Source organism: Xenophilus arseniciresistens, assembly GCF_028023875.1.
Taxonomy (GTDB): domain Bacteria; phylum Pseudomonadota; class Gammaproteobacteria; order Burkholderiales; family Burkholderiaceae_C; genus Xenophilus; species Xenophilus arseniciresistens.
In genome coordinates, this window is sequence record NZ_JAQIPB010000007.1 from 1 (window position 1) to 55,042 (window position 55,042).

52 protein-coding genes and 2 pseudogenes (1 of these 54 cut by a window edge) are annotated in these 55,042 nt (G+C 69.7%); 21 read left to right on the top strand and 33 right to left on the bottom strand.

The genetic code is table 11. The annotated features are described in order from the left end of the window. Positions 1 to 167: pseudogene (locus tag PGB34_RS14815) on the bottom strand (tripartite tricarboxylate transporter substrate binding protein BugD); the annotation flags it as partial. Between the two features lie 182 nt (positions 168 to 349). Between PGB34_RS14815 and PGB34_RS14820 the strand changes: the two are divergent. Then, a complete protein-coding gene (locus PGB34_RS14820; protein ID WP_271428876.1) occupies positions 350 to 589 on the top strand; it encodes a SlyX family protein in 240 nt (79 codons plus the stop codon). Here the strand turns inward: PGB34_RS14820 and PGB34_RS14825 are convergent. The 7 genes from PGB34_RS14825 to PGB34_RS14855 all read right to left on the bottom strand — a co-directional run bounded on the left by PGB34_RS14825 (position 583) and on the right by PGB34_RS14855 (position 8,833). Next, positions 583 to 1,830 (bottom strand): phenylacetate--CoA ligase family protein, encoded by a 1,248-nt coding sequence (locus tag PGB34_RS14825; protein ID WP_271428877.1) that lies wholly within the window; start codon positions 1,828 to 1,830, stop codon positions 583 to 585. The genes PGB34_RS14820 and PGB34_RS14825 overlap by 7 nt on opposite strands. Next, entirely contained in the window at positions 1,827 to 2,654 is an 828-nt protein-coding gene (locus PGB34_RS14830; protein ID WP_271428878.1) for an ABC transporter ATP-binding protein, read from the bottom strand. The genes PGB34_RS14825 and PGB34_RS14830 overlap by 4 nt, the downstream gene beginning before the upstream one ends. Positions 2,655 to 2,661: 7 nt before the next feature. Beyond that, positions 2,662 to 3,966: an ABC transporter substrate-binding protein gene (locus PGB34_RS14835; protein ID WP_271428879.1), complete on the bottom strand. Its 1,305-nt coding sequence runs from the start codon at positions 3,964 to 3,966 to the stop codon at positions 2,662 to 2,664. A 66-nt stretch (positions 3,967 to 4,032) separates the two neighbouring features. Beyond that, positions 4,033 to 5,097 carry a branched-chain amino acid ABC transporter permease gene (locus PGB34_RS14840; RefSeq protein WP_271428880.1) on the bottom strand — a complete coding sequence of 355 codons (1,065 nt, stop codon included), beginning with the start codon at positions 5,095 to 5,097 and terminating at the stop codon, positions 4,033 to 4,035. Positions 5,098 to 5,111: 14 nt separating this feature from the next. Next, positions 5,112 to 6,041, bottom strand: a complete 930-nt coding sequence (locus PGB34_RS14845) for a branched-chain amino acid ABC transporter permease (RefSeq protein WP_271428881.1) — start codon at positions 6,039 to 6,041, stop codon at positions 5,112 to 5,114. Between the two features lie 9 nt (positions 6,042 to 6,050). Next, on the bottom strand, positions 6,051 to 6,881 hold the full coding sequence (locus PGB34_RS14850; RefSeq protein WP_271428882.1) for an ABC transporter ATP-binding protein: 831 nt from the start codon (positions 6,879 to 6,881) through the stop codon (positions 6,051 to 6,053). A 5-nt stretch (positions 6,882 to 6,886) separates the two neighbouring features. Beyond that, entirely contained in the window at positions 6,887 to 8,833 is a 1,947-nt protein-coding gene (locus PGB34_RS14855; protein WP_271428883.1) for an AMP-dependent synthetase/ligase, read from the bottom strand. Positions 8,834 to 8,939: 106 nt separating this feature from the next. Here PGB34_RS14855 and PGB34_RS14860 point away from each other — a divergent pair, with 106 nt between their 5' ends. The 3 genes from PGB34_RS14860 to PGB34_RS14870 are packed head-to-tail and all read left to right on the top strand — an operon-like array spanning position 8,940 to position 11,433. Then, positions 8,940 to 9,707 (top strand): Crp/Fnr family transcriptional regulator, encoded by a 768-nt coding sequence (locus PGB34_RS14860; protein ID WP_271428884.1) that lies wholly within the window; start codon positions 8,940 to 8,942, stop codon positions 9,705 to 9,707. A gap of 35 nt (positions 9,708 to 9,742) precedes the next feature. Beyond that, a complete protein-coding gene (locus PGB34_RS14865; protein ID WP_271428885.1) occupies positions 9,743 to 10,903 on the top strand; it encodes an MGDG synthase family glycosyltransferase in 1,161 nt (386 codons plus the stop codon). Between the two features lie 38 nt (positions 10,904 to 10,941). Further along, the gene (locus PGB34_RS14870; protein ID WP_271428886.1) at positions 10,942 to 11,433 is read left to right on the top strand and encodes a hypothetical protein; all 492 of its coding nucleotides are present in this window, start codon (positions 10,942 to 10,944) and stop codon (positions 11,431 to 11,433) included. A gap of 22 nt (positions 11,434 to 11,455) precedes the next feature. On the opposite strand, the gene PGB34_RS14875 is transcribed toward PGB34_RS14870, so the two are convergent. The 5 genes from PGB34_RS14875 to PGB34_RS14895 form a co-directional block, all read right to left on the bottom strand. Further along, positions 11,456 to 13,108, bottom strand: coding sequence for a long-chain-fatty-acid--CoA ligase (locus PGB34_RS14875; RefSeq protein ID WP_271428887.1), 1,653 nt, complete (start codon positions 13,106 to 13,108; stop codon positions 11,456 to 11,458). Between the two features lie 4 nt (positions 13,109 to 13,112). Beyond that, positions 13,113 to 14,366: a branched-chain amino acid ABC transporter substrate-binding protein gene (locus tag PGB34_RS14880; protein WP_271428888.1), complete on the bottom strand. Its 1,254-nt coding sequence runs from the start codon at positions 14,364 to 14,366 to the stop codon at positions 13,113 to 13,115. 160 nt (positions 14,367 to 14,526) lie between these two features. Continuing rightward, entirely contained in the window at positions 14,527 to 15,969 is a 1,443-nt protein-coding gene (locus tag PGB34_RS14885; RefSeq protein WP_271428889.1) for a nicotinate phosphoribosyltransferase, read from the bottom strand. 65 nt (positions 15,970 to 16,034) lie between these two features. Next, positions 16,035 to 17,162, bottom strand: a complete 1,128-nt coding sequence (locus PGB34_RS14890) for a bifunctional nicotinamide-nucleotide adenylyltransferase/Nudix hydroxylase (RefSeq protein ID WP_271428890.1) — start codon at positions 17,160 to 17,162, stop codon at positions 16,035 to 16,037. A gap of 106 nt (positions 17,163 to 17,268) precedes the next feature. Further along, entirely contained in the window at positions 17,269 to 18,387 is a 1,119-nt protein-coding gene (locus tag PGB34_RS14895) for a zinc-binding dehydrogenase (protein WP_271428891.1), read from the bottom strand. Between the two features lie 164 nt (positions 18,388 to 18,551). Here PGB34_RS14895 and PGB34_RS14900 point away from each other — a divergent pair, with 164 nt between their 5' ends. The 5 genes from PGB34_RS14900 to PGB34_RS14920 all read left to right on the top strand — a co-directional run bounded on the left by PGB34_RS14900 (position 18,552) and on the right by PGB34_RS14920 (position 24,336). Further along, on the top strand, positions 18,552 to 19,133 hold the full coding sequence (locus PGB34_RS14900) for a TetR/AcrR family transcriptional regulator (RefSeq protein WP_271428892.1): 582 nt from the start codon (positions 18,552 to 18,554) through the stop codon (positions 19,131 to 19,133). After that, positions 19,130 to 20,839: an MFS transporter gene (locus tag PGB34_RS14905; protein WP_271428893.1), complete on the top strand. Its 1,710-nt coding sequence runs from the start codon at positions 19,130 to 19,132 to the stop codon at positions 20,837 to 20,839. The genes PGB34_RS14900 and PGB34_RS14905 overlap by 4 nt, the downstream gene beginning before the upstream one ends. A gap of 15 nt (positions 20,840 to 20,854) precedes the next feature. Beyond that, positions 20,855 to 22,075: an HlyD family secretion protein gene (locus PGB34_RS14910; protein WP_271428894.1), complete on the top strand. Its 1,221-nt coding sequence runs from the start codon at positions 20,855 to 20,857 to the stop codon at positions 22,073 to 22,075. Further along, on the top strand, positions 22,072 to 23,487 hold the full coding sequence (locus PGB34_RS14915; RefSeq protein ID WP_271428895.1) for an efflux transporter outer membrane subunit: 1,416 nt from the start codon (positions 22,072 to 22,074) through the stop codon (positions 23,485 to 23,487). Before PGB34_RS14910 ends, PGB34_RS14915 begins: the two co-directional genes overlap by 4 nt. A 69-nt stretch (positions 23,488 to 23,556) precedes the next feature. Then, positions 23,557 to 24,336 (top strand): pseudouridine synthase, encoded by a 780-nt coding sequence (locus PGB34_RS14920; RefSeq protein WP_271428896.1) that lies wholly within the window; start codon positions 23,557 to 23,559, stop codon positions 24,334 to 24,336. 22 nt (positions 24,337 to 24,358) lie between these two features. On the opposite strand, the gene aqpZ is transcribed toward PGB34_RS14920, so the two are convergent. From aqpZ to PGB34_RS14955, 7 genes are all read right to left on the bottom strand, one after another. Further along, positions 24,359 to 25,063 (bottom strand): aquaporin Z, encoded by a 705-nt coding sequence (aqpZ, locus tag PGB34_RS14925; RefSeq protein WP_271428897.1) that lies wholly within the window; start codon positions 25,061 to 25,063, stop codon positions 24,359 to 24,361. Between the two features lie 185 nt (positions 25,064 to 25,248). Next, on the bottom strand, positions 25,249 to 25,926 hold the full coding sequence (locus PGB34_RS14930; protein WP_271428898.1) for a hypothetical protein: 678 nt from the start codon (positions 25,924 to 25,926) through the stop codon (positions 25,249 to 25,251). Next, a complete protein-coding gene (locus PGB34_RS14935) occupies positions 25,926 to 26,753 on the bottom strand; it encodes a fimbrial biogenesis chaperone (protein WP_271428899.1) in 828 nt (275 codons plus the stop codon). The genes PGB34_RS14930 and PGB34_RS14935 overlap by 1 nt, the downstream gene beginning before the upstream one ends. After that, on the bottom strand, positions 26,750 to 27,202 hold the full coding sequence (locus PGB34_RS14940; protein WP_271428900.1) for a hypothetical protein: 453 nt from the start codon (positions 27,200 to 27,202) through the stop codon (positions 26,750 to 26,752). The genes PGB34_RS14935 and PGB34_RS14940 overlap by 4 nt, the downstream gene beginning before the upstream one ends. Before the next feature lie 50 nt (positions 27,203 to 27,252). Then, positions 27,253 to 27,954 (bottom strand): hypothetical protein, encoded by a 702-nt coding sequence (locus PGB34_RS14945; RefSeq protein ID WP_271428901.1) that lies wholly within the window; start codon positions 27,952 to 27,954, stop codon positions 27,253 to 27,255. Between the two features lie 9 nt (positions 27,955 to 27,963). Next, entirely contained in the window at positions 27,964 to 28,602 is a 639-nt protein-coding gene (locus PGB34_RS14950) for a hypothetical protein (RefSeq protein WP_271428902.1), read from the bottom strand. Positions 28,603 to 28,704: 102 nt separating this feature from the next. Next, complete coding sequence (locus tag PGB34_RS14955) at positions 28,705 to 30,903, bottom strand: hypothetical protein (RefSeq protein WP_271428903.1); 2,199 nt, start codon at positions 30,901 to 30,903, stop codon at positions 28,705 to 28,707. On the opposite strand from PGB34_RS14955, the gene PGB34_RS14960 reads away from it, so the two are divergent. From PGB34_RS14960 to PGB34_RS14970, 3 genes are all read left to right on the top strand, one after another. Then, complete coding sequence (locus PGB34_RS14960; protein WP_271428904.1) at positions 30,902 to 31,051, top strand: hypothetical protein; 150 nt, start codon at positions 30,902 to 30,904, stop codon at positions 31,049 to 31,051. The genes PGB34_RS14955 and PGB34_RS14960 overlap by 2 nt on opposite strands. Before the next feature lie 240 nt (positions 31,052 to 31,291). Next, positions 31,292 to 33,352, top strand: coding sequence for a molecular chaperone HtpG (htpG, locus tag PGB34_RS14965; RefSeq protein ID WP_271428905.1), 2,061 nt, complete (start codon positions 31,292 to 31,294; stop codon positions 33,350 to 33,352). Between the two features lie 172 nt (positions 33,353 to 33,524). Further along, positions 33,525 to 33,977: a hypothetical protein gene (locus PGB34_RS14970; RefSeq protein ID WP_271428906.1), complete on the top strand. Its 453-nt coding sequence runs from the start codon at positions 33,525 to 33,527 to the stop codon at positions 33,975 to 33,977. Positions 33,978 to 33,984: 7 nt separating this feature from the next. Here PGB34_RS14970 and PGB34_RS14975 read toward each other — a convergent pair whose 3' ends face one another. From PGB34_RS14975 to PGB34_RS15025, 11 genes are all read right to left on the bottom strand, one after another. Next, on the bottom strand, positions 33,985 to 35,001 hold the full coding sequence (locus PGB34_RS14975) for a serine/threonine protein kinase (protein ID WP_271428907.1): 1,017 nt from the start codon (positions 34,999 to 35,001) through the stop codon (positions 33,985 to 33,987). A gap of 35 nt (positions 35,002 to 35,036) precedes the next feature. Next, entirely contained in the window at positions 35,037 to 36,152 is a 1,116-nt protein-coding gene (locus PGB34_RS14980; protein WP_271428908.1) for a DUF2855 family protein, read from the bottom strand. A 111-nt stretch (positions 36,153 to 36,263) separates the two neighbouring features. Next, a complete protein-coding gene (locus tag PGB34_RS14985; protein WP_271428909.1) occupies positions 36,264 to 36,632 on the bottom strand; it encodes a DUF1304 domain-containing protein in 369 nt (122 codons plus the stop codon). Between the two features lie 75 nt (positions 36,633 to 36,707). After that, the gene (locus PGB34_RS14990) at positions 36,708 to 37,136 is read right to left on the bottom strand and encodes an organic hydroperoxide resistance protein (RefSeq protein ID WP_271428910.1); all 429 of its coding nucleotides are present in this window, start codon (positions 37,134 to 37,136) and stop codon (positions 36,708 to 36,710) included. Between the two features lie 74 nt (positions 37,137 to 37,210). Continuing rightward, the gene (locus PGB34_RS14995) at positions 37,211 to 37,660 is read right to left on the bottom strand and encodes a MarR family winged helix-turn-helix transcriptional regulator (RefSeq protein ID WP_271428911.1); all 450 of its coding nucleotides are present in this window, start codon (positions 37,658 to 37,660) and stop codon (positions 37,211 to 37,213) included. A 102-nt stretch (positions 37,661 to 37,762) separates the two neighbouring features. Continuing rightward, the gene (locus PGB34_RS15000) at positions 37,763 to 38,584 is read right to left on the bottom strand and encodes a crotonase/enoyl-CoA hydratase family protein (RefSeq protein WP_271428912.1); all 822 of its coding nucleotides are present in this window, start codon (positions 38,582 to 38,584) and stop codon (positions 37,763 to 37,765) included. 76 nt (positions 38,585 to 38,660) lie between these two features. After that, a complete protein-coding gene (locus PGB34_RS15005; protein ID WP_271428913.1) occupies positions 38,661 to 40,187 on the bottom strand; it encodes a putative bifunctional diguanylate cyclase/phosphodiesterase in 1,527 nt (508 codons plus the stop codon). Beyond that, positions 40,184 to 40,921 carry a GGDEF domain-containing protein gene (locus PGB34_RS15010; RefSeq protein ID WP_271428914.1) on the bottom strand — a complete coding sequence of 246 codons (738 nt, stop codon included), beginning with the start codon at positions 40,919 to 40,921 and terminating at the stop codon, positions 40,184 to 40,186. Before PGB34_RS15010 ends, PGB34_RS15005 begins: the two co-directional genes overlap by 4 nt. Positions 40,922 to 40,929: 8 nt before the next feature. Then, positions 40,930 to 41,319 (bottom strand): DUF1987 domain-containing protein, encoded by a 390-nt coding sequence (locus tag PGB34_RS15015; protein WP_271428915.1) that lies wholly within the window; start codon positions 41,317 to 41,319, stop codon positions 40,930 to 40,932. A 31-nt stretch (positions 41,320 to 41,350) separates the two neighbouring features. Next, on the bottom strand, positions 41,351 to 41,923 hold the full coding sequence (locus tag PGB34_RS15020; RefSeq protein WP_271428916.1) for a SiaB family protein kinase: 573 nt from the start codon (positions 41,921 to 41,923) through the stop codon (positions 41,351 to 41,353). A 21-nt stretch (positions 41,924 to 41,944) separates the two neighbouring features. Further along, positions 41,945 to 43,177, bottom strand: coding sequence for a SpoIIE family protein phosphatase (locus PGB34_RS15025; protein ID WP_271428917.1), 1,233 nt, complete (start codon positions 43,175 to 43,177; stop codon positions 41,945 to 41,947). A 199-nt stretch (positions 43,178 to 43,376) separates the two neighbouring features. On the opposite strand from PGB34_RS15025, the gene PGB34_RS15030 reads away from it, so the two are divergent. The 6 genes and pseudogenes from PGB34_RS15030 (at position 43,377) to otnI (ending at position 49,447) form a co-directional block, all read left to right on the top strand. Further along, a complete protein-coding gene (locus tag PGB34_RS15030) occupies positions 43,377 to 44,144 on the top strand; it encodes a FadR/GntR family transcriptional regulator (protein WP_271428918.1) in 768 nt (255 codons plus the stop codon). 144 nt (positions 44,145 to 44,288) lie between these two features. Then, complete coding sequence (locus PGB34_RS15035; protein WP_271428919.1) at positions 44,289 to 45,650, top strand: GntP family transporter; 1,362 nt, start codon at positions 44,289 to 44,291, stop codon at positions 45,648 to 45,650. Continuing rightward, positions 45,640 to 46,593: pseudogene (ltnD, locus tag PGB34_RS15040) on the top strand (L-threonate dehydrogenase); the annotation flags it as partial. The gene PGB34_RS15035 and the pseudogene ltnD, both read left to right, overlap by 11 nt. A gap of 3 nt (positions 46,594 to 46,596) precedes the next feature. Further along, positions 46,597 to 47,886, top strand: coding sequence for a 3-oxo-tetronate kinase (gene otnK, locus PGB34_RS15045; RefSeq protein ID WP_271428920.1), 1,290 nt, complete (start codon positions 46,597 to 46,599; stop codon positions 47,884 to 47,886). Between the two features lie 27 nt (positions 47,887 to 47,913). Then, complete coding sequence (locus tag PGB34_RS15050; RefSeq protein WP_271429169.1) at positions 47,914 to 48,603, top strand: class II aldolase/adducin family protein; 690 nt, start codon at positions 47,914 to 47,916, stop codon at positions 48,601 to 48,603. Positions 48,604 to 48,631: 28 nt separating this feature from the next. Further along, the gene (gene otnI / locus PGB34_RS15055) at positions 48,632 to 49,447 is read left to right on the top strand and encodes a 2-oxo-tetronate isomerase (RefSeq protein ID WP_271428921.1); all 816 of its coding nucleotides are present in this window, start codon (positions 48,632 to 48,634) and stop codon (positions 49,445 to 49,447) included. A gap of 79 nt (positions 49,448 to 49,526) precedes the next feature. Here otnI and PGB34_RS15060 read toward each other — a convergent pair whose 3' ends face one another. Together PGB34_RS15060 and PGB34_RS15065 are read right to left on the bottom strand one after the other, a co-directional pair. Further along, positions 49,527 to 50,375, bottom strand: coding sequence for a 3-hydroxybutyryl-CoA dehydrogenase (locus tag PGB34_RS15060; RefSeq protein WP_271428922.1), 849 nt, complete (start codon positions 50,373 to 50,375; stop codon positions 49,527 to 49,529). Between the two features lie 98 nt (positions 50,376 to 50,473). Next, on the bottom strand, positions 50,474 to 52,126 hold the full coding sequence (locus tag PGB34_RS15065; protein WP_271428923.1) for a hypothetical protein: 1,653 nt from the start codon (positions 52,124 to 52,126) through the stop codon (positions 50,474 to 50,476). 218 nt (positions 52,127 to 52,344) lie between these two features. On the opposite strand from PGB34_RS15065, the gene PGB34_RS15070 reads away from it, so the two are divergent. The 3 genes from PGB34_RS15070 to PGB34_RS15080 form a co-directional block, all read left to right on the top strand. Beyond that, complete coding sequence (locus tag PGB34_RS15070; protein ID WP_271428924.1) at positions 52,345 to 53,298, top strand: alpha/beta hydrolase; 954 nt, start codon at positions 52,345 to 52,347, stop codon at positions 53,296 to 53,298. 270 nt (positions 53,299 to 53,568) lie between these two features. Beyond that, on the top strand, positions 53,569 to 54,375 hold the full coding sequence (locus PGB34_RS15075; RefSeq protein ID WP_271428925.1) for a helix-turn-helix domain-containing protein: 807 nt from the start codon (positions 53,569 to 53,571) through the stop codon (positions 54,373 to 54,375). 133 nt (positions 54,376 to 54,508) lie between these two features. After that, positions 54,509 to 55,042, top strand: partial view of a branched-chain amino acid ABC transporter permease gene (locus PGB34_RS15080; protein ID WP_271428926.1) — the 5' portion only. 342 nt of this gene lie beyond the right edge of the window; only the first 534 of its 876 coding nucleotides appear in the window; the start codon lies at positions 54,509 to 54,511; the stop codon falls past the right edge of the window.

A 55,042-nucleotide genomic window follows, 5' to 3' on the forward strand; every position in this document is an offset into this window, starting at 1 on the left:
CCCAGGGGCTTTTGCATGGCCTCGGCCAGGTCGCGGGCCACGCGGTCGGTGGGGCCGCCGGCAGCAAAGGGCACCACGATGGTGATGGGCTTGCCGCCCGGGAAGTCCTGCGCGTGCGCGCCTGCGGCCGCAAGGGCCATCGCTGTGAAGGCGAACAGTTTCTTCATGCTGTCTCCGAAGAGGTTACAAAATGCTAAACGGCGCGATGCTACCGACGCCCGTGCGCTGCCGCTACCCGAAACTTCACCAATGCAGGGGCATCAGTGGCTTTTCGCCGGGAATTTTTGGGAGCCTGCGCCAGCGCAGGGCGACAGCGGCAGGGGTCCGAGGCAGCGAAGACAATGGTGGCATGTCTTTGCATTCAAGTGAATCGGGCGATGCGCAGGCGCGCGAGCGACTGACCGAGCTGGAGATCAAGGCGAGCTACGCCGAGGATCTGCTGGAGCAGCTCAACCTCATGGTCTATCGCCAGCAGCAGCAGATCGACGCGCTGCAGCGCCAGCTGCACGAGCTGCAGCAGCGCCAGTCGGCCGAGCCGGGCAGCGGCGCCGCGCGCAATCTGCGCGACGAACTGCCGCCGCATTACTGATAGCTGCGCGCGTCCTCGATCACCTTGCCATCGTTGGGCAGGCTGCCGGGCGCCAGCACCTCGATCTCGGCGCGCAGCTTGGTCACTTCGCGCACTGCATCGGCCAGCCGGGTGGCCAGGCCTTCGGGGGCTGCCTCGCATTCCACCTTCAGCGTCATGCGGTCCTCGCCGGTCTGGCCCAGCACGACCAGGCGGGCGCGCCGCACCTCGCCAAAGCGCCGCACCACTTCGGCCACCTGGGAGGGATGCACGAACATGCCGCGCACCTTGGTGGTCTGGTCGGCCCGGCCCATCCAGCCCTTGATGCGCACATTGCTGCGGCCCGTGGGGCAGGGGCCCGGCAGCACGGCCGACAGATCGCCGGTGCCGAAGCGGATCAGCGGGTAGTCGGGGTTGAGCGTGGTGACCACGATCTCGCCCACTTCGCCTTCGGGCACCGGGTCGCCGGTGCCTGGGCGCACGATCTCCAGCAGCACGCCTTCGTCCACCACCAGACCCTCGCGCGCAGCGGTCTCGTAGGCGATCAGCCCCAGGTCGGCCGTGGCATAGCACTGGGTGCCCTGCACGCCGCGCTCGGCCAGAAAGGCGTGCAGGCTGGGCGGGTAGGCCTCGCCCGACACCAGGGCCTTGCGCAGCGAGCCCAGGGTCTGGCCCTTCTCGGCTGCCTTCTCCAGCAGGATCTTCAAGAAGCTGGGCGTGCCCACGTAGCCGTCGGGCTTGAGGTGCGCGATGGCTTCGAGCTGCTGCTCCGTCTGGCCCGTGCCGCCGGCAAAGACGGTGCAGCCCAGCGCCTGGGCGCCGCTTTCCATGATCGAGCCCGCAGGCGTCATGTGGTAGCTGAAGCTGTTGTGCACCAGCTCGCCCGCGCGAAAGCCCGCCGCGAACAGCGCCCGCGCGGTGCGCCAGTAGTCGGTGCCGACGCCTTCGGGTTCGTAGATGGGGCCCGGGCTGGCGAAGATGCGGCGCATGCGCGCGCCGCGCGGGATGGCCGCGAAGCCGCCAAAGGCGTCTTCGTCACGCCGCGACTGCTGCAGCGCCAGCAACTCGGACTTGCGCGTCACGGGCAGCTTCGCGAGCGCCGCGCGGCTGCTCACATCGGCCGGCTTCACGCCATCGAGGATCTTTGCGAAGGCTGCAGAAGCCGTCTGTGCCTGCAGCAGCTGCTTGGGCAGTGCGGCCAGCAGGTCGCGTTCGCGCTCGGCCGGATCGCGCGTTTCCAGCGCATCGTAGAAATCAGTCATGCCAACCACCGCTTGCGGCGCTTGTAGCTCTTCACGTCGCGAAAGCTCTTGCGGCCTTCGCCGCCGGCGCCCAGGTAGAACTCCTTGACGTCCTCGTTCTCGCGCAGCGCGCTGGCCGCGCCGTCCATCACCACGCGCCCGCTCTCCAGGATGTAGCCGAAGTCGGCATAGCGCAGCGCCATGTTGGTGTTCTGCTCGGCCAGCAGGAAGGTGACGCCCTCGCGCGTGTTCAGGTCCTTCACGATCTCGAAGACCTCCTCGACGATCTGCGGCGCCAGGCCCATGGAGGGCTCGTCCAGCAGCACCATCTTTGGGTTGGCCATCAGAGCGCGGCCGATGGCGCACATCTGCTGCTCGCCGCCCGAGGTGTAGGCGGCCTGGCTGGTGCGGCGGGTCTTGAGCCGGGGAAAGTAGTTGTAGACCTTCTCCAGCGTCTGCTCCACGGCGGCCTTGCCGTCGCGGCGCGTGTAGGCGCCGGTCATGAGGTTTTCCTCGATGCTCAGGTGGGCGAAGCAGTGCCGCCCTTCCATCACCTGGATCACCCCCCGGTCTACCAGTTCGGCGGGCGTGAGGTTCTCGATGCGCTCGCCGCGCAGCGAGATCGAGCCCTTGGTCACGGCGCCGCGCTCGGCATGCAGCAGGTTGGACACCGCGCGCAGCGTGGTGGTCTTGCCGGCCCCGTTGGCGCCCAGCAGGGCCACGATGCTGCCCTCGTCCACGCGCAGCGAGACCCCCTTGAGGACCAGGATCACGTGGTTGTAGATGACCTCGATGCCGTTGACGTCGAGGAGTTCGCGGCGCGTGGCCGAAGGCAGTTCGGACATGGCTTTCTTACGAGCAGGAACGGGGCGTGATCTTCTTGTCGGCCGCGTACTTGGCCGCCAGCTCCTTGACCATCGGGTCGATCAGGGCCTTGTCGGCCTGGTACCAGTCGGAGGTGATGTTCCACTTGGCGCCGTCCCACTGGACGATGCGCGCCCAGTCCGTGCCCAGGTGGTTGCTGCACGAGGTCTTGACCGGGCGCATCACTTCGCCAAAGCCCAGGGCCTTGAGCTTGTCGGCCGTCAGGTCCAGGTTCTCCATGCCCCACTTGATCTGCTCGGCCGTCATGACCTTGCCCTTGCCGAACTTCTCCTGCGCGGCGCGGACGGCCTCCACCTGCAGCATCGAGATCATCATGCCGCGCGTGTGGGCGATCGAACCGATCGAGCCGGCACTGGACGCCGTGCCCTGGCCCTTGTCGTACACCAGCTTCTTCAGCTCGTCATGGACCTTGTCCTTGGCCGCGCTGTTGTGGATGGTGATGGCGTTGTAGCCCTTGGCGCCGGCGCCGATGTCCTTGACGTCATGGTCCGAGCCGGCCCACCAGATCGCGTAGATCTTCTCGCGCGGGTAGCCCGTGGCCTGGGCCTCGCGCACGGCGGCGGGCGTCATCACGCCGGCCGACCACAGCAGCACGTAGTCGGGGCGCTGCTGGCGGATCTGCAGCCAGGTGCTCTTCTGCTCCACGCCGGGCGGCGTGACCGGGAACAGCGACAGCTCGAAGCCTTCCTTGGCCGCGCGCTTTTGCAGCAGCAGGATGGGCTCCTTGCCATAGGGGGAGTCGTGGTAGACCAGCGCGATCTTCTTGCCCTTGAGGCTGCCCTTCTCCTTCTTCAGGATGTCCTGCACCATCACGTCGGCCGCGGTCCAGTAGGTGCCCAGCAGCGGGAAGTTCCATTCGAAGACCGTGCCGTCCACCGATTGCGACAGGCCATAGCCCGGCGTCACGACCAGCTTCTTGTCGACGAAGGCCTTGTCGGTCACGGCGAAGGTGATGCCGGTGGACTGGGTGTCGAAGCCGGCATCGCCCTTGCCCTTGAGGCGCTCGTAGCACTCCACGCCCTTGGCCGCGTCATAGGCGGTCTCGCATTCCTCGAAGGCCAGCTTCACGCCGTTGACGCCGCCGTCGCGCGCGTTGATCAGCTTGAGGTAGTCCTGCTTGCCGTCGGCCCATGGAATGCCCAGGGGCGCGAACTGGCCCGTCCGGTAGACCAGCAGCGGCACGAACTGCTCGGCCGCCTGGGCCTGGGCGCCGGGCGCCGCCAGCAGGGACAGGCTGGCCGCAGCCAGCGCAGCGAGGGATCTCAGCTTCATGGTTTGTCTCCTAGGAATGGGCACGTTGCGTGCATGGGTGAAGCGATGCGCAAAAAAAGCGCGCGTTCAATGCGGGAAGGGCCACAGGCGCAGCTTCTCGCGCGCCGTGAGCCACAGGCGCGCCAGGCCATGGGGCTCGACGATCAGGAAGAACACGATCAGCGCGCCGAAGATCATGTGCTCCAGGTGCGAGGCCGTGGCGGTGGAAAGCGGCAGTCCCAGCCAGTGCGGCACGTAGTTCAGCAGCAGCGGCAGCAGCACCATGAAGGCCGCGCCGAAGAAGGCGCCCGAGATGGACCCGAGCCCGCCGATGATCACCATGAACAGCAGCTGGAAGGAACGGTCGATGTTGAAGGCCGCGGGCTCCCAGGAGCCCAGGTGCACGAAGGCCCACAGCGCGCCGGCCACGCCCACGATGAAGGAGCTGACGGCAAAGGCCGAGAGCTTGGCGTACACGGGCCGGATGCCGATCACCGCGGCTGCCACGTCCATGTCGCGGATGGCCATCCACTGGCGGCCGATGGCGCCGCGCACCAGGTTCTTGGCCAGCAGCGCGGTCACGCACACCAGGCCCAGGCACATCAGGTACTTCTGCACCGGCGTGTCCACCGGCAGGCCGAAGAAGGACAGCGCCCCCACGCTCACCGAGCCCGATGGCGAATCGTTGGTGACCCACTTGACGCGGTTGGTGAACCAGTCCGTGAAGAACTGGGCCGCCAAGGTGGCCACGGCCAGGTACAGCCCGCGGATGCGCAGGCTTGGAATGCCGAAGAGCACGCCGAAGACCGTGGCCGCCAGGCCGCCGCCGATCAGCGCCAGCAGCAGCGGGATGCCTTCGATGCGCACCTGCAGGTTGTAGGCCGCGTAGGCGCCGATGGCCATGAAGGCGCCCGTGCCCAGCGAGATCTGGCCGCAGTAGCCCACCAGGATGTTCAGGCCCAGCGCGGCCAGCGACAGGATCAAGAACGGAATCAGGATGGCGCGAAAGAAATAGTCGCTGGCCAGCAGCGGCACCGCCACGAAGGCCAGCGCCAGCAGCAGGTAGATGGCTAAGCGGTCCTGCAGCACCGGAAAGATCTGCAGGTCGGCGCGGTAGGTTTTCTTGAACTGGCCGTTCTCGCGGTAAAGCATGGGTCGTTTCCTTCTTACACGCGATCAATGATCTTGTCGCCGAACAGGCCCTGGGGCCGCAGCAGCAGGAAGCCCAGCGCCAGCACGTAGGCGAACCAGTTCTCGATGCCGCCGCCCAGCATGGGGCCGATGTAGATCTCCGAGAGCTTCTCGCCCGCGCCGATGATCAGCCCGCCCACGATGGCGCCCGGCACCGAGGTGAGTCCGCCCAGGATCACCACCGGCAGCGCCTTGAGCGCCACCAGCGAGATCGAGAACTGCACGCCCAGCTTGGAGCCCCAGATGATCCCGGCCACCAGCGCGACGATGCCGCCGATGGTCCAGACGATGACCCAGATGCGCGACAGCGGGATGCCGATGGATTGCGCGGCCTGGTGGTCGTCGGCCACGGCGCGCAGCGCGCGGCCCGTGGGCGTCTTCTGGAAGAACAGCGTCAGGCAGATCACCAGCAGCGCCGAGACGGCCGCGGCGTACAGGTCTTCCTTGCTCAGCAGCAGGCCGCCTTCGAAAGTGCCTTCCAGCACCATCATCGGGTCCTTGGGCATGCCCACGTCGATCTTGTAGGTGGCGCTGCCGAACAGCAGCTGGCCCGCGCCGTCGATGAAGTAGGCGATGCCCAGCGTGGCCATGAGCAGCGCGATCGGCTCCTGGCCCACCAGCTGGCGCAGCGCCAGGCGCTCGATCAGCCAGGCCAGGCCGGCCATCAGCGCGATGGCCGCCACCAGCGCCAGCACATTGGCCAGCAGCAGGCTTTCAAAGCCCAGCCACTTGGGGAACCACTCGGAAAAACGCGCCATCGCCAGCGCCGCGAACAGCACCATCGCGCCCTGCGCGAAGTTGAAGACGCCCGAGGCCTTGAAGATCAGCACGAAGCCCAGCGCCACGAGTGCGTAGAGCATGCCGGCCATCAGGCCGCCGAACAGTGTTTCTAGGAAGAATCCCATGATGCGGCCTCAATGTGTGGTGCCTAGATATGCGCGGATCACGTCTTCGTTGCCGCGCACCTCCTCCGGCGTGCCATCGCCGATCTTCTTGCCGTAGTCCAGCACCACCACGCGGTCGGAGATGTCCATCACCACGCCCATGTCGTGCTCGATCAGCACGACCGTGGTGCCGAACTCGTCGTTCACGTCCAGGATGAAGCGGCACATGTCCTGCTTCTCTTCCACGTTCATGCCCGCCATGGGTTCGTCCAGCAGCAGCACCTGCGGCTCCATCGCCAGCGCGCGGCCCAGGTCCACGCGCTTTTGCAGGCCGTAGGGCAGGCGCCCCACGGGCGTCTTGCGCCAGGGCTGGATCTCCAGGAAGTCGATGATGCGTTCGACCTTCTCGCGGTGCGCGATCTCCTCGCGCTCGGCCGGCCCCCAGCGCAGGGCCTGCATGAAAAGGTTGCTCTTCATGCGCAGGTTGCGCCCGGTCATGATGTTGTCCAGCACGCTCATGCCCTTGAACAGGGCCAGGTTCTGGAAGGTGCGCGCCACGCCCATCTCGGCCACTTGGCGGGAGTTCATGTGGCGGAAGGTCTGGCCGCGGAAGGTGATGGCGCCTTCCTGCGGCGCGTACACGCCGTTGATGCAGTTGAGCATCGAGCTCTTGCCTGCGCCGTTGGGGCCGATGATGGCGCGCACCTCGTGCTCGCGCACGTCGAAGCTGATGTCGGTCAATGCCTTCACGCCGCCAAAGCGCAGCGAGATGTTCTTCACCTCCAGGATCACGTCGCCGATCTGGCGGCCCGTGGCGGGTGCCGTGGCCGGTGCTGCGGTGGGCAAGGGTAGATCGTTCATTTTCATCAGGCCGCCTTGCGCACGGGTTCGAAGGTGCGGGCATCCAGGATCTTCAAGGTCGCGCTCACGCTGCCGGTGCGCCCGTCCTCGAACTTGACCTGGGTCTCGATGTACTGCTGGTCGCGGCCCGCATAGAGCGCGTCGATCAGCACGGCGTACTTCTCGGCGATGAAGCCGCGGCGGACCTTGTTGGTGCGCGTGAGCTCGTTGTCGTCGGCATCCAGCTCCTTGTGCAGCACCAGGAAGCGGCTGACCTGGCTGCCCGCCAGCATGGCGTCCTGCGCCAGGTCGGCATTGACCTTCTGCACGCACTCGCGCATCAGCTCATACACCTCGGCCTTGCCCGCCAGATCGGTGTAGCCCGCATAGGGCAGGTTGCGCCGCTCGGCCCAGTTGCCGACGGCCTCGAAGTCGATGTTGAGCATCACGCAGACCGTGGCCCGGCCGTCGCCATAGGCCACGGCTTCCTTGATGTGCGGGAAGAACTTGAGCTTGTTCTCCACGTACTTGGGCGCGAACATGGCGCCGTCGTTGGCGCCGCCGGCCAGCCGGCCCACGTCCTTCACACGGTCGATGATCTTGAGCTGGCCGCTCGCATCCAGGAAGCCGGCGTCGCTGGTGTGGTACCAGCCGTCGGCCGTCAGCACCTCGTCGGTGGCCTTCTGGTTCTTGTAGTAGCCCTTGAGCAGGCCGGCCGAGCGCACCAGGATTTCGCCGTTGTCGGCCACCTTGATCTCCACGCCCTCAATGGGCACGCCCACCGTGTCGGCGCGCACGGCGTTGTCGGGCTGCAGGCAGACGAACACGGCGGTCTCGGTCGAGCCGTAGAGCTGCTTCAGGTTGATGCCGATGGCGCGGTAGAAGGTGAACAGGTCCGGCCCGATGGCCTCGCCCGCCGTGTAGGCCACGCGCACGCGCGAGAAGCCCAGCGTGTTGCGCAGCGGGCCATAGACCAGCAGATCGCCCAGGCCGTAGAGCAGCCGGTCCAGCAGGCCCAGGCGCTGGCCGTCCATCTTCGCGGGGCCCACGCGCCGCGCCACGTCCATGAAGCGGTGGAACATGCTGCGCTTGATGCGGCCCGCATCTTCCATGCGGATCATCACGCTGGTCAGCAGCCCTTCGAACACGCGCGGTGGCGCGAAGTAGTAGGTGGGGCCGATCTCCTTGAGGTCGATGCTGACGGTGGCGGCCGACTCGGGGCAGTTCACCACGTAGCCGCAGGCCAGCCACTGCGCGTAGCTGAAGATGTTCTGGCCGATCCAGGCCGGCGGCAGGTAGGCCAGCACGTCTTCGGCGGCCGTCAGTCGGTCGAAGTCGGCGCCGGCCTTGGCGCGGTTGAGCAGGCTGCGGTGCGTGTGCACCACACCTTTGGGATTGCCCGTGGTGCCCGAGGTGAAGAACATGGCGCCCACGTCATCGGGTCGGCCCTGCGCCACCTGCCGGGCAAAGAATTCGGGGTTCTGCGCGGCCAGTGCCTGGCCCCGCTGCAGCAGATCGCCCAGGCCTTGCAGGCCGGCTTCGCTGTAGTTGCGCAGGCCGCGCGGGTCGTCATACCAGATGTGCGTGAGCGCCGGGTACTGCGCGCGCACTTCGATCATCTTGTCCACCTGCTCCTGGTCTTCCACCACGCACATGCGCACTTCGGCATTGGACAGCGGGAAGACGAATTCGGCGGCCACGGCATCCTGGTAAAGCGGCACCGGGATGGCGCCCAGCGCCTGCGCGGCCAGCATGCAGGCATACAGCCGCGGCCGGTTGGCGCCGATCACGGCCAGGTGCTCGCCGCGCTGAAGGCCGGCCGCCTGCAGGCCGCAGGCCGCATGCGCCACCATCTGCGCCAGCTCGGCCCAGCTCAGCGTCTGCCAGATGCCGAACTCCTTCTCGCGCATGGCCGGTGCCGCCGGTCGCTCGGCCGCATGCTTCATCAGCAGTTGGGGAAAGGTGGTGTCCATCACGGTCCTCGGTTGACGCCCGTATGCGCAGCCGCAGCCTTGCAGAAGTGGGCGGATCGTAGGACCGGCTTTGACGCCGAGATGTCGGCTCAACGACAATTTAAGGGTGACCCCTTCCCCGGACTTTCCCCAGGCTGCTCGCGCCGTGGCGGTGGCGGACTCGCTGCACCAGCGCCGCCGCGCGCCCACCGCACGCGAGCTGGACGCCATTCCCTGGCTGGCCGCGCTCACGCCGGTCGAGCGCGAGCGCGTGCTGCCCGAGATCACGGCCGTCAATGCGCAGCCCGGTGACCACGTGTGCCGCGTCGGCCGGCCCGTGACCTACTGGTTCGGCGTGATCGAAGGCCTGCTCAAAATGAGCTCCGACACCGCCCAGGGCCAGACCATGACCTTCGCCGGCCTGCCCGCGGGCGGCTGGTTCGGCGAAGGCACGGCCCTCAAGCGCGAGCCCTACCGCTACAACATCCAGGCGCTGCGCAAGAGCGTGGTGGCCGGCATCTCGGTGGACAGCTTCCACTGGCTGCTGGACCACTCCATCGGCTTCAACCGCTTCATCATGAGCCAGCTCAACGAGCGGCTGGGCCAGTTCATCGCCGCGCGCGAGATCGACCGCCTGAACAACCCCGACGCGCGCGTGGCACGCAGCCTGGCCGCGCTGGTCAACCCCGTGCTCTTCCCGGGCGTGGGCGAGGTGCTGCGCATCACCCAGCAGGAGCTGGCCTACCTGGTGGGCCTGTCGCGCCAGCGCGTGAACGAGGCCCTGCGCCACCTGCAGGCCCAAGGTGTCATCCGCATCGAGTATGGTGGCCTGCGCGTGCTCGACCTCCCGGCGCTGCGCCAGGGCCAGTTCGGCGCCGTGCGCGGCGGCAGTTGAATCCACTCACGGCTCCTCCTCCCTCGTCGTCCCGCATGACCGCACCCGCAACGAAAAAGCTTCTGACCCTCAGCGTCAGCGCCGGCAACGGCCACGTACGCGCCGCCCAGGCCCTGGTCGCCACCGCCGAGCAGGACTGGCCCGGCTGCAGCGCCGTCCACATCGACGCCATGGCCCATGTGGCGGCGGGCTTTCGCAAGGTCTACACCGACTGGTACCTGCACCTGGTCAACCGCGCGCCGGAGCTGTGGTCCTACCTGCATGCCAAGACCGACAGCACGCCGCACAGCGCCACCGCGCAGCGGCTGCGGCGCGGCATCGAACGCCTGAGCGCCACGGCGCTGCTGCGCGAGCTGCGGCGCGAAAAGCCCGACGCCATCATCTGCACCCACTTCCTGCCGGCCGAGCTGCTGATGCGCGAGAAGAGCCGCGGCCGCATCGGCTGCCCCGTGTGGCTGCAGGTGACCGACTTCGACCTGCACAACATGTGGCTGGTGCCGGGCATGGACGGCTACTTCGCGGCCACCGAAGAAGTGGCCTTCCGGATGCGCGCGCGCGGCCTGCCCAGCGAGCGCATCCACGTCACAGGCATCCCCGTCATGCCGGCCTTCGCGCAGGGCAGTGCGCTGGTGCGCAACGAATGCGTGCAGGCCCTGGGGCTGGAGCCGGCGCGGCGCGTGCTGCTGCTGGCCTCGGGCGGCGCGGGCGTGGGCAACATGCCCGCGCTGGTGCGGCGCCTGCTGGCGCTGACCGAGCCCGACTTCCAGCTCATCGCCGTGGCCGGCCGCAACGCCCGGGCGCTGGTCGAGCTGGAGGCGCTGCAGCGCGAACACCCGCAGCGCCTGCGCGCCGTCGGCTTCACCCAGGAGATGCACAAGCTGATGGCCGCGGCCGACCTGGTGATGACCAAGCCCGGCGGCCTGACCATCTCCGAATGCCTGGCCGTCGGCCGGCCCATGCTGCTGAGCGACCCGATCCCGGGCCAGGAAGAGCACAACGCCGGCTACCTGCTCGAGGAAGGTGCGGCCTGGCTGGCCTGGGACGCCATCGGCCTGGGCTACAAGGTGGCGCGCCTGATGGCCGATGCGCCGCAGCTTGCCGCCATGGCCGCGCGAAGCCAGGCACTGGGTCGGCCGCGCGCCGCGCATGCGGTGCTCGAACATGTGCTGGGCTCTCCAGATGCCCCTGGCGCCTGACCCTCTCCTGTTTCCTGTTCTCTTCCCCTCTCAGTTCCATGCACAACCCCTGGCGCCGCGTCGTCATCTTCTACGCCTGGGCCATGCTCATGGCCTTCTTCTTCGCCAATGCAGAGATCCAGATCGAGGGCGGCGCCGGCTGGGCCACCTCGCTGCCCACCTGGCGCATCGAGAAGCACTGGCTGCTCGACATCTTCTGGGGCGGCCGCGCCATGACCGGCTACCACGCCTGGGTCTTCACCTTCATGTTGCTGGTCTTCTTCATGCCGCTGGCCTTCAACGCACGCTTTCGCTGGAGCGACATGGTGCTGGCGGTGGCGGGCGTGGCCGTGTTCTGGGTGACGGAGGACTTCCTCTGGTTCGTCATCAACCCGGCCTTCGGCCTGGCGCGCTTCACGCCCGAGATCGTGACCTGGCACCCGAACTGGCTGGGCGGCGTGCCGGTCGACTACTGGGGCGGCACGCTGGGCGCCCTGGCGCTGTCCTGGCTGCATGTGCGGCTGGCCCGGCGAGAGGCGCAGCCGGACTGAACACGCCGGGCGCGCCGCTGGCTCAGGCGCTTCCTGCCAACTCCGCCTGCAGGTCCTTCTTCGACAGCTTGCCCACCGCCGTCCTGGGCAGTTCCTCGCGCGCTTCCATGGCCTGCAGCATCTCGTGCTTGCCCAGGTAGTCGGCCAGGAAGGTCTTCAGCTCATCCAGCGTGGGCCGCGCCGCGCCCGGCTTGAACTTGATGAAGGCCTTGGGCGACTGGCCGCGGTAGGCGTCGGGGATGCCGATGACGATCACTTCCTCGACAGAGGGGTGCCTGTGGATCGCTTCCTCGATGTTGCGCGGGTAGACGTTGAAGCCGCCGCAGATCAGCATGTCCTTGGTGCGGTCGACGATGTAGACGAAGCCATCGGGCGTCATGTAGCCCACGTCGCCGGTGCGCAGGTAGCCGTCGGCGGTCATGGACTCGGCCGTGGCCTCGGGCCGATTCCAGTAGCCGGCCATCACGTTGGGGCCGCGGATGCACAGCTCGCCATGCTCGCCTTCGGGCAGGTCGTGCTGGTCCTTCAGGTCGATCACCTTCACGTCCACGCCCGGCACCGGAATGCCGCAGGAGCCGGGCCGGTAGTGGCTGAAGCCCGGCGAGGCCGTGGCCATGGTGCAGGTCTCGGTCATGCCCCAACCTTCCTGCAGCCGGCATTGCGCCATGCGCACGAAGGCCTGGTAGACCTCGGCCGCGATGGGCGCGCCGCCCGAGTTGCAGAACTTGAGCGAGGACAGGTCCAGCTTCCCGATGTCCGGATGTCCCGTGAAGGCCACGTACATGGTCGGCACGCCCAGGAAGACGGTGGTCTTGCGCTGCACGAACTCGCGCAGCGTCGCCTCCAGGTCGAAGCGCTGGTGCAGCGACAGCTCGGCGCCGATGGACAGGCCGAACAGCATGTTCACCACCAGCGCATAGATGTGGAACAGCGGCAGCACGGCCAGGAAGCGCTCTTCGCCTTCTTCCAGCGTGCCCGAGGCCACCAGCGTGTGCCAGACCTGCGAGACCGCCGCGCTCAGATTTGCATGGCTCAGCATCGCGCCCTTGGGCTGGCCCGTGGTGCCGCCGGTGTACTGCAGCACGGCGATGGCCGTCTGAATGTCGGACGGCACATGCGGCTGTGCCAGCGGCGCCGCGGCCAGCAGGGTGGAAAAGGGCACGCGCGCAGCGGCCTGCACGGGCGCGACCGAGGGCACGTCGGCGCTGAAATCATCGGCACGCGCCACCACCAGGGTCTGCAGCGTGCCCTCGCCCGCGATGGCTTCCATCTTGCTCAGCAGCTCGGGCGCGTCGAAGGTGATCATCAGCCGCGTCTGGCTGTCTTCGACCTTGTGGCGCAGGGTCTGGCCGGCGTCGAGCGGCGAGTAGTTCACCACCGTGCCGCCGGCCTGCAGCACGGCGAAGAAGGCCACGATGTACTGCGGCACGTTGGGCAGGTACAGGCCCACGTGCACGCCGGGCTGCACGCCCAGTTCGCGCAGGCCGCCGGCCACGCGGCGCACGTGCTGCGCCAGCTCGGCGTAGCTGAGCACCAGGGCATCCTGGCGCAGGGCGGTGCGCTGCGGCCATTGCCGCACGGCGTCGGCCAGCAGGGCGGTGAGCGCCGTCAGTTTCAGCGGTGCGTTCCAGCTCATGCCTTCGGGGTAGCTTTTCAGCCAAGGGCGGGAGGTCATGGCTTCAGACTCCCGCGGGGCGCTTCATCTCGCACTGGTTGGGCACGGCCAGGGCCGACACCGGGGCCAGCGATTCGGCCACGAAGCCCTGGTTGGTGCCGTCGAAGCCCTTCTTCACCGTCTTGCCGTCCACCTTGTGGTTGGTGTAGACGTACTGCGGCGCCATGAACTGGTGGTCTTCCTTGCGCACCGTCACATCGCCCAGGATGGACTTGTACGAGATGCCTTCGAGCGCCGAGGCAATCTGCTTCGGATCGGTGGACCTGGCCTTGCGCACGCCCTGGGCCAGCAGCTCGGTGGCGGTGGACAGGCGCACCAGGTAGAAGGCTTCCTTGTACTTGGACTCGAAGGCGCTTTCGAGCTTGGCGGCCGTCGGGTTGTCGGCACCGGGGAACCATTCGCCGATCATGTTCAGCTTGACCGTGGGCGCGGCGTCCAGCGCGATCATGGTCGACTTGTTGGCACTGCTGTGCGTGAGGATGCGCAGCTTGTAGCCCGATTCGCCGGCGGCCTTGATCATCAGCGCCATGTCGTTGCCCCAGTTGCCCGAGACCACGGTGTCGGCGCCCGCGGCGCGCATCTTGGCGATGTAGGGCGCGAAGTCCTTCACCGTGCCGGTGGGGAAGAAGTCCTCGCCCACGAACTGGATGTCCGAGCGCGCCTGGCCCAGCAGGTTCTTGCCGAAGGCCGTCCACTGGCGGCCGAAGCTGTAGTCGGGGTTGAGGAAGTAGACTTTCTTGATGTCGGGCGTCTTCTTCACGAAGTCGGCATAGGCCTTCATGCGCATGGTCACCTGCGCGTCGGTCATGAAGTGCCAGAAGGAGCAGCTCTTGCCGACCAGGTCGGGGTCGATGCCGCCGAAGTTGAAGACCAGCACCGACTTGTCGGGGTTGCGCTCGTTGTTGCGGTTGGCGGCCGTGATCACCGCCGTGGCGGTGGCCGAACCGCCGCCCACGAACACCGCCTTCACGCCCGCGCCCACGGCCGCCTGCAGCGCGGCCTGGCTTTCCTGCGTCGAGAGCTTGTTGTCGAAGGCCAGCACTTCGAGCTTGATGCCGTCGATGCCGCCGGCCGCGTTGATGTTGTCGGCCGCGAAGCGCAGGTGGTTCTCGAAGATCTTGCCCACGTCGGCCATCGGCCCGCTCAGCGGATCGATCAGCGCGATCTTCAGGGTCTGTTGTTGTTGCTGTTGCGCGTGCGCGCCGAAGGCGCAGGCCATCGAGGCAAGGGAAAGGGCCACCAGCGTGGGCTTGAACATGAACGGGTCTCCTTGGGATGCTGTCCACCTCGAGCGGACCCGTGCAGTGTCGGAACAGGCCGCGCTGCGCTGCAGTCAGTTGGGTGACTGCGCAGGCGCGGCCTGGGTCGCTTGCGTGACTGACAGCGCGCACGGGGGGCGTGCGCGCAGGCTCAGCGCGTCAAAGCGCGTGCGTGTCGGCCAGGCGCATCACGCCCGCTGCAGCCAGGCCGCGCACCTCGTCGAAGCTCTGCGTGCGCAGCAGCTCGCCGTTCTCATACACGGTCTGCAATGCATCGTCGGCCGGCGCGCCTTCGGGGCCATCCAGGCGCGCGGTGCGCCAGCCGGCTTCGGCGCTGCCTGCCAGCGTGAGCCGGCCTCTCTTGGAGCGCTTGCGCGTGTCGCCCACCGGGTCCTTGAAGACCTCGCGCCATTCGTCGCCCACCTGCACGGCCGAGCACTTCATCGCCCATTGCATGGTGTCGCGGTTGCAGCGCTGCAGCAGGCCGCCGCCCATGCCGAAGGCGATGTTCTCGGCGGCAAAGCCTTCGGCGTGAAGCGTGGCCAGCACGGTGCGCAGGCTGTCCAGGTCAATGCCGTCGCCCTGGATGATGCGCACGGTGTTCAGCACCTTGAAGCCCCTGGCATTGGTCCGGGTGCCGAAGCGCTCGGCCAGGATCTGCGCCACCTTCAGCACCGTGGGCGCGGGCTCGCCCGAGTCGGGCCGCACCACCAGCGTGGCGCCGCTGCGCTGCACCTCGGCCTTGAGCTCGCGGCCCCACAGTTCGTCGCAGGCGCGGAAGATGTCGTAGCTGTCGCTGACCACGGCAAAGGTGGCACCGGGCCTGGCGAACTGCGCGAGCATGTTGCGGTACGCATCGGCTTCATGCGCGCGGCCCCAACTCGTGATGGTGCTGTGCTCCGCCGCCGGAATGGAGAAGCCCGCGATCTCGCAGTCGTACCAGCGGCGCGCGGCCATCAGCGCCATCAGCGTGTCGGTGCCCTGGAAGTTCACCAGGTGGGCCAGGCCGCCCAGCGCGGCCGATTCATTGCTCGACACGCCGCGTGCGCCGAAGTCGTGCAGCTTGAAGCCGATCTGGCCCTCGGGGTCGTCGCTGTTGGCCCGCAGGTAGCGCAGCAGCGTGGCCTTGGCCGCGGCCGAAACAGTGGCGACCGTGCTCGGATACCAGATGGCGCGCAGCAGTTCGGTTTCGATGTAGCTGGTGAGCCAGAAGAAGTCGGGGTCGGTGTTCTCCACCGTGGCCAGCACGTTGCGCACCGGCAGCACGCTGCCTTCGGGCACCGCGCGGATGCGCAGCGGCAGCCGGCCGCCATGGCGGTCGATCAGCAACTGCCAGCCCGCGCGGTTGAAGGGCAGGCCGTGCAGCGCCATCAGCGCCTGGGCTTCATCCACATCGGCCTGCGTCACGGGCCGGCTCAGGTATTCGCGCAGCCAGGCCTGCAGGCCGAAGAACACGCCGTGCCCGAAGGCACCGCCGCGCGACTCCACATAGCTGAAGACCGTGCGCGTGCCGGGCGGGTACTGCACCCAGTGCGAGACCTTGTAGGAGTCGCTGCGCAGAAGAAGATTGCGCCCCAGGGCGCCGTCGAGGTTCGAAGTCATGTGAAAGCTCCTTTCACGGTGGCGCCGTCATCCGGCGCCGTTGCAATGTGGACCAGGGTCGCGTGTCAGTTCTTCCCCAGTCCTCCCAAAAAGTGGTTGGCGATGAAATAGTGGTCTTCGTACACGCGCTCGCGCATGTCCAGGAACTCGGCCAGCGGCACCCAGCGCGTGGCGGCCGCGTCGTCATTCGCGCGCACGGGCGTCAGGCCGGTCCACTGGTTGTGGGCCAGCTCGAAGAAGAAGGCGTATGTGATGGTGCGCCCGCGCTGCGAGCGGTCGGGCGCGTCGAAGACCTGCTGGCCCTTCAGGCTGCCCTGCAGCACGGGCACGGGCACCTTCAACCGCGTTTCTTCCTTCAGCTCGCGGATCGCCGCATCGAGCAGCCGCTCCTGCTGCCCCACGAAGCCGCCCGGCAGCGCCCAGGTGCCCTTGCCGGGATGGAACTTGCGCTGCACCAGCAGGATGTGGCCGGCCTCGACCACCACCGCATCGACGGTGGTGAAGATGGGCGGGAACTCGCTGCCCGCATAGCGGTACCTGTCGCGGTAGTCGGCCAGGAAGGCGCGCTCCTCGACCAGCGCCGCGTAGTCGGCGGTCTGCGTGAACTGCGCGAGAAAGCCGGCCGTGCCCGCGGGCAGTGCGTCGGCCGGCAACTGGCCGCGCATCTCGGGGTGGAAGTAGAGCTGGCGCACGTCGGTGGCGTGAATGCTCTGCACGTTCTCGTGCGGCACAAACTCCCAGCGCGGGAACAGGCGCAGGTAGTAGCTGCTGGCGTCCTTCAGGTGGCCCACCAGCGCCACGCGCGCCTGCTCGGGCGCCACGCCGTCCTGCGCCACCAGCCGGTCCACGGCCGACTGGATGCCGGCGATCCACAACTGGTCGTTGTAGGGCGCGTCGCCCACGCCCACCACGCTCACGCGCATCTGCGCGTCGGCGTTCAGGCTGGCGCGCACCATGCGCTCGCGCTCATCGAAGGTGAAGGGGTTCTTGACGCTGCGCGGCTGGCCGTGCGAGCCCACCACCACGATCACGCGCTGCGCGGTGCGCAGGGCCTGCTCGATCAGCCGCTGGTGGCCGAAGTGCACAGGCTGGAAGCGGCCGATGACAACGGCGTGCGTGTGGGTGAACGATGAAGAAGAAGGCGAAGGCGAAGAAACGCGTGCCGCTGCGGCACGGTTGGCTGTGGCGTTCATTTCCGGGAATCCCCCAAGAAAAGCATCCTCCGTGGATGCCGTGCCGCCACCTTAGCAGCAAACGCGCGAGGCGTCCATGCCGCCGCGCGCCGGGCTCAAGGAACGGCTACAGGCGGATCAGCGCCTTCTCTCCCGTGGCCATCCTGCCGTAGCTGGCAATGGCCTCCAGCGTCAACGCTTCGGCCAGCGTGAGCTCCTTCGTGTAGTGGCTGGCGAAGGTGGTGGTCAGCTCGTCGGCCACGCGCTGCTTGAGTTGCTGCACGCGCTCGGGCCCCACCTTCTGCAGGAAGGGAAAGAGCAGCCAGCCGCCCACGCCCCAGCTCATGCCGAAGCCGCGCGCCAGCTCGATGGGGCCGCGGTCCAGGCTGCCGTAGACGTACACCTGCTTGTGGACGTCGCTGCCGTAGCGGCTGTAGCCCTGGCCGGGGCGGCGCGCGATGGCGGCTTCCATCGCCACCAGCAACTGGCCCGCGAGCTTGCCGCCGCCGATGGCGTCGAAGGCCAGCGTGGCACCCGTGGCGGCGATGGCTTCGGTCAGCTCGGCCTGGAAGTCGGGCGAGCTGCTGTCCACCACATGCGCGGCGCCCTGTTCGCGCAGCAGCGCGGCCTGCGCGCTCTGGCGCACGATGTTGACCAGGGGCACGCCGTCCTTCAGGCAGATGCGGTTGAGCATCTGGCCGAGGTTCGATGCGCCCACGGTGTGGACCAGCGCCGTGTGGCCTTCGCGGCGCATCGTGTCCACCATGCCCAGCGCCGTGAGCGGGTTGACGAAGCACGAGGCGCCCTGCGCGGCCGTCGCGCCTTCGGGCAGCGGCAGGCATTGCGCAGCGGGCACGGCGCGGAACTGTGCGTACATGGCGCCGCCCAGCGCGGCCACGCGGCGGCCCAGCAGGGCCTGCGCGGCCGGCGAGGCGCCGCCGGCGATCACGGTGCCCGCGCCCTCGTTGCCCACCGGCATCGATTCACCCACGCGCGCGGCCATGGCGGCCATCACGCCCGGCGACAGTGGCGCCGTGATCACCGGGCGCTCGGCCGTGCCCGAAGCCTGGGCCTGGCGCATGTCGGCGCCGCCGAAGAGCAGACCCAGGTCAGAGGGGTTGAGCGGCGCGGCCTCCATGCGAAGCACCACTTCGTCTTGTGTGGCGGGCACGGGCTGCGGCACCTCGGCCAGCGAAAGCTCCAGCGTGGCGTCGGGACGGATCAGGGAGCGTAGTTGCAGGGGCATGGCGGTTCCAGAAAAAAGCGGATGGCGGGGCGCGCCAGATCATAGGGAGGCCGCGAACGTACAGCGTCCTGCAAGCGACAGCCTGCGCCGCATCCGGCGGCCCTGGGCCTGGCATGGGTTTTCTGTAACCGGACAAAATTGTCCACTTGTGAGACAATGCAGCCATGTCCGAAGCTTCCCCAGACCGTTCCCTGCGCACCGACGCCCAGCTGCGCCGGCTGGCGCTGCTCGACGCCGCCGCGGCCGTTTTCTCGGAGCAGGGCGTCAATGCGCCGCTGGAGCTGGTGATCGAGCGCGCGGGCGTGGGGCGGGCCACGCTGTACCGCAACTTCCCCGACCGGGGAGCGCTGATGCAGGCGCTGATGGGGCGCAACCTCGACCGCATCGAGGAAGAGGCCCAGCGCCTGGCCGAGCGCGACGACGGCCTGTTCGAACTGCTGGCCTTCATGGCCCAGCGCATCGCCGATTCAGCGCCCATCACCGATTACTGGCGCGCCATCGACCGCGAGCACCCGCTGGTGCGCGAGGCCCAGGCGCGCCTGGGCCGCATGGTGCGGCCGCTGATCCAGCGGGCCGTTTCGGCCGGGCGCTGCCGGGCCGATTTCGTCGAATCCGATTTCGTGCTGGCCGTGGGCATGGTGGGCGCGCTGCTGCGCGGCCACACGCTGCAGCAGCGCCGCCGCATGGGCCGGCGCGCGCTTGAACTGCTGCTCGATGGCCTGCGCCTGCGTGAGGCACGGTCATGAGCATTACGGCTGCCAGCCCGCGCGTGCTCGCGCCCCTGCCTGACTGGGAGCCGCACGAAAAGCCCTTCCTGCCCGGCTCGCCGGCCGCGCTCTCGCATGCCTGGCCCGTGCGCATCGCCTATGCGCTGGTGGCCATCCTGGTCGGGCTCACGGGCGGGCTCGGCTCCTCGCTGATCACGGCCAACCTGCCCGTGATCCAGGGCCAGCTCGGGCTCACGCCGGCCGAGGGCGCGTGGCTGCCGGCCGCCTACGTGATGGTCAACGTCACGGCCAACCTGCTGGTCTTCAAGTTCAGGCAGCAGTTCGGCATGCGCCTGTTTGCCGAGCTGGCGCTGGGCCTCTACGCGGCGCTGGCGCTGCTGCACCTGGTGGTCGATGGCTATGCCATGGCCATCGCCGTGCGCGCGGCCAGCGGCTTCGTGGGCGCGGCGGCCAGCACCTTGGCCGTGCTCTACATGTTGCAGGCGCTGCCGCGCGTGCGCGTGGGTTCGGCCTTCGTCATCGGCATGGGCCTCACGCAGCTGGCCACGCCGCTGGCCTGGATGATCTCGCCCGCCCTGCTGGACCAGGCCGACTGGCGCGTGCTCTACGCCTTCGAAGGCGGCATGGCGCTGTGCGCCTTCGCGGCAGTGGTCTCGCTCAAGCTGCCCGTGGGCATCCGCATCCACGTGCTGGAGAAGGCCGACTTCCTGACCTTCGCGCTGGTGGCGCCGGGCGTGGCGCTGCTGGGCGCGGTGCTGGCGCAGGGCCTCAACGGCTGGTGGACCGACACCCCCTGGCTGGCCTGGGCGCTGGTGGGCGCCATCGTGCTGCTCGCACTGGGGGCCATGCACGAATACCGGCGCGAGAGGCCGTTGCTGCAGATCCGCTGGCTGCTCAACGGCAGCACGCTGGCCTTCGTCTTCGGCGCGTTGATGATGCGCTTTCTGCTGGCCGAGCAGAGCTACGGCGCCGTGGGCCTGCTGCGCACGCTGGGCATGGGCCCCGACCAGCTGCAGCCGCTGTTCGGCGTGATGCTGCTGGGCATGCTCTGCGGCATGGCCGTGAGCGCCTTCACCTTCGGGCCCAAGGCCGTGCCGCTGCAACTGCTGGCGTCGGTGGTGCTCATCGCCATCGTGGGCTTCATGGACCACCACTCCACCAGCCTGAGCCGCCCGCACGACTTCTACGCCAGCCAGTTCCTGCTGTCCTTCGCGGCGGCCATGTTCCTCGGCCCGCTGATGCTCTCGGGCGTGATGCAGGCGCTGCAGCACGGGGCCGATCACATGGTCAGCTTCATCGTGCTTTTTTCCGTCACGCAGGCGCTGGGCGGGCTGGCCGGCCCGTCGGTGCTGGGCACGCTGCAGGCGCAGCGGACCACGGTGCATGCGCAGGCCATCGCCGCCCACCTGGATCCGACCGATGCCGCGGTGGCGCAGCGCCTGGCGTTGCAGCAGCGGGTGTATGGCGCGCAGCTGGCCGACCCGGTGCAGCGCGCCGCGCAGGGCCAGGCCCAGCTGGGCCAGGTCGTGCGGCGCGAGGCGGCGGTGCGCGCCTTCAACGACGTGTTCACCTTGCTGGGCGGCCTGGCCATCGCCTACCTGGCCTGGATGCTGTGGCGCGCCGCGCGCATGCGGCGCGCCGCACGGCGGCAGGCCGCGGCCGCTCCTCCTTCTTCGTCTTCTTCATCCGCGGCTGTGCCGCCGCCGGCGCGTGCCGGCACCTGACTCTGGGCTTTCATCATGAACGACAGCACAACAACAGCAACAACAACAACAACGGCGGCAGCCACCCCAACCTCTTCCGGCCCGCTGCCCGATGGCGCGAGCGCGCCCGCGGCGCCTTCCGCCGCACCTGCGTCGCCGCCCAAGCTGGTCAAGGCCTCGCGCCGCACGCTGGTGCTGATGGCCGGCGTGGCGCTGGTGGGTGTGGCGCTGGTGCTCTGGGCCTGGCGTCTCGGGCCCTTCGCGACTTCGGTGGTCCACACCGACGACGCCTACGTGCGCGGCCAGGTCACGGTGCTGGCGCCGCAGGTCAGCGGCTATGTGGCCGAGGTGGCGGTCAAGGACTTCGCCAACGTCAAGGCCGGGGACGTGCTGCTGCGCATCGACGACCGCATCTACGCCGGCAAGGTGCAGCAAGCCCAGGCCCAGCTCGAAGCCGCACGCGCCCAACTGGCCAACGCCGAGCAGGCCCAGGCGCAGAACCGCGCCAACCTGCAGGCGCGCCAGGCCACGCAGGCTGCGGCCCGGGCCGAAGCCACGCGCGCGGCCGCCGATCTGCAGCGGGTCGAGGAGCTGGTGCAGCGCGGCTCGGTGTCGCAGCGCGAGCGCGACCAGGCCCGCGCCACGGCGCAACTGGCGCAGGCCAACGTGCAGAAGTCGCAGGCCGACATCGCCATCGGCCATGAACAGATCAAGGCCACGCAGGTCTCGCGTGCGGGGCTGCAGGCGCAGGTCAGCGCGGCCGAAGCCCAGTTGCAGTTGGCGCAGATCGACCTGGCCAACACCGTGGTGCGGGCGCCGCGCGACGGCCAGGTGGGCGAGGCTTCGGCCCGGCCGGGCCAGTACGTGACGGCCGGCTCGCAGCTGTTCTTCCTCGTGCCCGATCAACTGTGGGTGGTGGCCAACTTCAAGGAAACGCAGATGGCCCATGTGCAGCCCGGCCAGCGCGCGCGCTTCGCGGTGGACGCGCTCGAAGGGCAGGTGCTCACGGGCCATGTGGAGCGCATCGCGCCGGCCACGGGCTCGGAGTTCAGCGTGCTGCGCGCCGACAACGCCAGCGGCAACTTCACCAAGGTGGTCCAGCGCCTGCCCGTGCGCATCGCCATCGATCCCGGCCAAAGCGCCGCCGCGCGCCTGCGGCCCGGCATGTCGGTGATCGCGCATGTGGACACGGCGACCGATGCCGCGCCCACCCCGCATGCCGCGCTGGCCACCGGGGTGGCGGGAGCACGGCCATGAGGAGCCGCCGCGCACCGTTGTTCTTCGCCCCTGCGGCAGCCATGCTCGCGGCGACGCTGCTGGCCGGCTGCATGCCGGCCCAGCGCGCCGCACCGCCGGAGGCCGCCTTTGCCGCGCCCAGCCAGTGGCTGGCCCAGCCCGTGGATGCGCAGCACGGCGATGCGCTGCAGCCCCGGTGGTGGCAGCGCTTTGGCGATGCTGAACTGAACCAGGCCGTGGAGGCGGCGCTGGCACACAACAGCCAGATCGGCATGGCGGCGGCCCGCGTGGCGGCGGCGCAGGCACAGCTGGACCTGGCTTCGGCCGCCAGCGCGCCGGCCCTGTCGGCCGCGGTGGCCGGCAAGGGCGAACACACGCTCACGGCCGCGGGCATCACGACTTCGCGCGTGGCCCAGCCGCAACTGCAACTGAGCTGGGAGCCGGACCTGTGGGGGCGGCTGCGCGCCCAGACGCAGGCCGCGCAGGCCCAGGTGGCGGCCACGCAGGCCGAGCGCGACGGCGTGGCGCTGGCCGTGGCCGCGCAGACCACGCAGGCCTACATCGGCCTGCTGGCGCTCGATGCGCAACTGGTGCAAACGCGCGCCACCGCCGATTCGCGCGTGCAGGCCCTGCGCCTGGCGCAGGACAAGGCGCGCCTGGGCTATGCCTCGCAACTGCAACTGACGCAGGCCGAGGCCGAGTACGAAAGCGTGCAGCAGGCCCTGCCGCAACTGGAGCTGGCCGTGGCCCGCCAGCACAACGCGCTGCGCATCCTGACCGGCGAGCTGCCCAGCCTGCCGGCGCCCGATGCGGTGGCGCAGGGCGCGGCCCGCTTCGCGGCGCTGCAACTGCCCGCCGTGCCGGCCACCCTGCCTTCGCAGCTGCTGCGGCGCCGGCCCGACCTGGCCCAGGCCGAACAACTGCTGGCCGCCAGCGACGCCAGCCTGGCGGCGCGGCGCGCGGCCTTCATGCCGCAGGTCTCGCTGTCGGCCGGGCTCGGTGGCCTGTATGCCAACGCGCTGGGCTACGACCCGATCAAGGTCTGGAGCCTGGGCGGCAGCGTGCTCGCGCCGCTGTTCGACGGCGGCCGGCTGCAGGCCCAGTACGGCGCGGCCGCGGCGCAGCGCGACCAGGCCGCCTTTGCCTACCGCGGCGCGGCGCTGGCCGCCTTCGGCGAGGTGGAAAACGCGCTGCTGGGCGTGGACCGCCTGGCCCTGCAGGTGCAGCATGCGCAGCAGCGCCGCGCCATCCTCGCGCGATCGGTGGAGCATGCGCGCGACCGCTACGAAGCCGGCTACTCGCCCTACCTCGAGCAGCTCGACGCGCAGCGCAGCCTCTACCAGACCGAGATCGAGCTGATCCGCCTGCGCGAGACGCAGCTGGACAATTTGCTGGCGCTGTACAAGGCACTGGGCGGCGGCTGGAGGGCTTGAGGCCGCGCCCCGCGGGAGCTGCAGCGCCATGAAACAATGCGTCGCTTTCGCTGCTGCCCCCTGTAGACCATGCCCACGCCTGCCGAGCCGATCCGTCTGAACAAACGCATGGCCGAGCTGGGCCTGTGTTCGCGCCGCGAGGCCGACTTCTGGATCGAGCAGGGCTGGGTCAAGGTCAACGGCCAGGTGGCGGCCATGGGCGTGAAGGTCACGCCGGCCGACCGCGTGGAAGTGGACAGGCAGGCGCAGGGCCACCAGGCGCAGCAGGTCACCATCCTGCTGCACAAGCCCGTGGGCTACGTCAGCGGCCAGGCCGAGGACGGCCACGCGCCCGCCGTGTCGCTGATCAACCCGCGCACCCACTGGCGCGAAGACCCCAGCCACCAGCGTTTTTCACCCCCGCAACTGCGCGGCCTGGCGCCGGCCGGCCGGCTCGACATCGACTCCGTGGGCCTGCTGGTGCTCACGCAGGACGGCCGCGTGGCGCGCCAGCTGATCGGCGAGGACTCGGGCGTCGAAAAGGAATACCTGGTGCGCGTGAGCTGCATCCACGAAGGCGCCGAACGCACGGCCGACGTGCAGGCCGTGTTCCCGCGCGAGCAGCTGGCGCGGCTGCGCCACGGGCTCTCGCTGGACGGCCAGCGCCTGAAGCCCGCACGCGTGGACTGGCAGAACCCCGAGCAGCTGCGCTTCGTGCTCACCGAAGGCAAGAAGCGGCAGATCCGCCGCATGTGCGAGCAGGTGGGCCTGAAGGTGGTGGGCCTCAAGCGCATCCGCATCGGGCGCGTGATGCTGGGCAACCTGCCGCAGGGCCAGTGGCGCTACCTGGGGCCGCAGGAGCGCTTCTGACGGCCCGCGCGGCCCGTCGTCATCAATCCTCGCCGCCTGCCAGCAGCGCCTTGTAGATCAGCGCGCCGATGGCCGCGCCCACGATGGGCATGAGCCAGAAGAACCACAGCTGTTCGATGGCGATCGCCGGCCCGAACACGGCCACGCCGGTGCTGCGCGCCGGGTTGACCGAAGTGTTGGTCACAGGGATGGAGATCAGGTGGATCAAGGTCAGCGCCAGGCCGATGGCCAGGCCGCCGAAGCCGGCCGCCGCACGCCTGGCCGTCGCGCCCAGGATCACCAGCAGGAACACCGCGGTGAGCACCACCTCGGTCCAGATCGCGGCCGTCATGCCAAAGCCGCCCGGCGAATGGGCGCCGAAGCCATTGGTGGCAAAGCCGCCCACTTCCGCGCCGGGCTTGCCCGTGGCGATCTGGTAGAGCACGAAGCCCGCGAGCAGCGCGCCCACGGTCTGCGCGATCACGTAGCCCGGCAGCTCGGCCCAGCGGAAGCGCCCGCCCACGGCCAGGCCGACGGAGACGGCGGGGTTGAAGTGCCCGCCCGAGATCGGGCCGAAGGCATAGGCGCCCGTGAGCACCGTCAGGCCGAAGGCCAGCGACACGCCCAGCAGGCCGATGCCGACGTTGGGAAAGGCGGCGGCCAGCACGGCGCTGCCGCATCCGCCGAAGGTGAGCCAGAAGGTGCCGATGAGTTCGGCCGACCACTTCTGAAGGTTGCTGGGTTGCATGCGATCTTCTCCTCGTTGCGTTGGGAATGGACGCGCGGCCGGCGCCCGAGGGCGGGCAGCGCGCGGCGGAATGTAGGTGCGCAGCGTGTGGCCCCAGGCCTTAACCGGCTGCAACAGGCGCGCTCTGCGCGGCTTTGTTCACATTTGTCTGCGCTCTGGCCCGCGCGGCGCGCGGCCCGGCCGGCTCAAGGCGTGCTGGCCGTGAACACCAGCTGCCCGCTGTATTGCCCGGCCACCACCGGCACGGTGTTGGCGAAGCTGAAGGTCCATTGGGCGCTGCGCAGCGTCACCAGGCTGTTCACGGCGCCGCTGCCGCCGCCGGCCACGTTCACGGCCGCGCCGCTGCCGCTGTTGGGAATGGGTGGCGCGGGCAGTTGGGCGTCGCTGCTGCTCACCACGATCTGCGACATGGGAATGCTGTTGCTGCCGCTGGTCAGCGGCGTGCCCACGGTGGCGCGCAGGTTCACCTGGCCGCCATTGCTGCGCACTTCGACCGGCAGCACGTTGCCGCTTGCGGCCACCGAAAAGCCCGGCGCCGCGCCGCTCCAGTTCACGGCCCGGTTGCTGCCGTTGACCGGCGCGGTGGGCACGGCGGGGATCGAGGGCGTGAGCGCGAAGCTGACCTGGCTGATCGTGCCGCCCGGCGTGGGCCAGGCGCCGTCGCCGATGCGAAAGAAGATGAAGCGGTCGATGTGGATCGCGAAGTCGAGGTTGACCGAGGCGGTGCGGGGCAGGGCGCCCGCGCCCGAGGATGCACTGGCCGCCAGCGCGGCGGGCGCAGCCAGCAGGCATGCCACGCACGCGGCCCATGCCCGTGCCGGGGCGCGGGCTGGAACGCGGGGCGAGGCATGGGGCTGGCGCATCAGCGCAACTCCGTGTTGATCCTGAAGCTGCCCTGGTCCCAGTCGAGCAGGCCCTGGACCTTGACGGGGTAGCTCGGCTGCGGCGGCGGCGCCTGTTCGTCCTCGGCGCGCGGCACCAGCGCCAGCGTGCGCGTCTGGCCCGGCAGGATGGGCGTGCCTTCCACCACGAGGTTGAAGGCCTGGCCCTGGGCGTCGGTGGCCTCCAGCGCGCCTTCGAGCCGGCCATGCGCATCGCCTTCATTGCTCACGCGCACGCGCGGCGCGGGCTTGCCGCCGCTGCGCTGCATGCTCACCTCGTGCAGGGTCAGCCGGGGCTGCGCGCCGTTGAGCATCACATACACGGCCACGGCGATGCGGCCGCTCACGGGCAGGCTCAGGCTGGCGCCGCCGCTCTGGATGACCGTCTGCTGCGCGGGCTCCACGCCTTCCAGCGCGATCATGAAGCGGCATTCGCCGCGCGCCGCATCGGCGGGCGCATCGATCTGGAAGCGCAGCTTGCGGCTGCCGCGCGCCGGTACGCGCACGGTGCGCCGCTCCAGCGTGACCCAGGGGCGGCAACTGCCCGGCAGCAGCTCGTCGTGGTAGCTGATCTGCCCGTCGTCGCTGTAGCGCCAGTCCAGCGTGCGCACCGCGATCTCGGTGGCGTCGGCCCCCAGGTTGTGCAGCTCCAATGACTGGCCCACGCGGTCGGCGCTGCGGGCCGTCAGCTCGAAGCGCGAAGGCGACACCGCGATCTCGAAGGGCGCGCCCAGCGCCGCGGCGCTGCACAGGGCCAGCGCTGGCGGCAACAGCAGCGCGCGGTGGGCAAGACGGCGCAGGGCATTCATGGCATGGTCTCGATCTCGAAATAGGCCTCGAAGCTCAGCGCGGCGCCCGGGCCCATCTGCAGCGCACGCGGGTCGATGCGCAACTGCAGGTCGAAGCTCTCGTTCATCCAGCCCGTCCGCACGATGCCCTGCCACACGGGCACCCGGTCGCCCGGGCGCGCCGCGCCGCTGGCAAAAACGCCCAGGCTGCGCCACTGCACCTGCAGCCCGGCCGGCGCGCGCAGGCCCGCGATGGCCGGCGGCACCACGTAGAAGATGCGCGCGCGCCGGCCCACGTGGGGCGTGGTGGCCAGCCGGTAGTCGATGCGGCCCAGCGGCAGGGCCAGGGTGTGGGCATCGACGGGGCGGGCCTGCTGCAGGTCGACGCTCACATGCGCGCGCGGCGAGGTGCTGTCGTCCAGCCGCGCCACCTGTGCCCAGGCGGGCGCCAGCAGCAGCACCAGGCCCATGACCCAGAAGGCTCGTGGCAAAAAACGGCGGAGGCACAGCGCAGGCATGGCTATTCCATCGAGGCCGTGAAGCGCACGGTGCCGCGGTAGTTGCCCGCGGGGTAGACCACGTCGTTGACGTAGCTGAATTGCAGGCGCGTGGCCGAGAGGTTTCTCGACTGGTAGGTCCAGGAGGTGCCGAGGGTGCCGAACAGGCAGGGCAGGCCGTTGATCAGCAGGATGCAGACATTGGCATTCGCGTTGAAGGTGGCGATCTGCTGGCTGGTGCCGCCGGTGAAGGGCGCGCTCGTGCTCTGGATGTCGCCCGAGGCCGCGTTGCTGTTGTTGCTGGCCACCCATCGGATCTTGGTGAAGGGGATGACGGTGGTGCCGCAGGTGCTGCTCTGGCAGCTCAAGCCGGCCGAGGAATCCACGCTCAGGGTCACCGGGCGCGCCGTCGTGTTGTTGGCGACGGTGCGCGTTGGCGTCACCCAGACGTCGATCGCGGGCGTGCCGGCCACAGCCGTCGGCGTCAGCCCCACGTTGTTGCCCGCGACGTTGAAGTTCACGGTGTCGGTGCCGACGGCCGAGCCCACGCGCAGCGAGATCGCATTGGCGCTGCTGTTGTCTGCGACGGTGATGATGACCGCGCGCGCCGCAGGCGGATGCACCAGGCCCGGCAGCGCCGCCAGCAGCAGCACGGCCGCCTGGCGCCCGCGCCGGCCGCGCCGGCTGGGCGGCTGGGGCGGGGTGCGCAAAGCGCCGTCGCGCATGGCGCCGGTTCAGAGGCTGGTGGCCGTGTAGGTCACCGTGGCCGTGTACAGGCCCGAGCGCCAGCCGGCCGAGCCCGTGCCGTCGAGCGCATAGGTCCAGCTGCCCGTGGCCACCGTGCCGGCCGCGAAGTCGATGCCGGCCGTGCTGGCGGTGGCCAGCGCCGTGGGCGTGGGGTGGGCCAGGCCGGCGCCGGCCGTCACCGAGACGTTGCCCAGCGTGGGGCCGTTGGCCGCGAAGGCGGTGGCCGTGTAGGTCAGCCGGCCGCCGGCGGCGTTGTTGGTCCAGGCCGACACCGCCAGCGCCGCGGGGTTGGCGCTGGTGGTGGCGGTGGGCGCCGTGCCGCCCCAGTTGGCGGCCTGGTTGTTGCCGTTGACCGGCGCGGTGGGCGCCGTGGTCACGCTGAAGCTGGTGTTCCAGCTCAGGGTGTCGGTGGTGGCGCCCGAGCCCACGCGCAGCAGGATCATCTTGGGCACGGCCACGCTCAGGTTCACGCGCGCCTGTGCGGTGATGGTGCCGGTGCCTGCGCTGTCATAGCCGTACTGGCTCTCGGCCAGCGCTGCGCCGGCCGGCAGCAGCAGCAGCACGGCGGCCGCTGCCACCGCCCGCGCCATCAGGGCCGTGGAAGGCCGGGTTGTCTTTCTGATCATGTCGGGGACTCCTTCTGACTGGGTTGAACGGCAGCGCACGCAGGCGCTGATGCAAGGCGCCGGACCTGCGCACAGGGCGCCGGCCGGCTGTCTGCTGCAAGGTCAGTCCCTCACCTTGATCACGGGGATCTCGGCATGGGCCTGACCGCGCAGCGGAACATGGATGCTTACGCCGCTTTCCGTGGCCGCGCCCCAGGGCAGCGGCACGCTGTCGAGCGTGAGCGTGAGCTGATGGCGGCCGGTGCCCACCATCGGGAATTCGAAGCGGCCGTCGCGGTCGGTGGTGGTGCGGTAGCGGCCGTCGAGCAGCACCTCGACCTGGGCCGCGCCGCCTTCGCCCATCTGTGCCTCGCCGTCGCGGTTGGCGTCGAAGAACACGCGCCCGCTGACGCTGCCGCTGCCCGCCTCGGCCGAGGCGCCCAGCACCGGGAAGGCGCGGCCGGCCGAGCCTTCCCAGCGCAGGTAGACATGGGCCGTGCGCTCGTTGCCGCGATAGACCTGCGGGCCGTTGCCGAAGGCGCCCACCGGCAGATGGTTGGCCGTGCGCGCCTGGTTGAGGCTGGCGGCCAGGCCCATGCGCCAGCCGCGGCCGAGGTCCTTTTCCGCGCTCAGCGTGCCCGACAGCCCGCGGCTGGTGTACAGGCCGCCGCTGCGCGAGGTGTAGCGCAGGTTGGCGGCCACGTGCGCGCTGCTGTCGAGCCAGTAGCGCAGCTGCACGCCGGCCGTGGGGTAGCGCTGGTCGCCTCCGTTGCTGCGGTCCTGGGCGTAGCCCAGCGTGGTGGTGAGTTCGGGCCGCATGGTTTCGTAGCGGCCACGGATCCAGTCCTGCTCCCACTGCAGTTCCTGGCCGGTGGCGCTGCCGCCGCCCAGCACGATCTGCTCGTTGCGCCGCACCGTCAGGCTCAGGCGCGTGCGCGGCCAGTCGAAGAACTGCGTCTGGTAGAAGGCCTGGGCGTACAGGCTGTGCAGGTTGCCGGGCCGGGCGCCCGATGCGCCGGCCTCGTAGCGGCTTTGGTAGAGGCTCAGGCTGCCACCCACCGAGCTGCGCCTGTCGATCAGGTACTGGAAGTTGCCGCTCGCGCTGTGGCGCGTGTAGCCGGGCAGGCCGCTGCCTGTGCCTGCGCCCAGGCCCGTGGTCAGCCCCACGCCGGGCCACAGGAGCAGGCCCTGGCCGACCGCGTAGCGCTCGTGCTCCAGGCCGGCGCCCCAGCTCAGGCGGTTGCCTGAATGGTCCACGCGCCAGTAGGCGCCGCGCGTGCCGGTGTTCAGCGCATCGTCGCCAAAGTACAGGTTGGGCCGCGCCGTGTAGGCGCCCCATTCATGGCGCATGCGGCCCACGCGCGCGCTGGCCTCCAGGAACAGCCCGCGTGAGGGGCCGGCGGGCACGCCCGGCGTGAGCGTGCGCACCTGGCTGCCCACGGCGGTGAGGCGAAAGCGCCAGTCGCCACTCTGGCGCAGCTCGCCGCCGCGGCCGATGGCGGCGGCCCAGCTGTCGACGTCCTTGGTGCCGCTGCGGATGCGGTCGAAGCCGCGCAGCCAGGGGTCGGTGAACGCATCGCCCGGCCACCAATATTCCACCGCCGGGATGCCCTGCGCGCGGCCCAGCTGGCCGGCAAGGTACCAGGCGCCGCCGAGCTGCTGCGTGTAGCCGAGCCAGCCCAGCCTGCCCTGGCTTTTCTCGAAACCGGGGTAGGGGCCGCCGGCCAGATCGCCGCGCCGGCCCAGGCCGGCGCGCAGGTCGAAGTCGGGGCCGTACACGCGCGTGGACAGACCGCGCACCATGCTGCTGCCCAGCGTCAGGCGGTAGTTGCGGCTCAGGCCCTGGGTCAGTTCGCTGTAGGTGTCGCCCAGCGTCGTGTCGGCGAAGATGCCCGCGCTCAGCGGCAGTCCCAGGTTGCGCAGCGTGATGCGGCTGCCGCTGCGCTCGCGGGCGTAGCCCAGGGTGCCGAAGCCGCCGACATCGGCGTCGCCCCGCCGCATGCGGCCTTCGGCCTGCAGCAGGAACTCGCCGTGGTTCAGCGTCTGGCGGCGGTACTCGGCGCGCATGCCGGCTTCGGTGGCGCGGCGGCGGCCCCAGAGGCTGTCGGAGGATTCACCCATGCCAAGCCGGCTTTCCAGCAGCCAGCCGCGCAGGCCGTGGGCACCGGCGTCCTGCGCCGACTCGGGCTCGTCTTTGGCCAGCGCCTGCGCGTCGTCGGGCTGCATGAATCGGTCCTCATAGGCGCGCGGCGCCAGCTCGGCCTGGCGCCGCAGCCGCTCCTGCTCGGCCTGTTCGCGGTCCAGCGCCTGGAAAGCCATCATGGCCTCAGGCTCCGCGCCCCGCGCCAGCGCCGGCAGGGCCGCCAGCGCGAGCAGCGACCATGCCCGCCAGCCGGCCGGGCAGCAACGCGCCCGCGCCGAAGCGGTCGCTTCGGCGCACACGGGCAGTCTGGTGAGCCAGCGCACGTGACAGCATCCCCCTGATCTCCTGTTTGCGTGCAGTCTGCGACCGCGGCCAGGCTTGTCCAAGCACCCGTTGCGAGGTATGTCACAGATGCAGGAGGGGCGGCGTGCAGAATTTCACGCATCCAGGGGGTGTTGCATCCTGCCCGACCGACCCCATGTGGGCACAGGCCGGGCCTCGCCGCGAGGCACGCGCCCTAGAGTTTTTTTGGAGGGGCCTGCGCCCTGCAACCTTTGATGTACTTCCATGGCTGACAACGCAAAGACCCGACTTTCCTTCCAGGCCGAGGTGGCCCAGCTGCTGCACCTCGTCACCCACTCGCTGTACTCCAACAAGGAAATCTTCCTGCGCGAGTTGATCTCCAACGCCTCCGACGCCTGCGACAAGCTGCGCTTCGAGGCGCTGGACAAGCCGGCCCTGTATGAGGACGCGCCGAATCTCGAAGTGCGCGTGGCCTTCGACAAGGCGGCCCGCACGCTGACCATCACCGACAACGGCATCGGCATGAGCCAGCAGGAGGCCATCGACCACCTGGGCACCATCGCCAAAAGTGGTACCAAGGACTTCATGAGCCGCCTGACGGGCGACCAGAAAGCCAACGCTTCGGAGCAGGGCCAGCTCATCGGCCAGTTCGGCGTGGGCTTCTATTCGGGCTTCATCGTGGCCGACAGGATCACCGTCGAATCGCGCCGCGCGGGCCTCAAGCCCGAGGAAGGCGTGCGCTGGGCCAGCGGCGGGGCCGGCGATTTCGAGGTCGAGCCCCTCACGCGCGCGCAGCGCGGCACCAGCGTGATCCTGCACCTGCGCGAAGACGCCGACGAGTACCTCAACGCCTGGAAGCTCAAGCAGGTCATCAGCAAGTATTCCGACCACATCTCGCTGCCCATCCTGATGGAAAAGGAAGAGTGGAAGGAAGGCGAGAACGACCAGGGCGGCGAGATGGTGCCCACGGGCGAATGGGAGCCGGTGAACAAGGCCAGCGCCCTGTGGACGCGGCCCAAGAAGGACATCAGCGACGAGCAGTACGCCGAGTTCTACAAGAGCATCAGCCACGACTACGAGGCGCCGCTGGCCTGGAGCCACAACCGCGTCGAGGGCAGCACCGAATACACGCAGCTGCTCTACATCCCGGCCAAGGCGCCGCACGACCTGTGGAACCGCGAGCACAAGGCCGGCGTGAAGCTCTACGTCAAGCGCGTGTTCATCATGGACGAAGCCGAGGCCCTGCTGCCGGGCTACCTGCGCTTCGTCAAGGGCGTGATCGACTCGGCCGACCTGCCGCTGAACGTGAGCCGCGAGCTGCTGCAGGAAAGCCGCGACGTGAAGGCCATCCGCGAAGGCAGTACCAAGCGCGTGCTGAGCATGCTGGAAGACCTGGCCAGGAAGTCCGTCAAGGCCGCGCCCGAGAGCGCCGAAGGCAAGGTCGACATCGGCTCCGGCGAGTCGACGCCCGCCCCCGAGCCCACGAGCCAGGACGGCGTGACCGACGTGGTGGACAAGAAGGGCGAGCCTGCGGCCGAAGCCGCGGCGGCCCATGCCGAGGAAGCCGGCAAGTACGCCCGCTTCTATGCCGAGTTCGGCTCCGTGCTCAAGGAAGGCCTGGGCGAGGACTTCGGCAACCGCGAGCGCATCGCCAAGCTGCTGCGCTTTGCCTCCACCACCAGCGACACGGTCAACGTGAGCTTTGCCGACTACAAGGCGCGCATGAAGGAAGGCCAGCAGGCCATCTACTACATCACGGCCGACACCCTGGCGGCCGCCAGGAACAGCCCGCAGCTCGAGGTCTTCCGCAAGAAGGGCATCGAGGTGCTGCTGATGACCGACCGCGTGGACGAGTGGGCGCTGAACTACCTGCATGACTTCGACGGCACGCCGCTGCAGAGCGTGGCCAAGGGCGCGGTGGACCTGGGGCAGCTGCAGGACGAGGCCGAGAAGAAGGCCGCCGAGGAAGCGGCCGAGGGCTTCAAGCCCGTGCTGGACAAGCTCAAGGCCGCGCTCAAGGACAAGGCCGAGGACGTGCGTGTCACCACGCGCCTGGTCGATTCGCCGGCCTGCCTGGTGGTGCAGGACCACGGCATGAGCATGCAGCTGGCGCGCATGCTCAAGCAGGCCGGCCAGCAGGCCCCCGAGGTCAAGCCGGTGCTGGAAGTCAACGCCGAGCACCCGCTGGTCAAGAAGCTGGCCGGCGACACGGCCCACTTCGAGGACTTGGCCAACATCCTGTTCGACCAGGCCCTGCTGGCCGAAGGCGGGCTGCCTGAAGACCCGGCTGCCTATGTGCGCCGGGTGAACGCCCTGCTGGTCTGATCGATCGCGGGCTCAGCCGCCACGGGCGCCTTCGGGCGCCCGTGGCGCTTTGGGGCGGCAACACGTTCTTAAAGCACGAACGGCGCCGCCGGCTGATCGGCGTGTGGCTTGTGGCCGCTTGTGCGGGCCGCGCGCGCTGCGCGATGATGGGCGCCCACCGCCAGGAGCCTGCATGCCTTTTTCTTCATCCGACGCCGCCCGACCGCTTCCCCGCATGGGCCGCGCCCGGCCCGTGTGGGCGGCAGGCGGCCTGCTGGCGCTGGCGCTGCTGGGCGGCTGCGCCTCCGGCGTGGGCATCGGCATCGGCATTGCGCCCGGGCTGTCGCTGAACCTGGGCCTGAGCCGGTCGGGGCCTTCCATCGGCCTGGGCACGGGCTGGGGGCCGCTCGGGGCCGGCGTCAGCCTCAACAGCGCGGGCCAGGTGGTGGGTTCGGCCGGTGTGGGGGCGGGCGTCGGCGTGGGGGGCGTGGGGGTCGGTGTGGGCGTGGGCCAGTCGGCCGTGCTCTATGACCCGCGCGCCAACCCGGGGCCGCCTTCGGTGGCCCACCCGGCGGTCGAGCCCGGCGTGGTGGTGCAGCGCCCCGGCGCCCTCTGGCGCCCGCCGGCCGAGGCCGAAGCGCCCTGAACCTTCTTCAGGCGTACAGCGGTTCTTCGGCCATCGCCTCGCACTGGTCTTCCAGCATCTGGATCTGGCCCTTCCAGTAGTCGCTGCTGCCGAACCAGGGGAAGGTGATGGGGAAGATCGGGTCCTGCCAGCGGCGCGCCAGCCAGGCGCTGTAGTGCAGCAGGCGCAGCGTGCGCAGCGGCTCGATCAGCGCCAGTTCGCGGCGGTCGAACTCGCGCATCTGCTCATAGCCGTCCAGCAGGCCGCTGAGCTGGGCGGTGCGCTGGGCGCGATCACCCGACAGCAGCATCCACAGGTCCTGCACCGCGAAGCCGGTGCGCGCGTCGTCCAGGTCCACGAAGTGCGGGCCGCCGCCGGCGCGGTCGGTGGGGGTCCACAGGATGTTGCCGGGGTGGCAGTCGCCATGCAGCCGCAGCGTGCGCAGGCCGGCGCCGGCCGGCTCGGCCAGCGGCGTGTCGGCAATCATCGCGAGCGCGCGCTCGCACATGGCGGTCCATTCGGCCTGCACGTCCAGCGGCACCTTCTCATGCGCCAGCAGCCAGTCGCGCGAATCGGTGCCGAAGTGGCGCAGGTCCAGCGCGGGCCGCTGCACGAAGGGGCGCGCGGCGCCCACGGTGTGGATGCGCGCGAGGAAGCGGCCGATCCATTCCAGCACCTCGAAGTCGTCCAGCTCCGGCGCACGGCCGCCGCGCGAGGGGCTGACGCTGAAGGCGAAGCCGGCATGGTGGTGCAGGCTGCGGCCTTCCAGCAGCAGCGGCGCCACCATGGGCACTTCGGCCTGCGCCAGTTCGGCCGCGAAGTCGTGTTCCTCCTGGATCTGCGCGTCGCTCCAGCGGCCCGGCCGGTAGAACTTGACCACCACCTGGCTGCGGTCTTCCAGGCCCACCTGGTAGACGCGGTTCTCGTAGGAGTTCAGCGGCAGCAGCCGCCCGTCGCCGAAGAGGCCCACGCTGGCCAGCGCGTCCAGCACCGTGTCGGGCGTGAGCTTCTCGTAGGCATGGGACGTGGCGGGGGTGTCTGACATCGCGCCATTGTCGCGGCGCGCCGCAGCCGGGCCGATCAGCCGCCCATCGAGACCACGTGGCCCGCGCGCGGATCGCCCTGGCCCCGCTGCAACTGCTGCCACAGGGCCTGCGCGGCCTCGCCACCCGCGTGGCGCTGCACCTGCAGCCAGGGTGCGCCGGCCTGGGTGACGTGCGCGGCAAAGCCATGCCAGGCCGCGGCCAGGCGCTGGGCGAAGGCCTCGGCGCCCCATTCGCCGGTGCGCTTCTTGATCTGGGCCGGCGCGAAGAAGAAGGTGGCGCGCGGGCCGGGCAGGGCCCGGGCGGCGCCGGCTGCCGCACGCTCGTCGGCATGCGTGTTGCCGATCACCATGCTGTAGCGCAGTTCGGCAAAGCGGGTGTGGATGGCTTCGCGCAGCTCGCCATTGCCGGCGAAATCCACATACACGCAGGGCGTCTGCGTGCCCAGGCTCTGCAACTCGCGGTAGTCCAGCACGCGCGTGTAGCAGCCCAGGCTTTCGCAGAAGGCGCGGTTGGCGGCCGAGGTCAGGCCGATCACGTCCACGTTGCCGCGCCGGGCCAGCTGGAAGGCGGTGCCGTAGGCCGTCTTGCTGGAGGCGCTGGACAGCAGCACCGTGGCCCGTCCGCCCTCTGCCGCGCCGAAGAAGTCGTTGTCGGCCAGGAAGTCGTCGATGAGCCAGGAGGTGATGTACAGCGGGCGCAGCAGAACCTGCACGTCTTCGTTGTCGGGCCGGTACAGCGGATCGAGGGCGCAGCGCAGGTACTGGTTGTAGACGGCCGGCAGCTCGGCGCGGTGCGCGGCGCCATCGGCAAAGCGCTCGGGCGACAGGCGATCGGGCTGCAGCACGACCTGCGAGGCCATGGGAAAGAAGCCGTAGAGCCGTTCGCCCACCGCCACGCCCGGGTGCGTGGACTGCAGCACGCGGCCGAAGCCCCAGACCGGCACCAGGCCCCAGTCCTCCTCGCCCGTGGGGAAGAACTGCCAGTAGCCCATGGAATCGCCGAAGTTGGCGTAGGTCACGTTGTTGGCAGTGAGCGCGAAGTGGTCGATTCCCACGCGCACCTGGCCGTCGGCCAGCGGGGTGTCTTCGCGGCTGCGCAGGCGGGTGTCGGCAAGGGCGCTCCTGCGCACCAGGCATTCAAGCGTGGACATGGGGCAAGCTCCTGTGTGAGTTGCACCCACCCTATCGCATCGCCATGACCGCTGCCAGCACGGCGCGCCGTGCGCGCGTCGCCTGGGCGACGGCGCCGGGCGCGCGGCGCGTCAGTCAGCCGGGCGGCGACCCAGCAGCGTGGCGGCCAGGGCCAGCAGTGCAGGCAGCGCCTGCACGAAGAAGATCTTGGGCGCGGCCGTGAAGGCCCCGAAGACGCCCGCCACCACCACGCACAGCAGGAAGAACACCGTCACGTCCCTGCGGCGCGTGAGCACGCCCCACAGCAGGCCGGCCGCCAGGAAGCCGTTGTACAGCCCCTGGTTGGCGGCCAGCGCCACGGTGGCGTCGGCGAATTCCTGCGTGAGGTTGAAGGCCTTCATGCCCGCGGGCTTGTTCCACAGGAACATTTCCAGCACGAGGATGTAGACATGTTCCAGCGCCACGATCAGCGCCAGGCCGGGAGCCAGCCAACGGGTCATGGGACTGCCTGTTTGGAGCAAGGACAAAGGATTTGAACCCCCCGGCCGCGAAGCCGCCTGGGGGTTGCATCGATCTCAGGCGATGACCAGTTCCACGGGGATGTTGCCGCGCGTGGCGTTGGAATAGGGGCAGACCTGGTGGGCCGTGTCGACCAGCTTCTTCTTCGCGTCGGCGTCCAGGCCCGGCAGGTTGATGGTCAGCTTGACGGCAATGCCGTAGGCGGCGCCACCGTTCGTGGGGCCGAGGGACACGTTGGAGTCGATGGACACGTCTTCTGGCACCTTCACGCCCACCTTGGAAGCCACGGCCTTCATGGCGCCGATGAAGCAGGCGGCGTAGCCCACGGCGAACAGCTGCTCGGGGTTGGTGCCTGCCTTGCCGGAGCCGGGCGGGTTCAGCTTGACGTCCAGCGCGCTGTCGGAGGACTTGCCGGCGCCGCCGTCGCGCCCGCCGGTGGTGTGGGATTCGGCGGTGTACAGAACCTTGTCGAGTTGCGTGGTCATGGTCATTCCTTCGGAAGGTTGGAGGAGGAAAAGGGCTTCGGGGATCGAAGCGGAGAGAACTCGTTCATGGCTTCTCAGGCGGCCTTCACGCGTTCGCGCAGCGCCTGCAGCTGCCGCGTGAGCGCCACCAGCTCGTCGATGGAGCACTGGCTGGCCGCGAGCAGGCAGGCCGGCACGCGCGCGGCCCGGGGCTTGAGCCTGCGCCCGGCTGGTGTCAACATGATGTGCACGCGCCGCTCGTCGGCCACGTCGCGCACCCGACTCACGAGGCCGGCGGCTTCCAGCCGCTTGAGCAGGGGCGTGAGGGTGCCGGAATCCAGCGACAGCCGTTCGCCCAGCGTGGAGACCATCAGGCCGTTTTCCTCCCACAGCGCCAGCATCACCAGGTACTGCGGGTAGGTCAGGCCCAGCTTGTCGAGCTGAGGCTTGTAGAGCTTGGTCATGGCCAGCGACGCCGAATAGACGGCGAAGCAGAGCTGGTTGTCCAGCTTGAGCAGTTCGTCGGGCGATGGCTTCTTCGGCATGGGCTGGAATGTAGCTGGCAATTCAATTGTGTGCAATCGGATTGGCGTTGAAAACCCCGCTGGCCGCGGGGTGGAAGAGCCTGCCTGCTGCGGGCTGCGCGTTCAGCGCCCCGTGAAGCGCGGCGGCCGCTTCTCGATGAAGGCGCGCACGCCCTCTGCCGCGTCCTCGCTGTGGATCAGCTGCTGCTGCACGGGCTTGAAGTCCTCGATGGCGGCCAGCGGCCCCTGCTCGATGGCCTTGAGCACGTTCAGGCGCGTGGCGATCACCGCCAGCGGTGCCTGCTCGGCGATGCGCTGGGCGATGGCGAAGGCCGCGTCCAGCTGTTCGCCGGCCGGCACCACCTTCTGCACGAAGTTCAGGCGATAGGCCTCGGCGCTGTTGAACTCGTCGGCCGTCAGCAGATGCAGCATGGCGTTGCCCATGCCGGCGCGCTCGGCCATGCGCAAGGTGGCGCCGCCCGAAGCCATGATGTTGCGCGCCACCTCCAGCTGCGAGAAGCGGCAGTTGTCGGCCGCCACCGTGATGTCGGCCGCCAGCATCAGCTCGATGCCCACCGTGAAGCAGATGCCCTGCACGGCCGCTACCATGGGCTTGGTGCGGCGGCGGTAGCCGCTCTGGCCCATGTTGTGCGGCTCCACCAGCGTGCCGTCTGCCGGGATCGCCACGCCGCCTTTTTTTACGAACTCCGAGATCACGGGCAGATCGAGCCCGGCCGTGAAGTGGTCTCCAAAGGCGTGCAGCACGCCCACGCGCAGGGCCGGGTCGTCGTCCAGCCGGGTGTAGGCCTGCGCGAGCTGGTGGAACATGGCGGGCGTCCAGCCGTTGCGCTTGGCCGGGCGGTTGATGCCGATCAGCAGCACATGGCCGCGCACTTCGCAGCTGATGCAGCCTTCGGCCGGTGGGGTGGGGATGGCGATGTCCATGGGTGAAAAATCTCCTGGCGCGAACCATAGTGGATGGCCCGCCGCAGGCCAGTCGCCAACCGGACCAGAAAGCGCCTCAGGCGCGGCGCGTGCTGGGCGGCAGGCCCTGCCGGGCCTGCATCCAGCCCACCAGTTCCTCGTATGCCATCGGCGCCGCGATGTGGAAGCCCTGCCCCTCGTGGCAGCCCATGGCGCGCAGCAGCTGCAGCGTGCGCTCGTCCTCGATGCCCTCGGCCACGATCTGCAGGCCCATGCGGTGGCCCAGCTGCGCCACCAGCTCGGCGATGCGGGCACCGCCCGGGCGGTCCAGCTCGCGCACGAAGCTGCGGTCGATCTTGATGCGGTCCAGCGGCATGCGCTCGAGCGAGCTGAGCGAGGAATAGCCGGTGCCGAAGTCGTCGATGGCCACCGAGATGCCGTCGCCGCGCAGCGCATGCAGGGTCGAGTCCAGCAGTTCGGTGGGCAGCAGGGCCACCGATTCGGTGATCTCCAGCTCCAGCCGCCGGCCTTCGATGCCCGCGCGGGCGATGGCCGTGCGCACGATGTGGATGAAGGCCGGGTCACGCAGCTGCGCCACCGACACGTTCACCGCCATGCGGCCGGGCGCGCCCGGCGTGTCCATCAGCACGCGCATGGTGCTGCAGGCCTGCTGCAGCACCCACTGGCCCAGCGCCACGATCAGCCCCGAGTGTTCGGCCACGGGGATGAACTCGCCGGGCGCAACGACGCGGCCGTCCTCGCGCCGCCAGCGCAGCAGCGCCTCGAGGCCGGTGAGGGCGCCCGTGTGCAGGTCGATCTGCGGCTGATAGGCCAGGAAGAGCTGGTCCTTGTCCACCGCCACGCGCAGGTCCGACACCATGCGCGCGCGTTCGCGCGTCTCGGCGCCCATGGCCGCGCGGTACTGGACGGCCTGGCCGCGGTGCTCGCGCTTGGCACGCTGCAGGGCCATCGTGGCATCGGTCACCAGCTCGGCGCCGGTCTTGCTGACCAGCGAATGGCCGCGCACGTAGCCGCAGCTCAGCGACAGGCGGTGCTCCATGCCGTCGACGATCAGCGTGGGCTGCAGGCCCTGCAGCAGCACCTGTGGATGGATGCTGGTGCTGGGGCCGAACACGCCGTAGATGTCGGCGCCCACGCGCGCCAGCAGCACGCCTTCGGGCAGGTCGGCCTCCAGGCGGCGGGCGATGGCGTCCAGCAGCCGGTCGCCGAAGGGGTGGCCCATCACGTCGTTGGTGGCGCTGAAGTCGTCCACGTCCAGCAGCGCCAGCGTGTGGTCGCGCGTGCCCGTGCGCACGGCCGCGTCCACCTGTTCGACGAAGCGGGTGCGGTTGGGCAGCTGCAGCTGCGGGTCTTCGTAGGCCGAGCGGTGCAGCCGCGCCAGCCGGCGCTGCTGCTGCTGCACCAGCGCATCCAGCTGCTCGACGAGCAGCCGGCCGTCGCGCAGCTCGCAGGCCAGGCCGCTGCAGTCGCCGCCCATCGCGGCGCCCAGGCTGGCCAGCACACGCTGCGCGAAGGCCTGCAGGTCAGGGGCCTCGAGAAGAACTGCGGTGTCGCGTGCGATGCATTCGAGGATGCGGCACGGCGGGGTGGATGCCTGCGTCATGCGCGGAGCACGCGTGGCCTGGGCTCGGCCCTCGCCACCCGGTTGCGGCCCGCGCGCTTGGCGCTGTACAGGGCCTGGTCCGCCAGGCCATAGGCTTCGTCGAAGCTGCCGCCGCGCGGCAGCCAGCTCAGCCCCAGGCTGGCCGTCACGCGGCTGCCGTCGGGCAGCCCCACCTCGTTGGCCTCGATCGCGTGGCAGACCGCATGCGCGATGCGCAGGCTGGCTTCGGGGTCGCGTCCGGGCAGGGCGATGGTGAACTCCTCGCCGCCCACGCGGCCCAGGCTGGCGTTGGCGGGCATCACCTGGCGCAGGCAATCCACCACCTTCATCAGCACCCGGTCGCCCATGGGGTGGCCGAAGCTGTCGTTGACCCGCTTGAAGTGGTCGATGTCTAGCACGATCAGCGACAGCTCGTGCGTCTTGCACAGCCGGTTGACCAGGTCGATGATGGCCGCGCGGTTGAGCACGCCGGTCAGCGGGTCGTGCGTGGCGCGGTACTCCAGCTCGGCGGCCAGCTCCTGCAGCCGCTGGTTGATCTGCGTCATCTCGCGCTCGGCGCGGTCGCTGCGCTGCACCAGCCGGCGCGTTTCGCGCAGCAGGCGCTCGTAGCCGGCGATCAGCTCGCCCAGCGCCTCGCGGGCCGCGGTGCCGGCGCCAGCCTGCGCATGGGCTGCGCGGGCGTCTGCCAGCGTGCGGGCCTCTTGCGCGAAGAGATCGGGCGGTGTGCTGTCCATGGCGAGACTCAGGCCGAGCCCACGGGGCGGCAGCTGAAACCGATGGCCGGGAAGTCGTCGCTCAGCTCCTGGCCGAACTCGAGGATGGTGTCGTCCTCCTCGTCGTGGTACCAGCTCAGCGTGACGGTGTTGCCGGCCTCGGCCGCGCTGCTCAGGGCCTCGATCAGGTTGAACAGCATCTTGGTGCTGGAGCTGTTGAAGTAGGCCAGCGCGATGTGCACGGCGATGGTCGTGCCCGATTGCTGCGCGAGGTAGTCCTTCAGCGGCGCCAGGATCTGGCCGTAGAAGGCCGCGGCGTTCTCCGGGTAGGACTCGCCCGTGAGGCTCAGCGCGTGGGTGTCGAAGCGGAAGTCCACCTCCGGAGAGCTGGGCGTGGCGGCGATGTAGAGGTTTTGCATGCGTGTTCTCGGTTCGTGCGGGCCGTCTCGCTCAGATGGCGGCCTTCAGATAGAAGACCGGCGCGTCATCCATCGTTTCCGTGGCGTCGATGTCGAACTCCAGCGGCTCGCGGGCGTCGCGCGCCACCGTCAGCAGGCCCATGCCTGCGCCCTTGCTGCCTTCGGGCGTCTCCTCGCGCAGCGTGGCGCGGTAGGCCTTCTTGATCTCTTCCAGCGTCATGCTGCGCAGCTGGGTGAGCTTTTCGCGCAGCTCGTCGGCCACCTGCGCGTTCACCGGGTTGGCACACAGCAAAAGGAAGCTGCCGTCACGCTCGCGGCGGATGCAGACGGCGCCGTGGCGCAGCTCGCCGTCGTTCTGCGAGGGCGGCGTGAGCGCGTCGGCCGAGTAGTGGATGATGTTCTGGGCCATCTCCACGAAGCAGGAAAAGAGCTTGCGCCGCGTGGGCCCGGCCACTTCGGCCACCTCCAGCTGCAGCTTCACGGCCTCGGCCATGGCGGCCACGATGTGCTGCGAGAAGTAGCCCACGTAGTAGAAGATGACCTGGTGCTGGCGCGCCAGATTGAAGAAGGAGCCGTACTTGTCGGCGATGGATGTGGCGGACATGGCGCTGGGGCTTGGAAAGGCTCAGGTGCGGAAGCTGAAAAAGGTCAGGTCGTCGCGGCGGTGGTGTTCGCCCTGCCACTGGTGCAGGGCCTCGCGCAGCGCCTGGTTCAACTGCGCGGGCGGGCTGTGCTGCTGATCGAGCAGCAGCTGGCGCACGCGGCGCTTGCCGAAGGCGATGGCGCGGGGGCCGCCGATCTGGTCCACCAGCCCGTCGGTGGTGATGAACACGAGGCTGCCGGGCGGCAGCTGCAGCACCTGGTTGGTCCAGGTCTGGTCCAGCGGGCTGGCCACGTAGCCCACGCCCCGCCGCTCGCCCTCGAGCACCTCCACCGCGTCGGCGCCCGGCCGATGGATGAACAGCGACAGGCGCGCACCCGCGAAGACCAGGCGGCGCGCGGCGGGTTCGTACCAGAAGCAGGCGGCGTCCAGGCCGTCGTCGGAGCCCGCGTCATGGCCCTGTTCCGCCGACTGGCCCAGCATCTGCTTGATGCGCCGGTTCAGGCTGCCCAGCACGCAGGCCGGGTCGCGCGCACCGTGGCGTTCGATGACCTGGTTCAGGCTGCTCGAGGCGATCAGCGTCATGAAGGCGCCGGGCACGCCGTGGCCCGTGCAGTCGGCCACCGCGACGAAGCAGCCCTCGGGCTCGGCCACGCAGTGATAGAAGTCGCCGCCCACCACGTCGCGCGGCTCCCACACCAGGTCGGCGTCGGGGCAGGCGCTGAGCAGGGCCTCGCGCGAGGTGCGCAAGGTCGATTGCTGGATCACGCTGGCGTATTCGATGCTCTGCATCACCTGGCGGTTGCGCGTGGCCTGCAGGTCGGCCACGGCGCGCATCAGTTGCAGGCCGTTGCCGAAGCCCACGAACTCGCCCCCGCGCGTGACGATGAAGCCCTCGGACAGCGCCTTCTCGCCATGCGCCACGGCCTTGAAGGTGAGGGCTTCGATGTCCATGGCCGCATCCACCATCAGCGGCTCGCGGTCCATGAAGGCCACGCAGCTCTTCTTGCCGTACAGCTCCATGCGGTAGGGCCGGCTCATCTGCGAGAGGAAGGCGTTGCGGTTGAGCAGCCCCACGGGGCGGTTGCCCTCCAGCACCGGCAGGCTCACCAGGTCACGGTGCCGGGTGAACATTTCCAGCGCCAGCTCGTTGTTTTCCTGAGCCGTCATGCACGGCACCGGGTCACAAAGGTTGGCGGCGCTGGGCTGCTGGAAGCGAGGCCGGAATCCGCTCAGATATTCGCCAGAGTCGGCCATGGGTTCGGTGGAAGAGAGGCGGGAGTTGTAAATAAATGTTATTGATCGATCATGACGATCTGATGACGATGTTTTCCTTTGTGTTCACTTTGCTTTCACCATGACGCCCCGTCGCCTTGGGCCGCGGCCGCCTGCTTCTTCTTAGTAGGATGCTGGGCCCGCACTGCACGGCGCCCGCGATTTCTCCCCCACGCCTTTCATGTCCGTCACCTTCAGCACCATCAAACCCGGCCTGCGCCTGGCCGACCAGGTCGCCAGCGCGCTCGAGCAGGAGATCCGCGCCGGCCGCCTGGCCGAGGGCGAACGCCTGCCCACGGAGGTGGCGCTGGTGCAGCAGTTCGGCGTCAGCCGCACGGTGGTGCGCGAAGCCGTCTCGCGCCTGAAGTCCAGCGGGCTGGTCGATGCGCGCCAGGGCAGCGGCATGTATGTGCGCCGGCCGGGCTTCGAGCCCCTGCACTTCGACCCCATGTCGGCCGCCTCCAAGGAGGCCGTGCTGCAGATCGTGGAGGTGCGCCGGGCGCTGGAGGCCGAGGTGGCCGAGCTGGCCGCCCAGCGGCGCACCGAGGAAGACATGACGCGCATCCGCACCGCGCTGGCCGCCATAGACGCCGCGGTGGCTGGCGGGCGCGACGGCGTGGAAGAAGACGTGCAGTTCCACCGCGTCATCGCCGAGGCCGCACGCAACCCTTTTCTGATGCGCACGCTGGACTACCTGTCGCAATTCCTGCGCAGCGCCACGCGCGTCACGCGCGCCAACGAGGCGCGCCACGCGCCCTTTGCGGCCGACGTGCTGCGCGAGCACGAGGTGCTGGTGGCAGCCATCGCGGCCGGCGACCCGGTCGCGGCCCGCGGCGCCGCGGCCACCCACATGCGCAATGCGGCGCAGCGCATCCTGCAGGCCGATCCGGCCTTCTGGGCGCAGGAAGGGCATCGGCTCGCGCAGGACCTGGTCGGCGCCGAGCGTTGAGCGTCTGGCGGGAGAAAACGCCCGCCCTCAAAAATCACCCATCGGCGAATCGGTCATAATTTGTACGATGACCATATGACATGGCCAAATTGCGCCAAGGTCATTCACGCGCATCCGCGCGGCCCCTTTTCCGGAGACTTTTCCATGTCCACACCCGCCCTGCTGGGCATCGCGCTCGGCGGCATCGCCCTGCTCCTGCTGCTGATCATCCGTTTCCAGGTCCATGCCTTCATCGCCATGATGCTGGTGAGCGTGCTGGTGGCCATCGCGGCCGGCATGCCGGTGGCCGACATCATTCCCACCCTGATCTCGGGCATGGGCGGCACGCTCGGGTCGGTGGCCATCCTGGTGGCGCTGGGCGCGATGCTGGGGCGCGTGATCGAAGTCTCCGGCGGCGCGGGCAGCCTGGCCCACCGCTTCACGGCCTGGCTGGGGCCGCGCCGCGTGCCTGCGGCGCTGACGGCCGCCGCACTCGTGCTGTCCATCCCCGTCTTCTTCGACGTGGGCTTCATCATCCTGGTGCCCATCATCTACGGCTTCTGCAAGGCCGCGAAGGTGGACCCGGTCAAGTTCGGCCTGCCCGTGGCCGGCATCATGCTGGCCACCCACGTGGTGGTGCCGCCGCACCCGGGCATCGTGGGCGGGGCCGCCGTGCTCAACGCCGACGTGGGCTGGATCACCGTGATCGGCCTGGGCATCTGCGTGCTGCTGGCGCCCGTGGCCCAGTTCGTGGGCGGCTGGCTCAACCGCCGCCGCTACGACATGCTGCCCACCACGGCCGAGCAGTTCGCCAACTTCGACGCGGCCGCAGACGCGACCGACAAGCCGCGCGCGCCCAGCGTGGGCGTGGTGCTGACGCTGATCGTCGTGCCGCTGCTGCTGATCATGGTCGGCACCACGGGCGCCACGCTGCTGCCCAAGGGCGACGGCCTGCGCAACGTGCTGGGCTTCATCGGCTCGCCCATCTTCGCGCTGATGGTCGCCATCGGCCTGGCCTTCGTGCTCGTCGCGCGCCAGCAGGGCTGGAGCCGGCAGAAGACCAACGACGTGATGGAATCCGCCCTGCCGCCCGCGGCCACCGTGATCCTGGTGACCGGCGCCGGCGGCGTGTTCGCCAAGGTGCTGACGGCCACCGGCATCGGCGCGGCGCTGTCCGGCGCCATCACCGACGCCCACCTGCCGCTGCTGCTGGCGGGCTTCGTGATCTCGCTGGCGCTGCGCGCCGCGCAGGGTTCGGCCACAGTCGCCATCCTGACCACCTGCGGCCTGCTGCTGGGCGCCATCAACGCCGGCAACTACAGCGCCGTGCAGGTCGCGCTGCTGGCCGTGGCCATCGGCTTCGGCGGCCTGGGCCTGTCGCACGTGAACGATTCGGGCTTCTGGATCGTCACCCGCTACCTGGGCCTGTCGGTGGCCGACGGCCTGCGCAGCTGGACGGTGCTGACCACCGTGCTGGGCTTGTGCGGCTTCGCCCTCACGGCCATCCTCTGGAACCTGGTCGGCTGATCCGGCTCCACCTCCAACTCCCGCAAGGACAAGCAACATGACCAAATCCTCCGTCGGTATCGTGGGCCTGGGCGCCATGGGTGCAGGCATTGCCAGGACGCTGCGCAACAACGGCTTCGACGTGCATGTGTGCGACGTGCGCCATGAAGCCGCGCTGGCCTTCGCCGCCGACGGCGGCACCGCCTGGAAGACGCCTGCCGAAGTGGCGGCCGCCGCGCCGGTGGTGGTGTCGGTGGTGGTCAACGCGGCCCAGACCGAGTCGGTGCTCTTCGGCGACGGCGGCGCGGCCGCGGCGATGAAGGCCGGCAGCACCTTCGTGATGTGCTCGACCGTGGACCCGAACTGGTCCATCGCGCTCGAGGCCCGCCTGAACGCGGCCGGCATCCACTACGTCGATGCGCCCATCTCGGGCGGCGCGGCCAAGGCCGCTTCGGGCCAGATGACCATGATGACCTCGGCCAAGCCCGAGGCCTATGCCGCGGCCGACGCGGTGCTCAACGCCATGGCCGGCAAGGTCTACCGCCTGGGCGATGCGGCCGGCGCGGGCAGCAAGGTCAAGATCATCAACCAGCTGCTGGCCGGCGTGCACATTGCCGTGGCCGCAGAAGCCATGGCCCTGGGCCTGCGCGAAGGCGTGAAGGCCGACGCGCTGTACGAAGTCATCACGAACAGCGCCGGCAACAGCTGGATGTTCGAGAACCGCATGGCCCATGTGCTGGCGGGCGACTACACCCCGCTGTCGGCCGTGGACATCTTCGTCAAGGACCTGGGCCTGGTGCTGGACACAGCACGCGCCAGCAAATTCCCGCTGCCGCTGGCTGCCACCGCGCACCAGATGTTCATGCAGGCCTCCACCGCCGGCTTCGCGCGCGAGGACGACAGCGCCGTGATCAAGATCTTCCCGGGCATCACGCTGCCCGAAGCCAAGAGCAGGAAGGACTGAGCCATGAGCGCGACGAAGAAGATCCTGCTGGGCTGCATCGCCGACGACTTCACCGGCGCCACCGACCTGGCCAACAACCTCGTGCGCGCGGGCATGCGCGTGGTGCAGACCATCGGCGTGCCGGCTGAGCCGCTCGATGCGGACGCCGATGCCGTGGTGGTCGCGCTCAAGTCGCGCACCATCCCTGCGGCCGAGGCCGTGGCCCAGTCGCTGGACGCGCTGCGCTGGCTGCAGGCGCAGGGCGCGCAGCAGATCTACTTCAAGTACTGCTCCACCTTCGACAGCACGGCGCAAGGCAACATCGGCCCCGTGACCGACGCGCTGATGGCGGCGCTGAACACGTCCTTCACCATCGCCACGCCGGCCTTCCCGGACAACAAGCGCACGGTGTTCAAGGGCTACCTGTTCGCGGGCGACGTGCTGCTCAATGAAAGCGGCATGCAGAACCACCCGCTCACGCCCATGACCGATGCGAACCTGGTGCGCGTGCTGCAGGCCCAGACGAAGCAGCGCGTGGGCCTGATCGACCACGCCGTGGTCGCGCAGGGCGCCGACGCGGTGCGCGCGCGCATCGCCGCGCTGCAGGCCGAAGGCGTGGCCATCGCCATCGTCGACGCGGTCTCCAACGACGATCTGCTGCGCATGGGCCCGGCCCTGGCCGAGCTGCCGCTGCTCACGGCGGGCTCGGGCGTGGCGATCGCGCTGCCGGCCAACTTCGGCCTCGCACCTTCGTCGCAGGCGGCTTCGCTGCCGGCCGCGGGCGGGCTGCAGGCCATCGTCTCGGGCAGCTGCTCCACGGCCACCAACAGCCAGGTGCTGGCCTTCATCCAGGCCGGTCGCCCGGCGCTGGCCATCGACCCGCTGCGCATCGCTGCCGGCGTGGACGTGGCGGCCGAGGCCCTGGCCTGGGCGCAGCCGCTGCTCAAGGACGGCCCGGTGTTGATCTATTCCACGGCCGAGCCGCGCGACGTGCGGGCCATCCAGGGCCAGCTCGGCGTGGAGGAGGCCGGTGCCATGGTCGAGCGCACGCTGGCGCAGATCGCGCGCGGGCTGGTCGCGGCCGGCGTGCGCCAGCTGGTGGTGGCCGGTGGCGAAACCTCGGGTGCCTGCGTGCAGGCCCTGGGCATCGCGCAGATGCGCATCGGTGGCCAGATCGACCCGGGCGTGCCGTGGTGCCATGCGCTGCCCGACGCCGCGCTGGGCGCAGCCGAAGGCTTGCACATCACGCTCAAGTCCGGCAACTTCGGCACCCCTGACTTCTTCACCAAGGCCTTTGCCGCGCTGGCGGCCTGAGGCGATCACCGCCCTATGAGCACCGCCCTGACCGAAACCCAGGCGCGCGAAGACATCTGCCGCTTGGGCCGCAGCCTGTACAAGCGCGGCTACGTGCATGCCACGGCCGGCAACATCAGCGTGCGGCTGGCCGACGGCGGCCACCTGATCACGCCCACCGACGCCTGCCTGGGCACCCTGGACCCCGCCCGGCTGGCGCGGCTGGACGCGCAGGGCCAGCAGCGCTCGGGCGACCGGGCCAGCAAGACCATCGCGCTGCACCGGCGCATCTATGACGCCACCGCCGCGGCCGGCCACGCGGCCGGCTGCGTGATCCACACCCACAGCACGCACCTGGTGAGCTGCTCACTGCGCGCCGACAGTGCCGCTGACAACGCGCTGGCCGAAGACGCCGAACTGCTGCCGCCCATCACGCCGTATTTCGTGATGAAGGTGGGCCGCGTGCCGCACATCGCCTATCGCCGCCCTGGCGACCCCGCCGCCGCCGAGGCCGTGGCCCAGGCCATCGCGCGCCATGCGGCGCAGGGCCGGCGGCTGCAGGCCGTGATGCTGGCGCGGCTGGGGCCCAACGTCTGGCACGACACGCCGGACGCCGCCATGGCCGTGCTCGAAGAGCTGGAAGAAACCGCGCGCCTGCACTGGCTGCAGCCCGCGCTGCGGCCGCTCACGCAGGCGCAGATCGACGAGCTGCGCAGCGTCTTCGGCGCCAGCTGGTAAACCCATTTCCCAGAACCCGGAGATCCGCATGCCCCGCTTTGCCGCCAACCTGAGCATGCTCTACAACGAGCATGAGTTCCTCGACCGTTTCGCCGCCGCTGCCAAGGACGGCTTCACGGGTGTGGAATACCTCTTCCCCTATGCCTTCGCGGCCGAAGACATCGCCCAGCGCCTGAAGGCCCATGGCCTCACGCAGGCGCTGTTCAACGCCCCGCCCGGCGACTGGGACGCGGGCGAGCGCGGCATCGCCTGCCTGAGCGGGCGCGAAGCCGAATTCGCCGCGGGCATCACCAAAGCCCTGGCCTACGCCCAGGTGCTGCAATGCCCGCGCGTGCACGTGATGGCCGGCCTGCTGCCGGCCGGCGCCAGCCGCGACGATGTGCGCGCCACCTACGTGGCCAACCTGCGCCTGGCCGCGCGCCAGGCCGCCGCGCAGGGCGTGGACATCCTGATCGAGCCCATCAACACGCGCGACATGCCCGGCTACTTCCTGAACCTGCAGGGCCAGGCCCATGCGCTGGTGCAGGAGATCGGCGAGCCCAACGTCAAGGTGCAGTTCGACCTGTACCACGCCCAGATCATGGAAGGCGACCTGGCGATGAAGCTGCGCGAGTTCCTGCCCACGGGCCGCGTGGGCCATGTGCAGATTGCCGGCGTGCCGCAGCGCCACGAGCCCGACCTGGGCGAGCTGAACCACCCCTACCTGTTCGCCGAACTCGACGCGCTGGGCTACACGGGCTGGATCGGCTGCGAATACCGCCCGCGCCGCGGCGCCGTGCCCGGCGGCACCACCGAAGGCCTGGGCTGGGCCCGCGAATGGCTGCAGCCCAGGCAGATTGGCTGATACGGCTTCGCCTTCCTCACGAGAAAAAGCCCCGCCGGCCAGCGCCGCGGGGCTTTTTCTCTTGGTTCGAACGGGGTGATCAGTACTGGTACACGCCGCGGCCGGTCTTGCGGCCGAGTTGGCCAGCGGCCACCATTTCAGCCAGCAGCGGGCAGGGGCGGTACTTCGAATCGCCGAACTCCTCCAGGTAGACCTGCATCACGGCCAGGCACACGTCCAGGCCGATCATGTCGGCCAGGGCCAGCGGGCCGATGGGCTGGTTGCAGCCCAGCTTCATGCCGGCGTCGATGTCTTCGGGCGTGGCCAGGCCTTCGGCCAGCACGAAGAAGGCCTCGTTGATCATGGGCACCAGGATGCGGTTGACCACAAAGCCGGGCGCGTTCTTCACGGTGATGGGCGACTTGCCCAGCTTGACCGACAGCGCCTTGACCGCATCGTGCGTGGCGTCGCTGGTCAGGTAGCCGCGGATCAGCTCCACCAGCGCCATCATCGGCACCGGGTTGAAGAAGTGCATGCCGATGAAGCGGTCGGGGCGGCTGGTGGCGGCGGCCAGCTTGGTGATCGATATCGACGAGGTGTTCGACGCGATGATCACGTCGGGCGGCAGCAGCGCCTCCACCTGCTTGAGGATCTTGAGCTTGAGTTCGTGGTTCTCGGTGGCGGCCTCGATGACCAGCTGGGCACTCTTGAGGTCCTCGTAGTTCGTCGAGCCCTGGATCAGTGCCAGTGCGTCGGCCTTCTGGGCCTCGCTGAGCTTGTCCTTCTTGATCAGGCGGTCCAGGCTGCCCGAGATGGTGGCCAGGCCCTTGTCCACCGCGGCCTGGGCGATGTCGACCATCACCACGCGAATGCCCGAGGCGGCGCAGGCCTGCGCAATGCCGTTGCCCATGGTGCCTGCACCGATGATGCCGACGGTCTGGATGTCCATTGAAATGCTCCTGGAGAAAAAGTAAGGGAAAAACGCAATGGACGAATGCTAACGGCCCGCGCAGGGGCGGGCCGTCGCCAGGTCAACAGAAGGCCGGATCAGCGCGCGGGCCGGATGCGGTAGATCGCGTTGTTGCGGTCGGCAGAGACGTACACGCTGCCGTCCGCGCCCACGGCCACGCCGGTGGGTACGTAGGGCGGTGGCAGGCCCGGGCCGGCGGCCAGGCCGATGGGCAACTGCTCGGCCACGCTGCGGCGGCTGCCGTCGGCGGGGTTGATCTCCACCAGCCGCTGCGCGCCGGCCTCGGCCACGATGAAGCTGCCCCAGGGCGTCTGGGCCAGGCCCTCGGGCATCTGCAGGCCCTGCGCCACCACCTGCGGCGCGCCGCCCGTGGCCGGCACGCGCAGCAGGCGGCCTGCGGCCTCGGTCACATAGACGGCGCCATCGCTGCCCAGCACCATCTGCACCGGGCCCTGCAGGCCATCGGCCAGCAACTGGCGCTGCGCATGCTTGGGGCCGCTCAGGCGCGTGACGCTGCCGGTGCCGATCTCGGCCACGATCACGCTGCCGTCTTCCATGGGGATGGCGTCATAGGGCGCCTTCAGGCCGTGGATGACGGATGCGGTCTTGCGCGTGGCGCGGTCCACCAGCTGCACGGTGCCGGTGAACCAGGATGAGAGCGCGAACTGCGTCCTCGACAGTCCCACGGAGAAGGGGTACTCCAGTTCGGGCTCGCGCTGCATGCGGAAGATGTCGCTCACGGCGCCGCTGGACAGCTGCACTTCGCGGAAGCCGAACACGTCGGCCACCCAGAGCCTGTCGCCCTCGGTCTTCAGGCCCGCAGGCACGGCCACGGCCCCGCCCGTCAGCCGCTGCGACTGGCCCGTGGCCGGGTTGAAGGCATCGACGGCGTTGTTGGCCATGTTCGACACGTAGATCATGCCGTCGGGCGCGATGGCCAGGTTGTCCAGCGAGGGCGTGAAGCGCTTGGCCACGCTCTTGCGGCCCGTGGCCAGCTCCACGCGCACCAGCTCGCCCGTGCGCGTGTCCACCACCCACAGGTTGCCCTTGCCGTCCAGGTTGGCGGCGGCGGGGATCTGGAAGCCTTCGGCGATCACCTGCATGGCGCCATCGGCGGGGTTGATCTTGACCACCTGCCCCTTGAACCACAGCGGGCCGTAGAGCCAGCCATCGGGCCCGACCTCGAAGCCGTTGAAGCCGCCCATGTCCTTCTTGATCAGGCGCGGCGGCTTCTGGCCCGTGCGGTCGATCTCCCACAGCGCATCGCCCAGAAACACCTGCGAGGCATAGAGCCTGCCGGTGCGGCGGTCGAAGTCCACCGAATTGAGGCCCGGCAGGTCCCTGGCCAGCACCTGCAGGGGCGCGCCGTCGCGCTCTCGGTAGCGCAGCATGCCCATGAGGTAGTTGGTCCACGCGAGTTCGCCGCGCGGGCCCACGGCGATGTCGTCGGCCTGGCCTTCGGGCGCGCCGATGAACACGCGCGCCTGGCCGGTGCGCCGGTCCACCTCCCACATGCTGTTGCCCACCACCGAGCCGGCCAGCAGCCGGCCCGCGCCATCGACGGCCAGGCCATGCACACCCGCGAAGGCCGAAGGCTGGACCAGCAGTTCCGGTGCCGCCCAGGCCGCGGGCCGGTGGGCGGTTGGCGTGCTGCAGCCGGCCAGGCCGAGCACGAGGGCGGGGAGGGCGAGTGCCAGCGCGGCGGCGCGGCGGCGCAGGGGAAGGGGCATGCGGGTCTCCTGTTGTGTGTGTGAGATGCGCCGGTCGGACGCATCCTCTGGATGCCGGCCCTGAGTCTTCGCGCCCGCAGGAGCCGCCGCAGTCACGCATGGGACAAAGCTGCCATCAACCAGAAGGCCCGCGCGGCCCAGGCCCGTGAAAGCCCCGGCTGCGCCGAGCTGCCCGGCAACGCAAGATGGCGGCTTCGTCCACCTCCACCGCTGAACCCATGCTTCATCCCCAGGCACGAGCCCTGATCGACCTGATGGCAGAGCGCGGCGTGCCGCCCACGCACACCCTCACGCCTGCCGATGCGCGCGCCATCTACCGCGAGCGCCGCAGCTTCTCGCAACCCGCACCGGCCGAGGTGTCCGAAGTGCGCGAGCTGCGCACGAGCGGGCCGCATGGCGACATTCCGCTGCGCGCCTACCGGCCGCTGGGCGCGCCGGCCGAGGCGGTGCTGCCCGTGCTGGTGTACTACCACGGGGGCGGCTGGGTCATCGGCGACCTGGACACGCATGACGTGCTGTGCCGCGAGCTGTGCAACGCCAGCGGTTGCGCCGTGATCGCGGTGGACTACCGGCTGGGGCCGGAGCAGCGCTTTCCGGCCGCGGTGGACGACGTGCTGGCCGCCACGCGCTGGGTGCGGTCGCAGGCGCAGGCGCTGCGCATCGATCCGGCCCGCCTGGCCGTGGGCGGCGACAGCGCGGGCGGCAACCTGGCCGCCGTGGTGGCGCTGGCGGCGCGCGACGACGCGGACGGCCAGGGGCCGCTGCCCATCGCCTACCAGCTGCTCATCTACCCGGCCACCGACATGCGCCGCGGCCATGCCTCGCACAGCAGCAACGGCCAGGGCTACGTGCTGACGCAGGACACGGTGCGCTACTTCCACGACCACTACATCACCGATCCCGCGCACGACCTGGACTGGCGCGCCTCGCCGCTGCTGGCGGCCAGCCATGCGGGCCTGCCGCCTGCGCTGATCCTGACGGCGGGCTACGACCCGCTGCGCGACGAAGGGCTGGACTACGCACGCGCGCTCAGCGATGCCGGCGGCCGGGTCAGCCATGTGTGCTTTGAGCGGCAGATCCACGGCTTCATCACCATGGGCCGCGTGCTGGACGAGGCGAACACCGCCGTGGCCCTGTGCGCGGCCGAATTGCGGCGCGCGCTGGCCCCGTGAACGGCGCCGCCGCAGGTCTCGCCCAGCGCTAACCCCAATCGCCGCAGCCAGTTTTCGCAAGCGCGCGCGGCATGCGGCTGCCTACGCTGGCGCCGCAGCCGCGCACCATGCCGCAGCCCTAGGGAAAGCCCCTTGCGCCGCGCCCTTACGTTTGCGACGGGCGCTGACTACGATGCGCCCAACCCTGGCGCCGCGATGCGCCTTCGCAAGAAAAAAGAAAAGGGCGCGGCCAGCTGCGGTGGATGTTCAACAGCACGGAGACAAGGCAGCATGCAGACAGAGAGGGTGGCGCACGCCGACGCTGGCGCGCGCCTGATGTGGTTGACCAGCCAGCGCGTGTTCTACGCCGGCCTGCTGGGCTCGGTGGGGCTGCGCACATCGGGCGGCTGGGCCATCTACGTGTCGCCTTCGGGCCTGCCCAACCGCGTGCGGCTGGGCGGCGGCGCCTGGCAGGGCGGCGAGCTGATCGTGGTGCCGCCGCTGGTGCCGCACTGCATCGAAAGCCAAGAGCCGCTGATCCTGAACCTCGTGATCGAGGCCGAGCTGGTCGATCCGCAGGCCCTGCCGCCGCTGCTGCGCCAGTGCGGCGTGGTGGACGATCCGGACTTCGTGCGGCGCGTGCGCGCGGTGCATGCGCAGCTGCAGGCCGCGTCGGGCCGCAAGTGCTTCAACGGCTTCGACTTCGACCGCCTGGTCTTCGGCCAGCCGCTGCCCGAGCGCGTGCTCGATCCGCGCATCCGCGCCGTGGTCGATCGGGTCAACGCCAACCCGGCCGAAGCCGTGTCGGCCGAGCAATGCGCGGCAGCGGTGAACCTCTCCTTCTCGCGCTTTCTGCATCTGTTCAAGGCGCAGACGGGCGTGACCTTCCGCGCCTTCAGGGCCTGGAAGCGCGCGCGCAGCCTGCTGCGCTACGTGCGCGAAAGCTCCAGCCTCACCGACATCGCGCTGACGGCCGGCTACCCCGATTCCACGCATTTCAGCCATTCGATCCGGCAGTTCTACGGCCTGCGGCCCAGCGACATCGTCGCGGGCTCGCGGCGGCTGGCACTGCATCACGCCGGGCGCGTCGTGCTGTGAGGGCCGCCGTCATTTCCGTCGGTTCCGACGAGGCCGGATCGCACATGCCTTCCTAGACTGCCTCGCCATTCGTTCCCCGCCGGCCACCCGTGGTGCCGGCGGCCCGCATCGCCTCTCATCGCCGGGGTCCTGCTTGCAAATCCTTCAACTGCTGCTCTCAGGCATCGCGCAAGGCTGCATCTACGGCCTGATCGCGCTGGGCTTCGTGCTCATCTACAAGGCCACCGAAACCGTGAGCTTCGCGCAGGGCGACCTGATGATGCTCGGCGCTTTCGCGGCCTTTGCGGGCATGCAGCTCTTCGGCCTGCCCTTCTGGCTGGCGGCGGCGCTGGCGGTGGCGGCGCTGGTGGCCTTTGGCGTGCTGCTGGAACTGGTGGTGATCCGCCCCATCCTGGGCCAGCCGCAGTTCTCCATCGTCATGCTCACCATCGGCGTGGGTTATGTGGTGCGCGGCCTCATCACCATGGTGCCGGGCATCGGCACCGAAACGCACACGCTGGCCGTGCCCTACAAGGACGAGGTCTGGCGCGTCGGCGGCCTGGTGGTCAATGCGCCGCAGGCGGTGGTGATCGGCGCCACCGCAGCGCTGTGCCTGCTGCTGTACGGCATGTTCCGCTACAGCAAGCTGGGCATCGCGATGCAGGCCAGCTCGCAGAACCAGCTGGCG

Coding starts and splice junctions, on each gene's coding strand:
- PGB34_RS14820 (WP_271428876.1), top strand. CDS start 350: ATGTCTTTGCATTCAAGTGAATCGGGCGATGCGCAGGCGCGCGAGCGA.
- PGB34_RS14825 (WP_271428877.1), bottom strand. CDS start 1,830: ATGACTGATTTCTACGATGCGCTGGAAACGCGCGATCCGGCCGAGCGC.
- PGB34_RS14830 (WP_271428878.1), bottom strand. CDS start 2,654: ATGTCCGAACTGCCTTCGGCCACGCGCCGCGAACTCCTCGACGTCAAC.
- PGB34_RS14835 (WP_271428879.1), bottom strand. CDS start 3,966: ATGAAGCTGAGATCCCTCGCTGCGCTGGCTGCGGCCAGCCTGTCCCTG.
- PGB34_RS14840 (WP_271428880.1), bottom strand. CDS start 5,097: ATGCTTTACCGCGAGAACGGCCAGTTCAAGAAAACCTACCGCGCCGAC.
- PGB34_RS14845 (WP_271428881.1), bottom strand. CDS start 6,041: ATGGGATTCTTCCTAGAAACACTGTTCGGCGGCCTGATGGCCGGCATG.
- PGB34_RS14850 (WP_271428882.1), bottom strand. CDS start 6,881: ATGAACGATCTACCCTTGCCCACCGCAGCACCGGCCACGGCACCCGCC.
- PGB34_RS14855 (WP_271428883.1), bottom strand. CDS start 8,833: ATGGACACCACCTTTCCCCAACTGCTGATGAAGCATGCGGCCGAGCGA.
- PGB34_RS14865 (WP_271428885.1), top strand. CDS start 9,743: ATGACCGCACCCGCAACGAAAAAGCTTCTGACCCTCAGCGTCAGCGCC.
- PGB34_RS14870 (WP_271428886.1), top strand. CDS start 10,942: ATGCACAACCCCTGGCGCCGCGTCGTCATCTTCTACGCCTGGGCCATG.
- PGB34_RS14875 (WP_271428887.1), bottom strand. CDS start 13,108: ATGACCTCCCGCCCTTGGCTGAAAAGCTACCCCGAAGGCATGAGCTGG.
- PGB34_RS14880 (WP_271428888.1), bottom strand. CDS start 14,366: ATGTTCAAGCCCACGCTGGTGGCCCTTTCCCTTGCCTCGATGGCCTGC.
- PGB34_RS14885 (WP_271428889.1), bottom strand. CDS start 15,969: ATGACTTCGAACCTCGACGGCGCCCTGGGGCGCAATCTTCTTCTGCGC.
- PGB34_RS14890 (WP_271428890.1), bottom strand. CDS start 17,162: ATGAACGCCACAGCCAACCGTGCCGCAGCGGCACGCGTTTCTTCGCCT.
- PGB34_RS14895 (WP_271428891.1), bottom strand. CDS start 18,387: ATGCCCCTGCAACTACGCTCCCTGATCCGTCCCGACGCCACGCTGGAG.
- PGB34_RS14900 (WP_271428892.1), top strand. CDS start 18,552: ATGTCCGAAGCTTCCCCAGACCGTTCCCTGCGCACCGACGCCCAGCTG.
- PGB34_RS14905 (WP_271428893.1), top strand. CDS start 19,130: ATGAGCATTACGGCTGCCAGCCCGCGCGTGCTCGCGCCCCTGCCTGAC.
- PGB34_RS14910 (WP_271428894.1), top strand. CDS start 20,855: ATGAACGACAGCACAACAACAGCAACAACAACAACAACGGCGGCAGCC.
- PGB34_RS14915 (WP_271428895.1), top strand. CDS start 22,072: ATGAGGAGCCGCCGCGCACCGTTGTTCTTCGCCCCTGCGGCAGCCATG.
- PGB34_RS14920 (WP_271428896.1), top strand. CDS start 23,557: ATGCCCACGCCTGCCGAGCCGATCCGTCTGAACAAACGCATGGCCGAG.
- aqpZ (WP_271428897.1), bottom strand. CDS start 25,063: ATGCAACCCAGCAACCTTCAGAAGTGGTCGGCCGAACTCATCGGCACC.
- PGB34_RS14930 (WP_271428898.1), bottom strand. CDS start 25,926: ATGCGCCAGCCCCATGCCTCGCCCCGCGTTCCAGCCCGCGCCCCGGCA.
- PGB34_RS14935 (WP_271428899.1), bottom strand. CDS start 26,753: ATGAATGCCCTGCGCCGTCTTGCCCACCGCGCGCTGCTGTTGCCGCCA.
- PGB34_RS14940 (WP_271428900.1), bottom strand. CDS start 27,202: ATGGGCCTGGTGCTGCTGCTGGCGCCCGCCTGGGCACAGGTGGCGCGG.
- PGB34_RS14945 (WP_271428901.1), bottom strand. CDS start 27,954: ATGCGCGACGGCGCTTTGCGCACCCCGCCCCAGCCGCCCAGCCGGCGC.
- PGB34_RS14950 (WP_271428902.1), bottom strand. CDS start 28,602: ATGATCAGAAAGACAACCCGGCCTTCCACGGCCCTGATGGCGCGGGCG.
- PGB34_RS14960 (WP_271428904.1), top strand. CDS start 30,902: ATGGCCTCAGGCTCCGCGCCCCGCGCCAGCGCCGGCAGGGCCGCCAGC.
- PGB34_RS14955 (WP_271428903.1), bottom strand. CDS start 30,903: ATGATGGCTTTCCAGGCGCTGGACCGCGAACAGGCCGAGCAGGAGCGG.
- htpG (WP_271428905.1), top strand. CDS start 31,292: ATGGCTGACAACGCAAAGACCCGACTTTCCTTCCAGGCCGAGGTGGCC.
- PGB34_RS14970 (WP_271428906.1), top strand. CDS start 33,525: ATGCCTTTTTCTTCATCCGACGCCGCCCGACCGCTTCCCCGCATGGGC.
- PGB34_RS14975 (WP_271428907.1), bottom strand. CDS start 35,001: ATGTCAGACACCCCCGCCACGTCCCATGCCTACGAGAAGCTCACGCCC.
- PGB34_RS14980 (WP_271428908.1), bottom strand. CDS start 36,152: ATGTCCACGCTTGAATGCCTGGTGCGCAGGAGCGCCCTTGCCGACACC.
- PGB34_RS14985 (WP_271428909.1), bottom strand. CDS start 36,632: ATGACCCGTTGGCTGGCTCCCGGCCTGGCGCTGATCGTGGCGCTGGAA.
- PGB34_RS14990 (WP_271428910.1), bottom strand. CDS start 37,136: ATGACCACGCAACTCGACAAGGTTCTGTACACCGCCGAATCCCACACC.
- PGB34_RS14995 (WP_271428911.1), bottom strand. CDS start 37,660: ATGCCGAAGAAGCCATCGCCCGACGAACTGCTCAAGCTGGACAACCAG.
- PGB34_RS15000 (WP_271428912.1), bottom strand. CDS start 38,584: ATGGACATCGCCATCCCCACCCCACCGGCCGAAGGCTGCATCAGCTGC.
- PGB34_RS15005 (WP_271428913.1), bottom strand. CDS start 40,187: ATGACGCAGGCATCCACCCCGCCGTGCCGCATCCTCGAATGCATCGCA.
- PGB34_RS15010 (WP_271428914.1), bottom strand. CDS start 40,921: ATGGACAGCACACCGCCCGATCTCTTCGCGCAAGAGGCCCGCACGCTG.
- PGB34_RS15015 (WP_271428915.1), bottom strand. CDS start 41,319: ATGCAAAACCTCTACATCGCCGCCACGCCCAGCTCTCCGGAGGTGGAC.
- PGB34_RS15020 (WP_271428916.1), bottom strand. CDS start 41,923: ATGTCCGCCACATCCATCGCCGACAAGTACGGCTCCTTCTTCAATCTG.
- PGB34_RS15025 (WP_271428917.1), bottom strand. CDS start 43,177: ATGGCCGACTCTGGCGAATATCTGAGCGGATTCCGGCCTCGCTTCCAG.
- PGB34_RS15030 (WP_271428918.1), top strand. CDS start 43,377: ATGTCCGTCACCTTCAGCACCATCAAACCCGGCCTGCGCCTGGCCGAC.
- PGB34_RS15035 (WP_271428919.1), top strand. CDS start 44,289: ATGTCCACACCCGCCCTGCTGGGCATCGCGCTCGGCGGCATCGCCCTG.
- otnK (WP_271428920.1), top strand. CDS start 46,597: ATGAGCGCGACGAAGAAGATCCTGCTGGGCTGCATCGCCGACGACTTC.
- otnI (WP_271428921.1), top strand. CDS start 48,632: ATGCCCCGCTTTGCCGCCAACCTGAGCATGCTCTACAACGAGCATGAG.
- PGB34_RS15060 (WP_271428922.1), bottom strand. CDS start 50,375: ATGGACATCCAGACCGTCGGCATCATCGGTGCAGGCACCATGGGCAAC.
- PGB34_RS15065 (WP_271428923.1), bottom strand. CDS start 52,126: ATGCCCCTTCCCCTGCGCCGCCGCGCCGCCGCGCTGGCACTCGCCCTC.
- PGB34_RS15070 (WP_271428924.1), top strand. CDS start 52,345: ATGCTTCATCCCCAGGCACGAGCCCTGATCGACCTGATGGCAGAGCGC.
- PGB34_RS15075 (WP_271428925.1), top strand. CDS start 53,569: ATGCAGACAGAGAGGGTGGCGCACGCCGACGCTGGCGCGCGCCTGATG.